Genomic DNA, 57,006 nt, shown 5'->3' on the forward strand with positions numbered 1-57,006 from the left:
TTCGAAGGAGTTGGCTGCGCTCTTGATCCAGCCGCCACGGTGGCAGGAAGCGTTTTTCTCAGGGATGCCGCGCAGCAGCAGGATCGCTTCGGCCAGCACCAGTTCCGCGACGGAACGCGTGTTGGAGTACGGCGCGTTGAACACGGCGATACCGCGTTCGCGGGCGGCGTTCAGGTCAACCTGGTTGGTGCCGATGCAGAAACAGCCGACAGCGACCAGTTTCTTCGCGTGATCGAAGATCTCTTCGGTCAGTTGAGTGCGCGAGCGAATGCCGATGAAGTGGGCATCCGCGATCTTTTCCTTCAGCTGGGCTTCCGGCAGAGAACCCGTGAGGTACTCGATGCTGGTGTAGCCCGCCGCCTTGAGGACGTCGACAGCCGATTGGTGGACGCCTTCGAGAAGAAGGAACTTGATCTTGCTCTTATCGAGAGAAGTCTTGCTCATCTGCGTAAACCTGTATCCCGGAGAAAAATGGCAGGAAATGGTCAACAGACGCTGACCCCGACGGCAAGAAAGCCGTCGCCGCAGGACAGTCGTTGGGCACTATGCTGCGGGGTCGATATGCTAGCATAGGCGCCCTGCTAAACACTCATTCCTGCGACGTGAAGCGTTCTCAGGATGACCATGAATTGTTCGAGAGTTCTGTCGATGACCAATCCTGCCCTGATTGATGAGCTGAAGACCCTGGTTGAGCCTGGCAAGGTGCTGACCGATGCCGACTCCCTGAATGCTTACGGTAAGGATTGGACCAAGCATTTCGCCCCGGCCCCGACCGCCATCGTGTTCCCCAAGACCACCGAGCAGGTCCAGGCCATTGTCCTGTGGGCCAACAAACACAAGGTGGCGCTGGTGCCGTCAGGCGGCCGAACCGGTCTTTCCGCCGCTGCGGTCGCGGCCAATGGCGAAGTGGTTGTGTCCTTCGACTACATGAACCAGATCCTCGACGTGAACCTCACCGACCGTACTGCCGTTTGTCAGCCCGGCGTGGTCACCAAGCAATTGCAGAACGTCGCCGAAGAAAAAGGCCTGTATTACCCGGTGGACTTCGCCTCGTCGGGCTCCAGCCAGATTGGCGGCAATATCGGCACCAATGCCGGCGGGATCAAGGTCATTCGCTACGGCATGACCCGTAACTGGGTCGCCGGCATGAAAGTGGTCACCGGCAAGGGCGACGTGCTGGAACTGAACCGCGACCTGATCAAGAACGCCACCGGCTACGACATGCGCCAGCTGTTCATCGGCGCGGAAGGCACCCTCGGTTTCGTGGTCGAAGCGACCATGCGCCTGGACCGTGCACCGAAAAACCTCACCGCGATGGTCCTCGGCACCGCCGATTTCGACTCGATCATGCCGGTGCTGCACGCCTTCCAGAGCAAGCTCGACCTGACCGCGTTCGAATTCTTCTCCGACAAAGCGCTGGCCAAGGTCATGGGCCGTGGTGATGTTCCGGCGCCGTTCGAAACCGATTGCCCGTTCTACGCATTGCTGGAATTTGAAGCGACCACCGAGGAAGTGGCCAACCACGCCCTGGAAACCTTCGAACACTGCGTCGAGCAGGGCTGGGTGCTGGATGGCGTGATGAGCCAGAGCGAAACCCAGTTGCAGAACCTGTGGAAGTTGCGCGAATACATCTCCGAAACCATTTCCCACTGGACGCCGTACAAGAACGACATTTCGGTCACCGTATCGAAAGTCCCAGCTTTCCTGAAAGAAATCGACGCGATCGTCGGCGAACACTACCCGGACTTCGAAATCGTCTGGTTCGGCCACATCGGCGACGGCAACCTGCACTTGAACATCCTCAAGCCGGACAACCTGAGCAAGGACGAGTTCTTCGCCAAGTGCGCCACCGTCAACAAGTGGGTGTTCGAAACCGTCGAGAAGTACAACGGTTCGATCTCCGCCGAACACGGCGTGGGCATGACCAAGCGTGACTATTTGACCTACAGCCGTTCTCCGGTTGAGATCGAGTACATGAAAGCCGTCAAAGCGGTGTTCGACCCGAATGGCATCATGAACCCGGGCAAGATTTTCGCTGTTTGATTTTCGAACTTTAAGAGCACGAAGCAGGAGTCGGTAATGAGCTATCAGCACCAGTATGTCGACGGTACGCGTATTCACTTCCCGTTGGGGAAAGTGGTGTGCATTGGCCGTAACTACGCCGAACACGCCAAGGAACTGGACAACCCGGTGCCGACCGAGCCACTGCTGTTCATCAAACCTGGCAGTTGCGTGGTGGCGCTGGAGGGCGGTTTCAGCATTCCGACCGAGCGTGGCTCAGTGCATTACGAAGCGGAAATCGCGGTGTTGATCGGCAAGCCGTTGTCGACCAAGCCGAGCCGTGAAGAAGTGCTCGATGCCATCTCCGGTTTCGCACCGGCCCTGGACTTGACCTTGCGCGACAAACAGGCCGAGCTGAAATCCAAAGGCTTGCCTTGGGAAATCGCCAAGTCGTTCGATGGCGCGGCCGTGATTGCTCCGTTCGTGTCCGGCAGCACCTTTGCCGACCTGACCGATATCGGCATCCGCCTGACCATCAACGGTGAAGTGCGCCAGGACGGCAACAGCAGCGCGATGCTCAACCCGATCGTGCCGATGATCCAGCACATGGCCGGCTGCTTCTCGCTGCAGGCCGGTGACGTGATCCTGACCGGCACGCCAGTGGGTGTTGGCCCGCTGAACGTCGGCGACGAGATCGTGCTGGAACTGCCGGGCGCCAGCAGCTTTACCAGCAGCGTCCGTTAACCTGCGCCAACCCCTGTAGGAGCTGGCTTGCCAGCGAAGAGGCCGCAACATTCAATATCCATGTTGACTGTTGCGCCGCTTTCGCTGGCAAGCCAGCGCCTACAAGGCCGTTGTCATCCTTGCGTCGCAAAGGGCTATCGCGCCATTTTCCGTTTTTTTCACATCCTGTCTGGATAATTTCAGGTCTTTCGGCCTCTGAGCCGTCCCCAAACTGTGCTATTACCCCTAGCCTGAATTTCTGGAACGCATTCCCCGATGGCCACTCAACCGCTCTCCACGCTCAAACCTGCCCGCCGCTCGCGCTTCGCCCTGCGTTGGTACACCTGGCTTTTGCTGGTGGCCGCCATCGCTTATGGCCTCGCATTTGCCATGCATTGGGACGACCGTGGCGTGCTTTGGATGCAGGAAAGTTTCGAAAGCCCGGCCGAGCGCCAGGAGAGTGTCTGGTTGCCGGACTACCAGGCTGTGATCGATGCCAAGCCGCTGCCTGGCATGGAAAAGGACGAGGCCTCCGATCTGGCCTACGACCCTCAGTCCAAAACCCTGTTTTCGGTCATGGGCAAGAACCCCTTCCTGGTCGAGCTGACCTTGCAGGGCGATGTTCTACGCAAAATGCCACTGGTGGGCTGGAGCAACCCGGAAGGTGTCACCGCGCTGGGCAACGGCCTGCTGGCCATTGTCGATGAGCGTGACCACCAGATCACCATCGTCAAAGTGGATGCCGACACCCGCGAACTGAACCTCGCCGATTTCCCTAAATACGACCTCGGGCCTTCGAAAGACCAGAACAAGGCTTTTGAAGGTGTCACCTGGGATGCGCGTAACCAGCAGCTGTTGCTGGGTGAAGAGCGTCCACCGGCGTTGTTCACCTGGAAAGGCGATGGCAAGACGCTCACCGGTGACAAGCAAAAGCTCGCCAGCGATGAGCTGGATATCCGCAACCTCTCGGCCTTGGCCATTGACCCGCGCACCGGTCATACCCTCGTGCTGTCCGCTGACTCTCACCTGTTGCTGGAGTTGGACGAGAAGGGCGAACAGGTCAGCTTCATGACCCTGCTGCGCGGTTTCAACGGCCTGAAAAAGACCATCCCTCGCGCCGAAGGTGTGACCATGGACGAGGCCGGCACGCTGTACATGGTGAGTGAACCGAACCTGTTTTACCGCTTCGAAAAGCAGAAATGACGCTTATGTTGTGTAGGAATAATTACGTTCGGTTGTGCGGCTTGGCCCGTGGCCATTAAGCTTCAGTTCAGACAGGCGTGTTATTCCATTCGCCAGTCCTGAACTCGAGCCCTCCCGAATGCGTCGACTTGCCCGTCCCAAGCCCCTGATTCTGATCTTGTCAGTGATCGCTCTGATCGTCTTGATCGTGATCGGGCAGTACATGCGCCTGTTCGAACGCGCCTGGTTCAACCTGAACACCCTTTGGCAGCCGATGAGCACCCAGTCCATCGGCCTGGATCAATATCAGGTGGCAGTAGAAGGGCAAGTGATTGAAGGTTTGAACGACGACGTATCAGCGTTGACCTTCGATCCGGTGCGCAGAAGCCTGTTTACCGTGACCAACAAGAACTCCGAGCTGATCGAGTTATCCCTCGACGGCAAGATCCTGCGCCGTGTTTCACTGATCGGTTTCGGTGATCCGGAAGCCGTGGAGTTCATCAGCGACGACACCTATGTCATCACTGACGAACGCCAGCAGCGGCTGATCAAGATTCGCCTGGAGCCAGGCGCGACGTTCCTCGATGCGGCAGACGCTGAACAGATGACCCTCGGCGTGCACATGAGCGGCAACAAGGGGTTTGAGGGGCTGGCCTATGATTCGGTGGGCAAGCGTCTGTTCGTCGCGAAGGAGCGCGATCCGATGCTGATTTACGAGGTGCACGGGTTTCCGCATTTCAACCCGGAAAAATCCTACGCGGTGCACGTGATCAACAACCCCAAGCGCGATGCCGGGATGTTTGTACGGGATCTGTCGAGTCTGCAATATGACGAACGCAGCGGGCACTTGCTGGCGCTGTCGGACGAATCGCGGTTGATTCTGGAGCTGGATGTGGGTGGACGGCCGCTGAGTACCATGTCACTGAGCAAGGGCCGGCAGGGCCTGAAAAAAACCGTGCCGCAGGCTGAAGGGATCGCCATGGATGACGAGGGCACGATGTACCTGGTGAGCGAGCCGAACCTGTTTTACGTGTTCAAAAAACCAACCCAGCCTTGAGGCTGACACGGTTCCTGCAGGAGCTGGCTTGCCAGCGAAGGGTGCAAGACATTCGACATCGATGTCGGTCATTACACCGCTTTCGCTGGCAAGCCTCCTACAGGGGATTGTGTGAGCTTATTCAGCGCGCAGGGTCTTTACGCCTTCGCTGGTGCCCAGCAGCAACAGGTCCGCCGGACGCGCCGCGAACAAACCGTTGGTGACCACGCCGACGATGGCATTGATCTGCGTTTCCAGTTCCACCGGATTGGTGATTTGCATGTTGAACACGTCGAGGATGATGTTGCCGTTGTCGGTCAGTACACCTTCACGATAGACCGGATCGCCGCCCAGCTTCACCAGTTCACGCGCCACGTGGCTGCGGGCCATCGGGATCACTTCGACCGGCAGCGGGAATGCGCCGAGCACCGGCACCAGCTTGCTGCCATCGGCGATGCAGATAAAGGTCTTGGCCACGGCCGCGACAATCTTCTCGCGGGTCAGGGCTGCGCCGCCGCCCTTGATCAGGTTCAGGTGTTCGTCGCTTTCATCGGCGCCGTCGACGTAGAACTCCAGATCGCTGACGGTGTTCAGTTCATAGACCGGAATCCCGTGGCCCTTGAGGCGCGCGGCGGTGGCTTCGGAGCTGGCGACGGCGCCATCGAATGCGCCCTTGTGCCTGGCCAGTGCGTCGATGAAGCAGTTGGCGGTGGAGCCGGTGCCGACCCCGACGATGCTCTTGTCGTCGAGTTTCGGAAGGATGAAGTCGACGGCGGCCTGAGCCACTGCCTGTTTGAGTTGATCCTGAGTCATGCGGGCTCCGAGGTGCCGAAGAAGGAACGAAAGGCCGGCATTATAGGCTTCGGGGCGGGGAAGGTCATTGCCCGATTGGCAGAGAGCAGGAGTTCTGGTGCCGGATGGCTTTTGTGGCGAGGGAGCTTGCTCCCGCTGGAGCGCAAAGCGGTCCCCTGCATTCTTTCAGACATAATGTGCAATATGGATTTACGACTGCTTCGCAGCCGAGCGGGAGCAAGCTCCCTCGCCACAATGGTTTCATGGTGTCCAAAACCACCGGTTTAATGTGGTCGTGCGGCCAAAAGCCGGGTTAGACTCCGTGGTCCTGCCCAACCCGCTCAGTGATGCTTTCCGATGCTTGAACAGTACGTCAAAAAGATCCTCACCTCGCGCGTTTATGACGTTGCCGTAGAAACCCCATTGCAGACTGCCCGCCAGCTCTCCGAGCGGCTGGGCAACAGCATTTGGCTCAAGCGCGAAGACTTGCAGCCGGTGTACTCGTTCAAGATTCGCGGCGCCTACAACAAATTGACCCAGCTGAGCGACGAAGAGCGCGCTCGCGGCGTGGTCACCGCGTCGGCGGGCAACCATGCCCAAGGCCTGGCCCTGGCGGCCAAGGTGTTGGGCGTGAAAGCGACCATCGTCATGCCCAAGACCACCCCCGAGATCAAGGTCGAAGGCGTGCGCTCCCGTGGCGGTAAAGTGGTGCTGCACGGCGATTCGTTCCCGGAAGCCCTGGCTTACTCGCTGAAACTGGTCGACGAAAAAGGCTACGTCTATATCCACCCGTATGACGATCCCCACACCATTGCCGGGCAGGGCACGGTGGCGATGGAGATTCTGCGCCAGCACCCACAGCCATTGGATGCGATTTTCGTCCCGGTGGGCGGTGGCGGCCTGATCGCCGGTATTGCGGCGTACGTGAAGTACCTGCGGCCAGACATCAAGGTCATCGGTGTCGAGCCGGATGATTCAAATTGTCTGCAAGCGGCCATGGCGGCAGGTGAGCGCGTGGTGTTGCCGACCGTGGGCCTCTTCGCCGATGGCGTGGCGGTGGCTCAGATCGGTCAGCACACCTTCGATATCTGCAAAGATTATGTCGATGAAGTGATCACCGTCAGCACCGATGAAATCTGTGCCGCTATCAAGGATATCTACGACGATACCCGCTCGATCACCGAACCTGCCGGCGCCTTGGGCGTGGCCGGGATCAAGAAGTATGTTGAACAGCGCGGCGTCACCGGGCAGACCTTCGTGGCGATCGATTCCGGCGCCAACGTCAACTTCGACCGTTTGCGTCATGTGGCCGAGCGCGCCGAGCTGGGCGAAGGTCGTGAAGCGATCATCGCCGTGACCATCCCTGAGAAGCCGGGCAGCTTCAAGGCGTTCTGCGAGGCCATCGGCAAGCGCCAGATCACCGAATTCAATTACCGCTACAACACCGGCAGCGAAGCGCACATCTTTGTCGGCGTGCAGACGCACCCGGACAACGACCCGCGCAGCACGTTGATCGCCAGCCTGAGCGAGCAGGGTTTCCCGGTGCTGGACCTGACCGACAACGAGCTGGCCAAGTTGCACATCCGGCACATGGTCGGCGGCCGTGCGGCGCACGTGGTCGATGAAGTGATTCTGCGTTTCGAGTTCCCGGAGCGTCCGGGCGCGCTGTTCAACTTCCTCAACAAACTGGGCGGGCGCTGGAACATCTCGATGTTCCATTACCGCAACCATGGCGCGGCGGATGGCCGTGTCGTTGCGGGCCTGCAAGTGCCCCACGACGAGCGCCACCTGGTGCCGGCGGCGCTGGAAGAGATTGGTTACCCGTACTGGGATGAAAGCGATAACCCGGCCTACCAGTTGTTTCTGGGCTAACGGCTACGACGATGGCAATGCATAAGGAAATCGAACCATGGAAACGTTAACGGCCCTGAAAATGGCGCACATGGTGGCGACGCTGGTGTTGCTGTTGTCTGCGCTGGGTCTGGGGATCTGGGTCTGGCGTGCGCGGCATAATGGCGATGCGACGGCCGGCAGCCGCACCTTGCAGCGGCCACGGGTGTTTATCTGGCTGTTGATGGGGCTGGCGTTGTTGAGCATGCCGTTTACCGGCTGGTGGATGGTGCACCTGGTGGGCTGGCCGCTGGGGCAGACCTGGTTGCTGGCCTCGAGTGTGCTGTACACCGTGGCGGCGCTGGCGTGGTTCTGGTTGCTGGTGCGGCTGAACAAACTGCGCAAGGCGCCGGGTGGTGTGGGTAAATTTACCTTTGGCTTGGCGTTGTTCAGTTTTGTCTGCTTTATCGCCATTGCCGGATTGATGGGCGCCAAGCCGGTTTAATGCTTGAGACCGGGTTGAAGCTATCGCTGGCAAGCCAGTTCCTACAGGGCGAGTGCTGCCCTTGTAGGGGTCGGCTTGCCGGCGATGGCGTCTTCAGTCGCGCAGACTGATTACCGGCCAACCACGTTTCTCGGCCTCTGCCCGCAGATTCGGATCCGGATCCACTGCCACTGGATTCGTCACCTGCTCCAACAACGGCAAATCATTCATCGAGTCGCTATAGAAGTAGCTGTCTTCGAGTGAATGTCCGGTCTCTTCCAGCCAACGATTCAGGCGTGTCACCTTGCCTTCGCGGAAGCACGGCACATCGGTGCTGCGCCCGGTGTAGCGGCCATCGAGCATTTCGCACTCGGTCGCGATCAGGGTTTCGACGCCCAGGCGCACGGCAATCGGCCCGGTAACAAAACGGTTGGTCGCGGTGATGATCACCAGTACGTCGCCGGCGTCTCGGTGCTTTTTCAGCAGTTCGAGGGCCTTGGGCAGCATGATCGGTTCGATGCAGTCACGCATGTAGTCGCTGTGCCACTGATCCAGCGTGGCCATCTCGGTACGACCCAGAACCTCCAGGCAGAAATTCAGGTACGCGGCGTTATCCAGCTTTCCGGCCAGGTAGTCCTGATAGAACTCGTCGTTGCGAGTTTTGTAGGCGACGGCATCAAGGAAGCCGCGCTCACACAGGTAATCGCCCCAAGCGTGATCACTGTCACCGCCCAGGAGGGTGTTGTCCAAATCGAATAAAGCCAGGCGCATTGCAGTTACCCGCTGATATGTCTGTAAAAAGGCGACAAGAATACGGTCTTTTCACAAGAGTGCACATAAGGTAGGAACCTTCGTTGCCGCCTTCACAACCTTTGTGGAACAATGCGACGACATGCGTTTGCGAGGTTGTTGCCGTGATCGACCCCGATGGTTTTCGCCCCAATGTCGGGATCATTCTGACGAATGACGCCGGCCAGGTGCTATGGGCTCGCCGTATCAATCAAGATGCCTGGCAGTTTCCGCAGGGGGGAATCAACCCTGAAGAGACGCCGGAGGACGCCTTGTACCGCGAGCTGAACGAAGAAGTGGGCCTTGAGCGCGAAGATGTTGAAATTCTCGCCTGCACCCGGGGCTGGTTGCGCTATCGTTTGCCGCAACGTCTGGTACGTACCCACAGCCAACCGCTGTGCATCGGCCAGAAACAGAAATGGTTTCTCCTGCGCCTGGTCTCGAACGAGCAGCGGGTGCGGATGGATTTGACCGGTAAACCGGAGTTCGATGGCTGGCGCTGGGTCAGTTATTGGTATCCGTTGGGCCAGGTGGTGACATTCAAGCGCGAGGTGTATCGACGCGCTCTCAAAGAGCTTGCCCCGCGCCTTTTAGCGCGCGACTGACGACGGAGTTCGACCCCGAGCCATGCTCAATACGCTGCGCAAGATCGTCCAGGAAGTTAACTCCGCCAAGGATCTCAAGGCGGCGTTGGGGATTATTGTGTTGCGCGTCAAAGAGGCCATGGGCAGCCAGGTCTGCTCGGTCTACCTGCTTGATCCCGAGACCAACCGGTTCGTGCTGATGGCCACCGAGGGCTTGAACAAGCGCTCGATCGGCAAGGTCAGCATGGCCCCCAATGAAGGTCTGGTTGGCCTGGTCGGCACGCGTGAAGAACCCCTGAACCTCGAAAACGCGGCGGATCACCCGCGCTACCGCTACTTCGCCGAAACCGGGGAAGAACGCTACGCTTCGTTCCTCGGAGCACCGATCATTCACCACCGCCGCGTCGTCGGCGTGTTGGTCATCCAGCAAAAAGAACGCCGCCAGTTCGATGAAGGTGAAGAAGCCTTCCTCGTGACCATGAGCGCGCAGCTCGCCGGGGTTATCGCCCACGCTGAAGCCACCGGCTCGATCCGTGGCCTGGGCCGTCAGGGCAAGGGCATCCAGGAAGCCAAGTTCGTCGGCGTTCCGGGTTCGCCGGGTGCGGCGGTCGGTACGGCGGTGGTCATGCTGCCACCGGCCGATCTGGACGTGGTGCCCGACAAGACCATCACCGACATCGACGCCGAGCTCGGGCTGTTCAAGACCGCCATCGAAGGCGTACGCGCCGACATGCGCACGTTGTCGGCCAAGCTCGCCACGCAGTTGCGCCCGGAAGAGCGTGCGTTGTTCGACGTCTACCTGATGATGCTCGACGATGCCGCACTGGGCAGCGAAGTCACCACCGTGATCAAGACCGGCCAATGGGCCCAGGGCGCCTTGCGCCAGGTGGTCACCGATCACGTCAACCGTTTTGAATTGATGGACGACGCCTACCTGCGTGAGCGTGCGTCGGACGTGAAGGACCTCGGTCGCCGTCTGCTCGCCTATCTGCAGGAAGAGCGCCAGCAAACCCTGGTCTACCCCGACAACACCATTCTGGTCAGCGAGGAACTGACGCCGGCAATGCTCGGCGAGGTACCGGAAGACAAGCTGGTGGGTCTGGTGTCGGTACTCGGTTCGGGTAACTCCCACGTCGCGATCCTGGCCCGGGCCATGGGTATTCCGACGGTGATGGGCCTGGTCGACCTGCCGTATTCCAAGGTCGACGGCATCGGCATGATCGTCGACGGTCACCGCGGCGAGGTCTACACCAACCCCAGCGACGTGCTGCGCAAGCAGTTCGCCGAGGTGGTGGAAGAAGAGAAACAACTGGCCCTGGGTCTCGATGCGCTGCGCGATCTGCCGTGTGTCACGGTCGATGGCCACCGCATGCCGTTGTGGGTCAACACCGGCCTGCTGGCGGACGTGGCGCGGGCGCAGAAGCGTGGTGCCGAAGGCGTTGGCCTGTACCGCACCGAAGTGCCGTTCATGATCAACCAGCGCTTCCCGAGCGAAAAGGAACAGCTGGCGATCTACCGCGAGCAGCTCGCCGCGTTTCACCCGCAACCGGTGACCATGCGCAGCCTGGACATCGGCGGTGACAAGGCACTGTCGTACTTCCCGATCAAGGAAGACAACCCGTTCCTCGGCTGGCGCGGTATTCGCGTCACCCTTGACCACCCGGAAATCTTCCTGGTACAGACCCGCGCCATGCTCAAGGCCAGTGAAGGCTTGAACAACCTGCGCATTCTGCTGCCGATGATCTCTGGCACTCATGAACTCGAAGAAGCCTTGCACCTGATACACCGGGCCTGGGGTGAAGTGCGCGACGAAGGCACCGACGTGCCGATGCCGCCGATTGGCGTGATGATCGAGATTCCGGCAGCGGTGTACCAGACCAAGGAGCTGGCGCGGCAGGTGGACTTCCTCTCGGTCGGCTCCAACGACCTGACCCAGTACCTGTTGGCCGTGGACCGCAACAACCCGCGGGTGGCCGACCTTTACGACTACCTGCACCCGGCAGTGCTTCAGGCGTTGCAGAACGTGGTGCGTGATGCCCATGCAGAAGGCAAACCGGTGAGTATCTGCGGCGAGATGGCCGGTGATCCGGCGGCCGCGGTGCTGTTGATGGCAATGGGCTTCGACAGTCTGTCGATGAACGCCACTAACCTGCCGAAGGTGAAGTGGATGCTGCGTCAGATCAACCTGAGCAAGGCCAAGGAATTACTCGCCGAGCTGATGACCATCGACAACCCGCAAGTTATCCACAGCTCGCTGCAACTGGCGCTGAAGAACCTCGGGTTGGCGCGGATGATCAATCCGACTGCGGTCAAGGCCCTCTGAAACGCTGATGGCCCATCGCCGGCAAGCCGGCTCCTACAGAATTGATGCGTTGGCTTATTTTGCGAACGCCACGAAACCTGTAGGAGCCGGCTTGCTGGCGATAGCGTCCGCAATTCCGCTGAAAATCTAAACGCGGATTTCCACTTCCCCCAAATGCCCGCCATACGGCCCGAAACTCCGCTCGACCATATGCCGTTCCCCATCCGCCTGCACAATCAACGCCGTACTCGCCCGTGTTCCATAACTCTGGCTGGCGATAAACACGCTCGACAACAACGTCTCGGTCGCCAGGCCGACGCCAGTGTCCGGAAGATCGGCAAACGGTGCCGTTTGTGCGTCGCTCAATAACGCCAACAACGCCTGGGGCTGTGGATCTTGCAGCACCTCGCTCAGGGCTGCCTTGGCCTTGAGCAGTTTCGGCCATGGCGTATCCAGCCCGGCGTTCGACAATCCATAGATCCCCGGTTGCAGCATCACCGCTTCTGAATCCCGTGCATTGAAATGCCAAAGCTCATGACTGTTGCCGATCAGCAAGTTAAAGCCGGCGTATTCGAGCGAACGTCGGACAACGTCGCCTAAATAGTCGTCGATGGATTGGTCGCCACTGAGAAATCCTGCCACCAGCTCGCCTCGAGACTTTCGTGAGGGTGGTTGGTGGGGATCGCGAATATTGGTCAGCGCGGCAAAGCGACCGTTGGCGCCGACACCCAACCAGGTGCCGCCCGCTTCAAGGTCGCGTCCGGCGTGCACATGCGGCGCTTCGGGCCAAGGTGCCAGCGGCAGGCTGGGGCGCGCATAGAACTCATCGCGGTTGGCCGCGACTACCAGCGGCTGGGCATGACCCGGTCGCCAGGCAAAAACAATCAGGCACATAGGGGGTCCTAGTGTGTTTTTTGCCCACTCTACGCAGACATCGCTCATCGATCCATCGCCTTGCACAGTGGAGCTTGAGGCCATGCATCCGTTACCATGCCGCTCGGTTTCGGGATCAGCGGGGACGCAAAATGGAATTTCTGCTCTATCTGGCGCTGGGTGCCTGTGCAGGCTTGCTGGCCGGGCTGTTCGGAGTGGGCGGCGGGATCATCATCGTCCCGGTGCTGGTGTTCAGTTTTACCTTGCAGGGGTTTGATCAGTCGATCCTGACCCATTTGGCGGTCGGTACCTCCCTGGCGACGATCATCTTCACCTCGATCAACGCCGTGCGTGAGCATCACCGTCGAGGCGCGGTGCGTTGGCCGATCTTTGTCTGGATGACGGTCGGCATTCTGGTCGGTGCCGGTTTCGGCGCCCTGACCGCCGAAGCGATCTCTGGGCCGAACCTGCAAAAAATCATCGGTGTGTTTGCCCTGGTGATTGCCGCGCAGCTGGCGCTGGACGCCAAACCCAAGGCCAGCCGAACGGTGCCGGGTAAACTCGGTCTGACCGTGGCCGGCAGTGTGATTGGCTGGGCCTCGGCGATTTTCGGGATTGGCGGCGGTTCGCTGACCGTGCCGTTCCTGACCTGGCGCAGCGTGCCGATGCAGCAAGCGGTGGCCACGTCTTCGGCCTGTGGTCTGCCGATCGCTTTGGCCAGTGCATTAAGTTTCATGATTCTGGGCTGGCACGATCCATTGCTGCCGGCCCATAGTCTCGGTTTCATTTATTTACCGGCGCTGCTGGGGATTGCTCTGACCAGCATGGTCTTCGCCCGCTTCGGTGCGCGGCTGGCGCACCATCTGTCGCCAAAGTTGCTGAAAAAGCTGTTTGCCGCTTTGCTGTTTTGCGTCGGGCTGAGCTTCCTGCTCTGACGGACGGCGCAATCCTGGCTTAATCCTGGCGTGACAGCGTCGCCTGGGACATTTTGAGATTTGAACTCTAACGAGGAGTCGCAATGCTGCCTTACCCGCAGATCGACCCGGTGGCCCTGGCCATCGGTCCGCTGAAAATCCACTGGTACGGTCTGATGTATCTGGTCGGTATCGGTGGCGCCTGGCTGCTGGCGTCGCGCCGGTTGAACCGCTTCGACCCGACCTGGACCAAGGAGAAACTCTCCGACATGGTGTTCTGGATGTCGATGGGCGTGATCCTCGGCGGACGTCTGGGTTATGTGCTGTTCTACGACCTGAGTGCCTACCTCGCCAACCCGCTGCTGATTTTCGAAGTGTGGAAGGGCGGCATGTCGTTCCACGGCGGTTTCATCGGTGTGATGCTGGCGGCGTTGTGGTTCGGTAAAAAGAACAACAAGTCGTTCTTCCAACTGATGGATTTCGTTGCGCCGATGGTGCCGATTGGCCTGGGTGCCGGGCGCATCGGCAACTTCATCAACGCCGAGTTGTGGGGCAAGGCAACCGATGTGCCGTGGGCGATGGTCTTTCCGACCGATCCGGCGCAATTGGCGCGTCACCCGTCGCAGCTGTATCAATTCGCCCTCGAAGGCGTGGCGCTGTTCCTGATTCTGTGGCTGTTCTCGCGCAAGCCGCGACCCACCATGGCGGTATCGGGGATGTTCGCGCTGTTCTATGGCATCTTCCGTTTCATCGTCGAATTCGTCCGCGTGCCGGATGCGCAACTGGGCTATCTGGCCTGGAACTGGCTGACCATGGGCCAGGTGCTGTGCGTGCCGATGATCCTCGGCGGGCTGTTCCTGATCTGGCTGGCGTATCACCGCGCTCCGGCGACTCCAGCGGCAGCGGTATAAAATTCGAACCCCGCAGCGATGGTTGCGGGTTCAAGGACACAGGTAATTCATGAAGCAATATCTCGAACTGGTCGCCCACGTCATCAAGAACGGCACCAAACAGGCCAACCGCACGGGCGTGAACACCATCAGCTTTCCTGGCGCGATGCTGCGTTATGACTTGCAGGAAGGTTTCCCGGCGATCACCACGCGCAAGATGGCCTTCAAGTCGGCCGTCGGCGAAATGTGCGGATTCCTGCGTGGGGTGAACAACGCCGCCGAATTCCGTGCGTTGGGCTGCAAGGTCTGGGACCAGAACGCCAACGAAAACGCCCAGTGGCTGGCCAACCCGTTCCGTCAGGGCGAAGACGACCTCGGCGAGATCTACGGCGTGCAATGGCGCAAGTGGCCGGCGTACAAGCAGATCCCGGTCAGCAACCCGGCTGCCATCGAGCAGACCCTGAGCCAGGGCTATCGCCAGATTGCCGAAGGTGAAGAAAACGGCCAGGCCTACGTGGTGCTGTACAAAGCCATTGACCAGGTTCGCCAGTGCATCGACACCATCATCAAGGACCCGGGCAGCCGCCGCATCCTGTTCCACGGCTGGAACTGCGCGCAACTCGATGAAATGGCCCTGCCGCCGTGCCATCTGCTGTACCAGTTCCACCCGAACGTCGAGACCAAAGAGATTTCCCTGACCCTCTACATCCGTTCCAACGACCTGGGCCTGGGCACGCCGTTCAACCTCACCGAAGGCGCCGCGCTGCTGAGCCTGATCGGACGCCTGACCGGTTACACGCCGCGCTGGTTCACCTATTTCATCGGTGATGCCCACGTCTACGAAAACCACCTGGACATGCTCAACGAACAGCTTAAGCGTGAGCCGTTCCCGATGCCGAAACTGGTGATTTCCGACCGCGTGCCGGAGTTTGCCAAGACGGGTGTTTATCAGCCGGAATGGCTGGAGCGGGTGGAGCCGAGCGATTTCTCGCTGGAAGGTTACGAACACCACGCGCCGATGACGGCGCCGATGGCGGTCTGAAGCCGTACCGCCATCCAAATGTAGGCGCTGCCGGAGGCTGCGATCTTTTGATCTTGCTTTTCAAAATCAAAAGATCGCAGCCTCCGGCAGCTCCTACAGGGGGGTGCGGTGTTCTTAGTGGCCGTGACTGCGGCCTACATGGGAATGCTCCACCTCTGTCGCCACAACCCCGCCACTGACTTCCAAGCGCTGCAAAATCCCGCATTGATCGGCATCCGGCCCTTCGCCGCAACGACGGCGCAGGTCGAGCAGTTGCGTCTGCAAGGCCAGCAAACCGTCGATTCGCGCCTTCACATGGTGAATGTGTTCATCGATCAGCGCATTCACGCTTTCGCACTGGTCCTGCGGGCTGTCGCGGAACGCCAGCAGGCTGCGGATCTCTTCGAGCGTCATGTCGAGGGTGCGGCAGTTGCGGATAAAGGTCAGGCGTTCGGCGTGGGCCTGGGTATAAACGCGGTAATTTCCATCGCTGCGGGCAGGCTCTGGCAACAGGCTTTCGCGCTCGTAATAACGGATCGTCTCTACGGCGCAGTCCGTGAGCTTCGCCAGTTCTCCAATCTTCATGACGGCAATCTCCAAATCGGGGCTTGACCCTATAGTGGCTACAGGGTCTTAACTAGGCAACAGGCACTCTTATGGACGAACCCAATGAGCGATTCCCTGCATTCCCACAAACCCGGGGCTGAGCACGAACACAGCCACACCCTCAAACCTGTGCAAAAGCACGGTCATACCGGACATGGCGACGCCTGCTGTTCCTCCAGTGCGGCGGCACCTGTGTCAGTCACGCTGAGCGAAGCGCCGACTGCCGGATCCCGTCTGAGCAATTTCCGCATCGAAGCAATGGACTGCCCGACCGAACAGACGCTGATTCAGAACAAGCTAAGCAAACTGACTGGTGTGCACCAGCTGGAGTTCAATCTGATTAATCGCGTGCTGGGCGTGACCCACGACTTGCCCGGCACCGAGCCGATTGTCGAGGCGATCAAGTCCCTCGGCATGCACGCCGAACCCCTCGAACAAGGCGTTGAAACGCCCGCACCGGCACCGGTTAAAAAGCCTTGGTGGCCATTGGCGCTGTCCGGTGTCGGGGCACTGCTGGCGGAAGTTCTGCACTTTACGGGTGCCGTGCCGAACTGGGTGGTGGCGATTGTAGCGCTGGTATCGATTTTGAGTGGTGGCCTCGGCACCTATAAAAAGGGCTGGATCGCGCTCAAGAACCGCAATTTGAACATTAATGCACTGATGAGCATCGCCGTCACGGGGGCCATTTTCATCGGCCAATGGCCGGAAGCGGCGATGGTGATGTTCCTGTTCACCGTCGCCGAGTTGATCGAAGCCAAGTCCCTGGACCGTGCTCGCAACGCCATCAGTGGCTTGATGCAGATGACGCCCGAACAGGCGACCGTGTTGCAGGCCGATGGCAGCTGGGCAGAACAGGACGTCAAAACCATCGCGCTCGGCGCCCGGGTGCGGGTCCGCCCCGGCGAGCGCATTGGTCTGGACGGGGAAGTGCTGTCCGGCAATTCGACCATTGATCAGGCGCCGATCACCGGTGAAAGCCTGCCGGTGGAAAAAACCGTCGGTGACAAAGTGTTTGCCGGCACCATCAATCAGGCGGGTTCGCTTGAATTCGCGGTGACTGCCGCCGCCGACAATTCGACGCTGGCACGCATCATCCACGCCGTGGAACAGGCCCAGGGCGCGCGGGCGCCGACACAACGTTTCGTCGACAGCTTCTCGAAAATCTACACACCGGTAGTGTTTGTCCTGGCCTTGGCGGTGGCGATCATTCCTCCGTTGTTCATGGGCGCGCTGTGGTTCGACTGGATCTACCGGGCGCTGGTGTTGCTGGTGGTGGCCTGCCCATGTGCACTGGTGATTTCCACGCCAGTGACCATCGTCAGCGGCCTGGCAGCAGCGGCACGCAAAGGTATTCTGGTGAAGGGCGGCGTCTATCTGGAGGGCGGTTACAAGCTCGATTACCTGGCCCTGGACAAGACCGGCACGATCACCCACGGCAAACCGGTGCAGACCGATTACCTGTCACTGGCCCCAAACGCTGACCAAATGGCCCCGGCGATTGCGGCGGCGCTGGCCGGGCGTTCGGATCACCCGGTATCGCTGGCCATCGCCAATGCGGCTGTGGATAAACAGTTTGCGGCGCTGGTTGTGGATAACTTCGAAGCGCTGGGTGGCCGTGGTGTGCGCGGCGAGATCAATGGTCAGCTCTATCACTTGGGTAACCATCGACTGGTCGAGGAGCTGGGCCTGTGTTCGCCAGCCCTGGAAGAAACGCTGTTCGCCCTGGAAAAGCAGGGCAAGTCGGTGGTCTTGCTGCTCGATCAATCTGGTCCGCTGGCGCTGTTTGCCGTGGCCGACACGGTCAAGGAGTCCAGCCGCGAAGCGATCCAGCAGTTACATGATCTGGGCATCAAGACCCTGATGCTCACTGGCGATAACGTCCACACCGCCCAGGCGATTGCCGCGCAAGTGGGCATCGATGAAGCCCGGGGTGATTTGCTGCCGAGCGACAAGTTGCAGGCCATCGAATCCCTTTATGCACAGGGTCATCACGTCGGAATGGTCGGGGACGGTATCAACGACGCCCCGGCACTGGCGCGATCCGAGATCGGTTTTGCGATGGCGGCAGCGGGCACCGATACCGCGATTGAAACCGCCGATGTCGCCCTGATGGACGACGATCTGCGCAAGATTCCATCGTTCATCCGCTTGTCCCGGCAAACATCAAGCATCCTGAAACAGAACATTGCGCTGGCATTGGTCATCAAAGCGATCTTTCTTGGGGTAACCTTCGCCGGGCTCGCTACCATGTGGATGGCGGTGTTTGCCGATATGGGCGTGAGCCTGTTGGTGGTGTTCAACGGTTTGCGCCTGTTGCGTAAATAACGGATGAGGGACGGTTGTGCTGAGTGCCGAGCTGAAGGCGTTTTACATGGTTGCCCGCCTGGGCAGCATTACCCAGGCTGCAAAAAAGCTCGGCCTGAGCCAACCGACCGTGACGACGCAGATTCGCAACCTGGAAAGTCAGTATTCGGTCGAACTGTTTTATCGCGGCGGCCGTCGTCTCAGTGTCAGCGAGGAAGGCGCGCGGCTGCTGCCGATGGTCAAGGTGTTGATACAGCAGGAGGCCGACATCGAGTTTTTCCTGCGCAACTGCGGCCAGGTGCAAGGCACGTTGCGCATCGCCGCCACGGCGCCGTATTACATCCTCGACCTGGTGAAAACCTTTCGCGAGCGCTTGCCGCAAGTGGAGGTGTCGGTGGAAATCGGCAACTCCCAGCAAGTGCTCGAAGCGCTGGAGGATTACCGGGTGGATGTCGCCGCCTCTTCGCAGTTGCTGGAGGATGCGCGGTTGATTCGCCGGGTACTCGGCAGCGATCCGCTGGTATTGGCCGTGCATCGCAATCACCCGCTGGCGGTTCACGAACACGTTCCGCTCAGTGCGCTGGCCGGGCATACCTTGCTGATGCGTGAGTCGGGCTCGACTACCCGTCGTTTGACCGAAGAGTTGCTGGCCAGCGCGGGAGTGACGTTCGGCCCGTTGCTGGAGATTGGCAGCCGCGAATCGATTCGCGAAGCGGTGCTGCGCAACATTGGCATCAGCATCATTGCCCGGCAGGAAGTGCCCCATGATCCGCACTTGCGGGTGCTGACCATCGAGCATGCGCCGCAAATCCCCGAATACCTGTACTGCCTCAAGGAGCGCAAAAACGCGCGGCTGCCGGCGGCGTTTCTGGGGTTGGCACAGGAAATGGCCCCGGCCTGAATCTTTGTGGCGAGGGAGCTTGCTCCCGTTGGGCTGCGAAGCGGCCCCTAAAATAGGACTGCTGCGCAGTCCAACGGGAGCAAGCTCCCTCGCCACAGACTCCTCATTGCCGTTTTCTCCAACCAAAATCCTCGAATACCACTATCGGCAGTTTTTGCCTTACTGCCATATGACGGACTCATTACAACTCTAGGATGGCCACCATCTGCTAGATGAGGTCCGTCCATGAACAGCTCGATCGCAACAGCCCTGACCAACCCCGGCGCACCGATGAAAGTGCGCGGCGTACAGAAGCGCTTTGGCGCTTTCACGGCACTGGATAACGTTTCCCTTGATGTCGCGGCTGGCGAATTGGTATGTCTGCTGGGCCCGTCGGGTTGCGGCAAAACCACCTTGCTGCGCTGCATTGCCGGTCTGGAAAAACAGGACAGCGGCGAGTTGTACCTCGGTGACCGCGATGTTTCCCACCTCGCGCCCCAGGCCCGGGACTACGGCATTCTGTTTCAGTCCTACGCGCTGTTCCCCAATCTGACGGTCGAAGCGAACATCGCTTACGGCCTCGCCGGCAGCAGCCGCGACGAAGTGCGTCGTCGTGTCGGTCAGATGCTGGAACTGGTTGGCCTCAGCGGCAGTGAGAAAAAGTACCCTGGCCAATTGTCCGGCGGTCAGCAGCAACGGGTTGCGCTGGCTCGCGCCCTGGCGCCGTCACCGTCGCTGTTGCTGTTGGACGAACCGATGTCGGCCCTCGATGCCCGCGTGCGCGAGCATCTGTGCACCGAGCTGCGCCAGCTACAGCGCAACCTCGGCGTCACCACGCTGATGGTCACTCACAACCAGGACGAAGCCATGCTGATGGCCGACCGCATCGCCGTGATGAACAACGGCAAGGTCGAGCAGTACGCCACACCTCAGGAAATCTACAACCGCCCGGCCACGCCGTTCGTGGCGGAGTTCGTCGGCCAGGGTAACTGGCTGCCTTTCCAGCGCAGCAGCGACAGCCACGCCCAGGTCGGCGGGATGAACATGCGCCTGGCCGATGGTAGCGCCAAGACCGCGTCGGGTCGGTTGTTCTGCCGTCCGGAAACGATCAACGTCAACCCGTTGGTTCACGAAGAAAACCTGTTCCCGGCCAAAGTTCGCGAGATCACCTTCCTCGGCAACCGCTGCCGCATGAGCTTTGAACTCGATCATTTGCCGGGCCACGCCTTGCTGGCTGAACTGGCGCCGGAAGCCATGCCGCGCCTGGGCGCCCAGCAGATCATGGTCGCCTTGCCTCCGCGCAGTCTGCAGGTGTTTGCCTGATGAGCGCGAACATTGCGCTGCCGATACCGCACAAGCAGGTTCGGCAGATCTCCCGAGCCGAGATCGGCGACCGCGTATTCGTGGTCGGCGGCAAAGTCCTTCTGCTGGTGTTGCTTGGCATCGCCGTGTTGATGCCGTTGCTGGCGATCTTCTGGAGGGGTTTCAGTGCCGACGCCGGGCAGGGCGGTGGTTGGGTTGCAGCCAAAGAACTGGTCACCAGTGAAAACTTCCACTGGCTGCTCGGTAACAGCCTGAAGGTTTCCCTCAGCGTCGCGGCCATCGTCGTACCGTTGGCCTACCTGTTTGCCTACGCCCTGCAACGCACGTTGATTCCGGCCAAAGGCATCTGGCGTGGCATCTCGCTGCTGCCTTTGATGGCGCCGTCGATGCTGCCGGGGATTGCCCTGGTTTATCTGTTCGGCAACCAGGGCATGTTGCGTGGCCTGCTCTCGGACAACATCTACGGCTTCTGGGGCATTGTGCTCGGCGAAGTCATCTACACCTTCCCACACGCGTTGATGATTCTGCTGTCGGCCCTGTCCCTGGCCGATGCGCGACTATTCGACGCCGCGTCCAGCATGGGTGCGAGTCCTGCAAAAGCCTTCCGCAGCATCACCTGGCCGGCGACACGCCAGGCCGTATTCGCTGCGTTCTGTCTGGTGTTCACCCTGACCATCACCGATTTCGGCGTGCCCGTGGTCGTCGGCGGCGACTATCAAGTGCTGGCGCTGGAAGCTTACAAAGCAGTGGTCGGCCAGCAGCAGTTCGGTCGCGGCGCATTGATCGGCATGGTCTTGTTGCTGCCGGCGCTGTTCAGCTTCGGCGTCGATGCGTGGTTGCGTCGGCGTCACGGCGACGCCATGAGCGGCCGGGCGCAGGTCTTCAAACCCGCGCCATCGAAACTGCGCGACGGCTGCTATCTGGCAATTGTCCTGCTGATCTGCGCGGCGTTGCTGCTGGTGTTCGGCATGGCGGTGTTCTCGTCGCTGGTGAAGTTCTGGCCGTACAACCTGTCGCTGTCGCTCAGTCATTACCAGTTCAACGAAACCGCCGGCGGTGGCTGGCTGGCCTACGGCAACAGTTTGAAGATGGCCTTGGGCACTGCGTTGATTGGCAGCGTGCTGATCTTTACCGGCGCGTACCTGATGGAGAAAACCAAGGGCCAGCAGGGCTTGAATCTGGCACTGCGCATGCTCAGCTTCGTACCGATGGCGGTGCCGGGTCTGGTGCTGGGCTTGGGTTACGTCTTCTTCTTCAACCTCACCGGCAACCCGTTGCATGTGTTGTACGGGACCATGACCCTGCTGATCGTCTGCACCATTGCTCACTATTTGACCACTGCGCAAATGACCGCGACCACCGCGCTGCGCCAACTCGACGCCGAGTTCGAGGCCGCCGCGCTGTCGCTCAAGGCGCCGCTGTACCGCCATTACCTGCGCGTCACTGTGCCGATCTGCCTGCCGGCGCTGCTGGATATCGTGCGCTACCTGTTCGTCTCGGCCATGACCACCGTGTCGGCGGCAATCTTCCTCTACAGCCCCGACACCATCCTCGCGGCGGTGGCGGTGCTGAACATGGACGACGCCGGCAACGTCGGCGGCGCGGCAGCGATGTCGACCCTGATCCTGATTACCTCGGCGGGCGTGTCCCTGCTGCTGGCCTGGGCCTCGCGCGGCTTGCTGCGCCGCTCCCAGGCCTGGCGGCAGACCGTGCCCGGTCATTGAATCTGTACAACCCCTCAACTCAAAAAACAGGAAAAGATTATGTTCAAGCCTATGGCCGCCCTGGCCGCTGCTGTCCTCACCGCTTTCAGCCTGAACGCCTTTGCGGCGAAAACCGAGTTGACGGTGTACACCGCCCTCGAAGCCGAACAACTGAAGACCTATAAAGAAGCGTTCGAGAAGGCCAACCCGGACGTCGAAATCAAATGGGTACGTGATTCCACCGGCATCATCACCGCCAAGCTGCTGGCCGAAAAAGCCCGTCCGCAGGCCGATGCTGTGTGGGGCCTGGCCGCTTCCAGCCTGGCGATTCTCGATCAGCAAGGCATGTTGCAAAGCTACGCGCCAAAGGATCTGGGCAAGATCGGCGCGAACTACCGCGACGCCGCCAACCCGCCAGCCTGGGTCGGTATGGACGTCTGGGCCGCGACCATTTGCTTCAATACCGTCGAAGCCGAGAAGCAGGGCCTGACCAAACCCGTGAGCTGGCAGGACCTGACCAAGCCTGAGTACAAGGGCAAGATCGTCATGCCCAACCCGGCCTCGTCCGGCACCGGTTTCCTCGACGTCAGCGCCTGGCTGCAAACCTTTGGCGAGAAGCAGGGCTGGGCCTACATGGACGGTCTGCACCAGAACATCGGCCAGTACGTTCACTCCGGTTCCAAGCCTTGCAAACTGGCGGCGGCGGGTGAATTCCCGATCGGTATTTCTTTCGAATACCCGGCCGTTCAATTGAAACGCCAGGGCGCGCCGCTGGACATCATCCTGCCGAAGGAAGGCCTGGGTTGGGAGATCGAAGCGACTGCCGTGATCAAGGGCACTGCTCACGAAGAAGCCGCCAAGAAACTGGCTGACTTCTCTGCCAGCCCCGAGGCGATGGAACTCTACAAAGAAAACTTCGCCGTGCTCGCGCAGCCTGGCATCGCCAAGCCGCAGACCGAACTGCCGGCCGACTACGAGCAGCGCCTGATCAAGAACGACTTCGCCTGGGCGTCGAAGAACCGCGACGCGATCCTGACCGAATGGCGCAAGCGCTATGACGGCAAGTCCGAGAAAGTGGCGGCCAAGTAAGTACTTCATCGGCTGACAGGGCCTCATCGCTGGCAAGCCAGCTCCTACAGGGTTCGCGTCGCACTTGTAGGAACTGGCAGCGATAGCGGCCTTGAATTCAGGACACCTCTAGATGACACATCACAACGACATGCTGATCGTCGGCGCCGGCATCCTGGGTTTGTCCCATGCGTATGCCGCCGCCAAACGCGGTCTGAAGGTCAGGGTTTTTGAACGCAGCGAAACGCCCCTCGGTGCGTCGGTGCGCAACTTCGGCCAGGCACTGGTCACCGGCCAACCGCCGGGCCCGATGCTGGAACTGGCCCGCGTCAGTCGCGGAATCTGGGGCGATTGGGCGCAACTCGCAGGCCTGCAACTCAAGCGCAACGGCTCGTACCTGTTCGCCCGCACCGAGGCCGAAGAACACCTGTTGGAAGCCTTCTGCGAAGGCCGCGCCGTCGAACACGGTTACCGCGTCGACCTGCTGCGCGGCGCTGCACTGCGCGATTTGTACGGTGGTCAGTTCCGCCATCATCGCGCTGCTTTGCATGGCATGGACGACCAACAGCTGTATTCGCGCGAAGCGATTCCGGCGCTGATCGACTTTCTGCGTCGCGACCTGGGCGTCGAGTTTCACTTCTCCACCCTGGTCCGCGACATCGAACCGGGCCGTTTACATAGCACAGCTGGCAGCTTCAGTGCCGAGCAAATCATCGTCTGCTCCGGCCATGATTATCAAACCTTGCTGGCCGAGCAGATCGCCGAACTCGACCCGCAAATCTGCCGCCTGCAAATGCTGCGAGCCCGCCCGCAGATCAATCTGAACCTGCAACACGCGTTGCTCACCGGTTTGAGCTGCGTGCATTACGGCGCCTTCGCGGATTTGCCGGAAGCCGCTGCGGTGCAGGCCGAAATTCTGCGCGCCGCGCCGCACCTGCATGAAAACGGCATTCACCTATTGATCAGCCCGACACCCCATGGCGAGTTGATCATCGGCGATTCGCACCATTACGGCCGCGATCCGTCACCCTTCAATGCCGAGCAGGTCGACGACTGGATGATCGAGCTGGCCGAGCAGACTCTGGGCTGCAAGGTGCAAGTGGTCGAACGCTGGCAGGGTGTCTATGGTTCACGGGGGCCGGGACCGTTTTCGTTCTTGCGTCCGGCAAAGGGTCTGAGCGTGGCATTGATGCACTCCGGTGTCGGCATGAGTGTCGGGCCGGCGATGGCCGAACGAAACGTCGCAGCTGTATTGGGGGAAATCTGATGGAACGCAATGAACAAGTCGTCGCTGAAGTATTCGCTCTGTACGAGCGTTTTGGTGACAGCGATTACATCGGCGAGCCGGTGTCGCAGATCGAGCACATGTCTCAGGCCGCTGAGCTGGCCATGGCCGAAGGCTTTGATGATGAAGTGGTGCTGGCGGCGTTTTTCCATGACATCGGGCACATCTGCGCCGAGAGTGCCGAGAGCATGGGTGGCTTCGGTGTGGTCAGTCATGAGCGCTTGGGCGCGGATTACTTGCGCCGTGCAGGTTTCAGCGAACGAATGGCGCGGTTGGTCGAATACCACGTTCAGGCCAAGCGTTATCTGACGCTGAAAGAGCCGGGGTACTACGAGCGCTTGAGCGAAGCCAGTCGCCGGACGCTGGAGTATCAGGGTGGCGTCATGACGCAAGCCGAGGCTGAGGCGTTCGCGCAGGACCCGCTGTGTGCCGTGAGTCTGCGCATGCGCCAATGGGATGAACTGGCCAAGGAAATGCACGTGCCGGTGATTGATCTCGGTCTCTTGAAAGGCAAGGCTGTCGAGTTGTTGTCCCGCAACGCGTGATGACTTGTCTGACGGGCGATAGAGAATGCAGGCATGGAACCCACGGTCGACAACGTTCAGGCTGAGCTTTTAGACAAGGAACGCAAGGATGCGATATCTAAAAGTCATTGCACAGGACCCCCGCGATTCGGGTCAGCCGGACAGCCTGTATTTCCGGTTTTATGAAGGCGAGCAGTTGTTGCGCGAGGCGACAATGCTTGAACGGCAGCAACTCACGACGTTGGGCACCACTTACCTGAAGTGCGCCTGGTTCAACGCCGGTGATCGTGAGGAGCGACACCTGCGGATTTTTTCGCTGAACCCTTCCGCTGACGGCACACCGGAATCGGTGCGGCTGCATTTTCACGAGGGTCCGACGATCATTTACAAAGCCGCGGCCCATGACCTCGATAACGATGGTGCATTCGAGGTGATTCTGAGCAGCGATGTGGATAACGACGGGCACGCCAATCGCACGGACCGGAACCGGGTCAGGGCGTTGGTGCGGGCGTTCTTGAAGCTCGGCTGGTAGTGTTCACTTGGATCGCTGTCGTATTCAGATCCTGAGAACAACGACGAACCCTGTAGGAGCAAGCTTGCTCGCGATGGCGCCAGCCGCCTCACCACAATTTCAGAGCTAAAGCTGCTGCGCCAACACCTCAACCTGCTCCTGGCGTTCTGCCTGATTCAACTTCGCCTGTGGGTTCAGCGACGACCACTGTGGATGCGCCCGGGCTTTGTTCAGGGCCTCGGGCAACTTGCCTTCGCGCCAGGTTTTATCCAGTGGCGTGGCGACTTGAATGCTGTCCATCGCCGCATGGCCACGGGCATTCAGCGCTTGCAGCAATTGCCGCTGGCGCAGCGCCAACAGCCGGAGCACGTTGTCATCGACGGTCAGCTCGCGTTGGCCCTTGAGCTTGCCCAGCAAGCGGCTGCCATAACTGCGGGCGGTTTGCAGGGCGCCGCCGGCGATGGCCCCGGCCAGTGCCGCCGCACCGAGGGTGATGCCGCCGACCAGCAAATCGACCCCGGCCCCGGCCGCCGCACCTGCAGCGATCCCGCCACCGACCCTCACGCCCAGTTGCTTGAGAGTTTCCGGGTTGAACAGATCATCACCCCAGCGACCGTCGAGCAGTGGCAAGTCACTGGCAGCGGCGTCCTGCGGGCGGAAGGCATAAAGCTTGAGCAGCGCCTCAACGCAACGTTGTTCGCGTTGGCGCACGGCTTTGCGCAACTCGCTGATCGCCTGCTGTTCCTGCTCGGCATCGGCGACCACGCTGCGGCGGCAGGCCGCGCAGTCGATCAACAATTCGGCAATCAACCGCGCCGCACTTTGTTGGCGGGCCAGACGTTGAGCTTGTTGGTCGGCGATCAGGCGTTCCAGTTGTGGTCGTGCGCTTTCCAGCAGCAGAGCGAGACTTTCGTAGAGCCGGCGTTCGCCATCCTCGGGCGGCGCCACGCTGTCGAAGCGCACCAAGGCATGCAGGCCCAAACGCGCCAAGGCTTCACGCCACGCCGGCTCGCGATGGTTGGCGCTGCTGACGAAATTCAGCACCGGCAGCAGCGGTTTACCGCAACTGGCGAGCACTTCGAGTTCGTCGCGATACTTGGCGAGTACGGGCTCGCGGGCATCGATCACGTAAAGCCCGGCGTCCGAGGCCAGCAACTGGCGCAACACTTTGGCTTCCTGTTCAAACCGCTGCCGGGCTTCGCTGCCATCGAGAAAGCGCGCCAGTCGCGCCGGACCATCCAGACGTTCGCCGGGACGCTCCAGGCGTTCCAGATAATCGAGCAGGGCGATGGCGTCTTCCAGGCCGGGCGTGTCGTAGAGATCCAGCAGTGGCTCGCCGTCCACCGACAGCCGCGCACCTTCGACATGCCGCGTGGTGCTGGGGCGATGGGACACTTCGCCAAAACCGACATCGCGCGTCAGGGTGCGCAGCAACGAGGTCTTGCCGACGTTGGTGTGGCCGACGACGGCGAGTTTCAGAGGCTGCTTGCTGGTGTCAGTCATGACCCGTCTCCAGCCAGTTCATCGGTGCGCAATCGGCAAACGGCAGCTCCAGTTGTTGCAGCGCCACATGCCAATCGCCGAGGCGTTCGGCGTCGAGTGCTTCGCCGGGCGGAGCTTGCAGCAGCCAGACGCGGGTGGCGCTGGCGCTGCGGGCCAGTTCGGCAATCAAGGCCAGGCTGCCGCGATCCGGCGAGCGCCGCGGATCGCAAGCGATCGCCAATCGTGTCGGGGGGAAGCGGCTCAGTTGTTCGAGGAGTTTGTGCCGCGATTCACGACTGTCTAGAACGCCGGCGTTGCTGACGTTTTTCGGCAGTTGCGGCGGCCAGGGGCGATCGTCGTCCAGTTCAATGGCGACCAACAATGCACCGTCGCTTTGCTGTTCGCTGACGCCACTTTCCACGCGATGCAATTGTGCTGGCGCGGCATCGCTGACGCCGAGGCGTTCGCTGGTCGGCATGAGCCGTTCGCGCAGTTGGGCGTAACCGGGCAGGTTCAAATCGAGCTGCAAAGTGGATCGGCCGGAGTTCCAGCGCCACAGGCACAACAGCGCCAGTAACAGGCGCGGCACCACGCCGTAAATCAGCAGCACGCCGACCAGCCACGCGGCCCAGGCCTGACGGGCGCTTTCGATGTTCAAGGCGGCATCGCCACTGGCGCGGATCATTTCTTCGGTTGGTACGCTGAAACCGAGCACGGCCGGTAGCGCGCCGAGGGCTTGGGTCACGGCAATGAAAGTGTCGGAACTGAGGATGGTGGTTTCCCAGACGAATCCGTAACGCCGGGTCGCCATCAGCGTCAGCAGAATGATCAAGGCACTGAGCATCGCCAGCAACCACAGGCTGTTGACCAGCAGGCCGATGGCCCAGCGATTGAGTTTGCGGCGTTGCAGCAACAGCAGCAGGGCCGGCGCCAGTTGCGCAGCTTTGGCGTCGCGGGCGAATTTTTCACTCAGCCACAGCCACAAGCGTCCGAGGCTGGCGCCGTGCTCACCGGCAAACATCAGACCCAAGGCCCAGCTCAGCAGCAGGATCAGGTTCAGCCCCAACAGGCTGCCCAAGGCCCAGAACACATTCACCGGATGCAGGCCGTCACCCATGGCGGCAAAGGCCAGGCCAGCGCCGCTGACCACGGCCAGCAGCATCATCACGATCAGTGCCAGTCGCGCGCCTTGCAGCCAGTGCTTGAGCGCATCGGCCAGGCCATCGCGTTCGGCCAGCCAGAGGGCGCGGCGTTGAATGCGGGCCGGCAGGTCGCCGCCAGCACTGCGTGCCATTCGGTTGGCTTCCAGGTCTTCCAGGGGGCCTGCGTGTTCTTCGCGCAGGCGGATGGTTTCTGTCAGCCAGAGGGTATTCAGTTCAGTCACGCGGCATCCCGTCGCTTAAATGAGCTGTGAGCATAACCGTTGTGGCGCTTATCGGCGAAAGCGCGGCTCTGGTATCCTCGCCGGCATGACTAAATCACTCCCCCTCAGCCTGATCGCAGCCCTCGGTGAAAACCGCGTGATCGGCGTCGACAACAGCATGCCCTGGCACCTGCCGGGGGACTTCAAATACTTCAAGGCCACGACGCTCGGCAAGCCGATCATCATGGGTCGCAAGACCTGGGACTCCCTCGGCCGCCCGTTGCCGGGCCGCTTGAACATCGTGGTCAGCCGTCAGGCGGATCTGGTGCTGGAAGGTGCGGAGGTTTATCAGTCGCTGGAAGCCGCCGTCGTTCGCGCCGAAGAATGGGCGAAGGAGCAGGGCGTCGATGAGCTGATGCTGATCGGCGGTGCGCAGTTGTATGCGCAAGGGCTGGCGCAGGCTGACCGGTTGTACCTGACCCGCGTGGCGCTGAGCCCGGACGGGGATGCATGGTTTCCGGAGTTTGATTTGAACCAGTGGAAACTGGTGTCGAATGTGCCGAACCCGGCGGAAGGCGACAAGCCGGCGTACAGCTTCGAAGTCTGGGAAAAAGCCTAAAAGCATCGCTGGCAGGCTGGCTCCCACAGTGGGCTTGAGGTGAAACACAAATTGTGTGAACACCCAAAATCCCTGTGGGAGCCAGCCTGCTGGCGATGAGGCCAGATCAGACGCTAAAGAATTACGCCTGCGCCAATGCCGAATGCTCATCCGCATCCAGCAATGCTTTATCCGTCTGCTGCATCACTTGGCTGGTAATTGCCCCCGCCGTCATCGACCCACTGACGTTCAACGCCGTACGCCCCATATCAATCAGCGGCTCGACCGAAATCAGCAACGCCACCAATGACACCGGCAAACCCATCGCCGGCAACACGATCAACGCGGCAAACGTCGCACCGCCACCCACCCCGGCCACACCGGCCGAACTCAACGTGACAATCGCCACCAGCGTCGCGATCCACAGCGGGTCCAGCGGGTTGATGCCGACAGTCGGCGCCACCATCACCGCCAACATCGCCGGGTACAGACCGGCACAACCGTTCTGGCCAATGGTCGCGCCGAACGACGCCGCGAAACTGGCAATCGACTGCGGAATACCCAGGCGACTGGTCTGCGCCTCGATGCTCAACGGAATCGTCGCAGCGCTCGAACGACTGGTGAAGGCAAACGTCAGCACCGGCCAGATCTTGCGAAAGAAACGCAGCGGATTGATCCCGGCCGCGGACACCAGCAGGCCATGCACCACAAACATCAGCCCCAGGCCGATGTAGGACACCACCACGAAACTGCCGAGCTTGATGATGTCTTGCAGGTTGGAGCCAGCGACCACTTTGGTCATCAACGCCAGCACGCCGTACGGGGTCAGCTTCATCACCAGGCGCACCAGGCGCATCACCCAGGCTTGCAGGGTGTCAATGGCGTTGATCACTTTCTGACCTTTCGCCACATCATCCTTGAGCAATTGCAGCGCCGCGACACCCAGGAATGCAGCGAAGATCACCACGCTGATGATCGACGTCGGTTTGGCCCGTGCCAGGTCGGCGAACGGGTTTTGCGGGATGAACGACAGCAGCAATTGCGGCACATTCAGGTCGGCGACCTTGCCGGCGTAGTCGTTCTGAATGGTTTGCAGGCGGGCCATTTCCTGGGTGCCGGCCACCAGACCTTCGGCGGTCAGGCCGAACAGGTTGGTCAGGCCGATGCCGATCAGCGCCGCGATGGCGGTGGTGAACAGCAGCGTGCCGATGGTCAGGAAACTGATCTTGCCCAGCGATGACGCGTTGTGCAGACGAGCCACGGCGCTGAGGATCGAGGCGAACACCAACGGGATCACGATCATTTGCAGCAGCTGCACATAACCATTGCCCACCAGATCGAACCAGCCGATCGAGGCTTTCAGCACCGGGTTGCCGGCACCGTAAACGCTGTGCAACGCCACACCGAACGCAACGCCAAGGACCAGGGCGAGCAGGACTTTTTTCGCCAGGCTCCAGGTGGTGTGGCGCGTTTGCGCCAGGCCGAAGAGCAGGGCGAGGAATACCAGCAGATTGAGGATCAGCGGCAGATTCATGAGAACTCCGAGTAAGACTTGTGCCAGCTGCCTTCCGGCGCAGCTGCGAACCGGCAAGCCTAACAGCTTGAAAACTAATGATTTAATATCAAAAACGTCTGGCAACTGTCGTTTTTGGAATAAGCGGATGTCGCTGTCAGAAATGCAGCTGGCGCGATAGGGACGTGGACGGTCGCTGACAGACCAAGGCCGTCACACTTATTTGTTAGCGTCGATCTCCTCTAAATCAGGGAGATTTTCCAAATGAAGTTCGCACCGAAGTTTCTCGCGGCAGCACTTTGCCTCGGCCTTGCCGGCCAGGTGCTCGCAACGGATCTGAAACACTGGCCCGCCGATCAAGCCAAGGCACTGGACGCGATGATCGCGGCCAACGCCAACAAAGGTAATTACGCGGTGTTCGACATGGACAACACCAGTTACCGCTACGACCTCGAAGAGTCGTTGCTGCCGTTCATGGAGAACAAGGGCCTGATCACCCGCGACAAGCTCGACCCCTCCCTGAAACTGATGCCGTTCAAGGACACCGCCGACCACAAGGAAAGCCTGTTCAGTTACTACTACCGTCTCTGTGAACTCGACGACATGGTTTGCTACCCATGGGTCGCTCAGGTGTTCTCCGGCTTCACGCTGCAAGAACTCAAAGGCTACGTCGACGAGATGATGGCGTCCGGCAAACCAGTGCCGGCGACGTATTACGAAGGCGATGTGGTCAAGAAACTCGACGTCAACCCGCCGAAAATCTTCACCGGCCAGCAAGAGCTGTACAACAAACTCATGGAGAACGGCATCGAGGTCTACGTGATGACCGCCGCTTCCGAGGAGCTGGTACGCATGGTCGCGGCCGATCCGAAGTACGGCTACAACGTCAAACCGCAGAATGTGATCGGCGTGACGCTGCTGCTCAAAGACCCGAAAACCGGCGCACTGACCACCGCGCGCAAGCAGATCACCGCCGGCAAATATGACGAGAAGGCCAACCTCGGCCTGGAGATGACTCCGTACCTGTGGACACCTGCGACCTGGATGGCCGGCAAGCACGCGGCGATCCTGACCTACATCGATGAGTGGAAAAAACCGATACTGGTGGGCGGCGACACACCGACCAGCGATGGCTACATGCTGTTTCACGATGTCGACGTGGCCAAGGGCGGCATCCACCTGTGGGTCAACCGCAAGGATAAATACATGACCCAGATTAACGGCATGATGGCCAAGCACGCTGCGGCCCAGGCCAAGGAAGGACTGCCGGTGACGGCGGACAAGAATTGGGTGATTGTGAAACCAGAGGAGATTCAGTAAGACCGGGGTGCCTGCATCGCCAGCAAGCCGGCTCCTACAATCGTGCGAATGGCACAATCTCCTGTAGGAGCTGGCTTGCTAGCGATGAGGCCGTCACTCCCGACATCAATATTGGCTGATGCACCGCAATCGCCAGCAAGCCGGCTCCTACAGGAGGGGCTTCGGTAATGGGTCGGTAAAAACGATCGGCAAAAAAATGCCCCGCACATGGCGGGGCATTTTTTGTTCAACGGTTAACGCTTACAGCCCGTCGAGCATCGCCTTGTTACGCACAGCACCCTTGTCGGCGCTGGTCGCCAGCAGGGCGTAGGCTTTCAGTGCGGTGGTCACTTTGCGTGGACGCACTTCCACCGGTTTCCAGCCTTTCTTGTCCTGCTCCACTCGGCGTGCGGCCAGTTCTTCATCGCTGACCAACAGGTTGATCGAGCGGTTCGGAATGTCGATCAGCACTTTGTCGCCGTCCTGCACCAGGCCGATTGCACCACCGGCAGCGGCTTCAGGCGAAGCGTGGCCGATGGACAGACCGGAAGTGCCGCCGGAGAAACGGCCGTCGGTGAGCAGGGCGCAGGCTTTGCCCAGGCCTTTGGATTTCAGGTACGACGTCGGGTACAGCATTTCCTGCATGCCCGGGCCGCCTTTCGGGCCTTCGTAACGGATGATCACGATGTCGCCGGCCTGCACTTCGTCCGCGAGGATGCCGCGTACGGCGCTGTCCTGGCTTTCGAAGATCTTGGCATTGCCTTCGAACACGTGGATCGACTCGTCGACACCCGCGGTTTTCACCACACAGCCATCCAGGGCGATGTTGCCGTAGAGAACGGCCAGGCCGCCTTCTTGCGAGTAAGCGTGCTCGACGCTGCGGATGCAGCCGTTTTCACGGTCGTCGTCCAGGGTGTCCCAACGGGTCGACTGGCTGAACGCGGTTTGCGTCGGAATGCCTGCCGGACCAGCCTTGAAGAAGTGATGCACGGCTTCGTCGGTGGTCTGGGTGATGTCCCACTTGGCGATGGCTTCTTCCATGCTGCGGCTGTGCACGGTTGGCAGTTGCGTGTGCAGCAAGCCGCCACGGGCCAGCGAACCGAGGATGCTGAAGATCCCGCCGGCACGGTGCACGTCTTCCATGTGGTACTTCTGGATGTTCGGCGCGACCTTGCACAGTTGCGGCACGTGACGGGACAGGCGGTCGATGTCGCGCAGGTCGAAATCGATCTCGGCTTCCTGGGCAGCGGCCAGCAAGTGCAGGATGGTGTTGGTGGAACCGCCCATGGCGATGTCCAGGGTCATGGCGTTTTCGAACGCCTGGAAGTTCGCGATGTTGCGCGGCAATACCGACTCGTCGTTCTCGCCGTAGTAACGCTGGCACAGCTCGACGATGGTACGGCCAGCCTGCAGGAACAGCTGTTCGCGGTCGCTGTGGGTGGCCAGGGTCGAACCGTTGCCTGGCAGTGCCAGACCCAGCGCTTCAACCAGGCAGTTCATCGAGTTGGCGGTGAACATGCCGGAGCACGAACCGCAGGTCGGGCAGGCGCTGCGCTCGTACTCAGCGACTTTCTCGTCAGAAGCGCTGGAGTCGGCGGCGATCACCATGGCGTCGACCAGGTCGAGGCCGTGGGAAGCGAGTTTGGTCTTGCCGGCTTCCATCGGGCCGCCGGAGACGAAAATCACCGGGATGTTCAGGCGCAGGGACGCCATCAGCATGCCAGGGGTGATCTTGTCGCAGTTGGAGATGCAGACGATCGCATCGGCGCAGTGGGCGTTGACCATGTACTCGACGGAGTCGGCGATGATCTCGCGGCTCGGCAGCGAATACAGCATGCCGTCGTGGCCCATGGCGATGCCGTCATCGACAGCGATGGTGTTGAATTCTTTTGCCACACCGCCAGCGCGTTCGATTTCGCGGGCGACCAGTTGACCCAGGTCCTTGAGGTGCACGTGGCCCGGTACGAACTGGGTGAACGAGTTGGCAATGGCGATGATCGGCTTCTTGAAGTCGTCATCTTTCATCCCCGTTGCGCGCCACAGTGCGCGGGCACCGGCCATGTTGCGGCCGTGGGTGGATGTTTTCGAGCGGTAATCAGGCATGAAGCACTCCGGGCGGCTAATCAGGTATCAAAAGGGAAGTGAGCTTCTATTGACGTCTGGAACACTCAGAAATGGCCGCGTGTCCGGAAGTTGCCGATAACTTTGCGGGATCGCCGCGCGCTTCAGCTTGAGCTCATAAACCCGCCGGGGATGACTGGCGATGAATGTTCGCGATTCTACACGGCTGGCGGCTGGAGGGAATGCCTGCAAGCGGGGGAGGCAGCATTCACAAGACGTGCGGGCGCAATCCTTGTAGGAGCGAGCTCGCTCGCGATGAACCAGAGAACGCCGCGGGGTGTCAGGCTGCCAGCGTTATCGTTGACGACCATCGCGAGCGAGCTCGCTCCTACAGGAAGGGCGGCGATTGATCAGGGTATTGAGGCCGAGCGCCACCGCGCTGAGCAGCAGGAAAGCCAGTGCCAAGGTCGTTTGCAGATCTGTTCCATTCAGATTGATCAATGCGCTGGTCAAGCCGCCAAATATGAAAACGAGTGTGTTCCCGGCCGACGCCGAAGTGCCGGCGTTGTCCGCAAACACGTCCATCGCTTTGGATGTGGCGATGGGGCGGGCGATGGTCGTGCCGGCGGTACAGATGATCATCGGCACCAATACCGTCAGGATCGAAAGCCCAAGCCAACTTGAAAGTAAAAGCATCACCACTCCCGAGAAAAATATCAGGCTCAAGCCGACGATGATTTGAGTATTGGGTGTTATTCGGCTGGAAAGCACCCGGGCGGCGATCCCACCGATGATATAAGCCGCACCATAGAGCAGAAGGGTCAGGGAGAACGCGTAGGGCGACATGTGTAGCTGATCCATGAAGATCAACGGCGAAACGACGATAAAGGAAAAATGGCAGGTAAAAGTGATGGCCGCGATCAACCAATAGCCCAGGAAGCTCGCATTGCCGCACACCCGGCGATAGGTCTGGAAAATGTTCTGGCGTGAGGCCACGGCAGGTCGCTGGTCTTCCAGCATGAAACACGCCTTCAGAAACACGACGACGGCCAAGGCAATAAACAGAAAAAAGCTGCCGGGCCAGTCCAGAGCTTGCTGCAACACACTACCCAACAACGGCGAGACGGAAATGAACACCCCGCTGGCCGTGACCATCAGAATCCGCAGCCGATCCCGTTCCTTGCCTTCGAATAGATCCTGAACCAGCGCCTGCGACAGCACGAAGCAACCGCAGCCGATGGCCTGGACCACGCGGAACATCAGGAATCCTGCGTAATCGGTGGCCAGCAGGCAGCCGGCGGCTCCCACGATCGAAACCGCCATACCTGCCAAGAGCAGCCGTTTGCGGCCGATAGTGTCCGAGAGCGGTCCGATCACCAGTTGGGAAAGAGAGAGGCCGATGGCAAAAAGGCTGATGGATAATGCGATGTTGGCAGGCGTGGTCTGGAAGTGTTTCGCCAGCGAGGGGAAGGAGGGCAGCAAAACGTCCAGGGGGAAGACGCCGAGTAGCACCATCGTCATTAATAGAACAACCGCTGCCCGGCGCTTTTTTGCACTGACCGCATATTTTTCATCAATCATCGATAAGCCCTGCCTCGGAGAACAGTTGCCTATTGGTAGGCAGGTCAAAGAACCCAGCCTCTTTCAATGCTTGAAATGTGGCGCTGGCACTCGATCGGATGCAAAGAAGACGAGCGTGCTCGTCCGCCATATAAGCAATAATTTGTGCAACTGACTTTTTGTTAAGGCCGACGCTGCGTAGGCTCCCGCTGAGCCAACATTCATCTGTTTCAAAGAAAATAAGCAAAATCTCTATGAGCAGCTTGGCGGCTACTGCGCGCTGAACGCCGCTAAAATTCTGCCAAAAATAATGAAACACTTCGCAGAAGTAACGACTGTGTCGCGCCTCGTCGGCGAGATGATCTCTGAGCATTTCCTGAACGGTGCTCACCAAAGCATCGCGACAAGCTTCGAGCAGCTCCTTGGCGATAATCGTCTCCGAGACGAAGCCCACAAGAAACCACGCCAATGCTTTGTGCTTGGTCGATGTGCGATCGATTAGTTCGTTCAGTCGGGTTATTCGTTGGGGTATGACCGGCCGGTCGGTCATGCCATAAAGGTCTGCAATTTGTTCGGCGAGATTACTGGAGAATAGCGCGTGATAGCCTTCATCAGTGTATAGCTGCAGTGCAGCTGTTTTCATCCTTGTAGGAATAACAATACCCAGTTCGTTATGGGCAATGATTTCGACTGATCGGTTGACGATGCGGTGCTCAAGCAAGGTGGTGTAGTCGAGAAAGTGCACCAAATGGTTGGCGGAAAGACGTTGGGTTATTGCTTTGTTTTTTGTTTTGAGCTCTGGGTGATTTAGATAAGAGAGAAAAGCTGGTGGAAACCAGTGTCGAGTTTTCAGTTGTTCATTTAAGTCCGGGGGCAGTAAATAACAGTGCTTGCTGCTTCGAACTGAGGACCGGGTGTTCCAATCACTAAGCGTGAAACGTCGGGCCCACATAGCGCGGTCGTTTGGGGAGCTGTTCATTGCCCCTGCTCCTGCGTGGTCAGCAGCGACTTTAACTCTTTGCACATCACTTGCCCGTCACTCTTGCCGCAACCAACAAAGAACAACACTTGCTCTGGGCTATTTTCCAACCCCAACAACGCTTCCACCTGGTCATCTGTCAATGCGCCGGTCAACCAAGTGTTCAATCCCAGTGCAGTGGCTGCTAATTGGAACGTCTGAGAAATATGACCAGCTTCGATGTAGGCCATTCGATAGGCTCGAGAGTGCTCATATTTCCACCAAAGTTTGTCGAATCTACAGGTTATGAACAATCCAACTGGCAGGTTATTGATGAAGTGTTGCCCGGATAGAAGATGCCCTAACGGTTGATCGGGCAAGGGGTTGACGAAACTCAGCGCGTGCATTGTGGGATGATAGGCGTAGAAACCGGTTTTCAGACCAACAACGTTTTGAACATGAAGAAAGCCTTCACAGGCATTTAGCCCGCCACCAGATGGACTGCTTCGCCGGGCTCCGAGGCCTTCGGCAATGCTTTCATCGATTTCGTTTTCGCGCTCATGCAAATAGCCGAGGGCCAAGTAAAGAAGTGTACTGATGATCTCTAGTGAAACGGCTTCACCTGTGAAAGTCCGGCAGGTTTTTCGGTCAATCAGAACGCTTGCCAAGGGGCGCACCGGCAGGCAAGAAGGGAGTGGTAGGGCAATCAGATCGCGTGCCAAGGATTCCGCGAGTCTGGTTGGAGGAGGGGAAGTGTTGAGGACGTTTGTACAATGATCGAGATATAGGCTTGACCATTCATGGATATCTTGCGGGACGTGATCGCAAGGGATGTTCTTAGTGCCAATATGGAATATTTTTGATAGTTCATCCCAGCCCCATTTTGTGTGGGTGGGCTTGGTGTTTGTAAGAATTCCGGCACTAAAAAGTTTAGAGTCAATTTCATTTGAGTCGTTGAAATTGTTTGGGTTTTCGATTAGCTCGGCAAGTCGCGTTGAATATTCAAGGTTGAGTTCAAACTGCTTGTGATTTTTGTAATCCCAGATTATTTGGTTAGGGGTGCGCGGAAGTATGAAGACATTAGGGTTTATTTTCATGTTAAATGATTCTCTGGGTGGTGCCCTATAAAGCGCTGAGTAGCCGGCACTCCCCAACGCTTCATTTACTTATCAGGCTTTCTTGGAAACCAGAAAAGCCAAGTTTGCAATGTGGGAAGCTTCCAGAGTGATTGTTTTCATGATTGGAACTCCTTTTGAGTTTAAGTAAATGTCACTTCGTAGTGACAGCTCAATCATAGGTGTCGGTCATGTTTTTTCAAGAAAATTCTGAGTAGGAATATTCTAATAATGTTGTCGGAGTGGTCCTACATATTAATCGATTTTTTTGATCATTAACAATAACGTAGCGTTCTGCCAGGGGGCGTGAAGTATTTCAGTGTGTATTGGGGGGCAAGTCATCCCCCCCAATACAATGGTGTAATCAGCTATTCGGCAACAACCGGCAAGTAATGCTCTTGATGTAACGGGTTTCAGCAATCGCCGGATGCACCGGATGATCCGGGCCTTGGCCGCCGCGTTCCAGCATCTGGATGTTGCGGTCCAGGTGACGGGCGCTGGTCAGCAGGATGTTCTGCAGGTCGTCTTCCGGCAGGTGCATCGAGCAGGAGGCGCTGACCAGGATGCCGTCCTTGCTGAGCAGGCGCATGGCTTGCTCGTTCAGGCGGCGGTAGGCGCCTTCGCCGTTTTTCATGTCTTTCTTGCGTTTGATGAACGCCGGCGGGTCGGCCACGATCACGTCGAAGCGTTCTTCGCTGGCTTTCAGTTCTTTCAGGGCTTCGAAGACGTCGCCTTCGATGCAGGTCATTTTCTCGGCGAAGCCGTTCAGTGCGGCGTTACGCTCAACACCGTCGAGGGCGAAGGCCGAGGCGTCGACGCAGAACACTTCACTGGCGCCGAATGCGGCAGCCTGCACGCCCCAACCGCCGATGTAGCTGTACAGGTCGAGCACGCGCTTGCCCTTGGCGTACGGCGCCAGGCGTGCGCGGTTCATGCGGTGGTCGTAGAACCAGCCGGTTTTCTGACCCTGGATGACCGGGGCTTCGAATTTCACGCCGTTCTCTTCCAGTGCAACCCACTCCGGCACCAGGCCGAAAACGGTTTCGACGTAACGGTTGAGGCCTTCGGCGTCACGGGCAGCGGAGTCGTTCTTGAACAGAATGCCGCTTGGTTTGAGCACTTGGGTCAGCGCCGCGATCACGTCGTCTTTATGGGCTTCCATGGTGGCCGAAGCGATCTGCACCACCAGGATGTCGCCGAAACGGTCGACGACCAGGCCTGGCAACAGGTCGGAATCACCGTAGACCAGGCGATAGAACGGCTTGTCGAACAGGCGATCGCGCAGGGACAGGGCCACGTTCAGGCGATGTACCAGCAGGGACTTGTCCAGCGGCAGCTTGATGTCGCGCGACAGCAGGCGAGCGCAGATCAGGTTGTTCGGGCTCATGGCAACGACGCCCAGCGGCTTGCCGCCGGCGGCTTCGAGGATCGCCTGGTCGCCGGCCTTGAAACCGTGCAAAGGCGTAGCAGCTACATCGATTTCGTTGCTGTAGACCCACAAGTGACCGTTGCGCAGACGACGGTCGGCATTGGCTTTGAGGCGCAGGCTAGGCAGGGACATGTCGTCGCTCCGGAAAAAAGAGCGGGAGTATAGCGTGTTGAGCTCCCGGGTTGGCCTGTAAGTGGACATGTGGTGAGGGTTGTCATGCGAATTGGTATGTTGGATCCATCTTCATAAAGGTTAGAATCGCCGCCTGACCCAGAGTGTGCACAAATGTCCCAAGAGCTGACTTCCGAACAGATCCAACAAGCCCTGCAGGGCATCAGCGTTCCGGCCCAGCCGCAAATCATGGTGGATTTGCAGATGGAGCAGTACATGCCTGACCCGGATCTGGAAGTCATTGCCAAGCTGATCTCCCAGGATCCGGGCCTGTCCGGGTCCTTGCTGAAAATCGTCAATTCACCGTATTACGGGTTGAGCAACAAGATTGCTTCGATCCAGCGCGCGGTGAATCTGCTGGGCAGCCGCTCGATCATCAACCTGATCAACGCGCAGTCGATCAAGGGCGAGATGAACGACGACACGATTGTCACCCTGAACCGATTCTGGGACACCGCCCAGGACGTGGCGATGACCTGCCTGACGCTGGCCAAGCGCATCGGCATTCAGAACGGCGATGAAGCCTATGCGCTGGGCCTGTTCCACGACTGTGGCGTGCCTTTGATGCTCCAGCGTTTTCCCGATTACATGAGTGTGGTGGAGCAGGCCTATGCCAACGCCAGCGCGGAGTGCCGGGTGGTCGATACCGAGAACAAGGCGTTCAACACCAACCACGCCGTGGTCGGTTATTTCACGGCCAAGTCCTGGCGGCTGCCGGAGCATGTGTCTGCCGCGATCGCCAATCATCACAACGCCTTGGCGATCTTCAGCGATGAGTCCTTGAACAACAGTTCGCTGAAGAACCTGCTGGCGATCCTGAAGATGGCGGAGCATATTTGTGCCTCCTGCCGGGTGTTGGGTAACCAGACCGAAGACCACGAGTGGGACAGCATCGCGGCGTTGGTGCTCGATTATGTCGGCCTCTCCGACTACGACTTCGAGACACTTAAACAGACGATTCGCGACCTCGGGACTCATCGCTGAGTGTCGGAGGTTCTTCCTTCAAGAGAGCACCATGCCTGAACTGCCAGAAGTCGAAACCACCCGTCGCGGGATTGCGCCGCACCTGGAAGGCCAGCGTGTCAGCCGGGTGATCGTGCGTGACCGGCGCCTGCGCTGGCCGATTCCCGAAGACCTCGATGTGCGGTTGTCCGGGCAGCGCATCGTGCTGGTTGAGCGGCGCGCCAAGTACCTGTTGATCAACGCCGAAGTCGGCACCTTGATCAGCCATTTGGGCATGTCGGGCAATCTGCGGCTGGTGGAGGCGGGGTTGCCGGCGGCCAAGCACGAGCATGTGGACATTGAACTGGAGTCGGGCCTGGCCCTGCGTTACACCGACCCGCGGCGCTTTGGCGCAATGCTCTGGAGCCTCGATCCGCTCAATCACGAATTGCTGATTCGCCTGGGGCCGGAGCCGCTGACCGACCTGTTTGATGGCGAGCGCCTGTTCCAGCAGTCCCGTAACCGTTCGATGGCGGTCAAGCCGTTCATCATGGATAACGCGGTGGTGGTGGGTGTAGGCAATATTTACGCGACCGAAGCGCTGTTCGCTGCCGGCATCGACCCGCGCCGCGAGGCCAAGAGCATTTCCCGTGCGCGGTATCTGAAACTGGCCATCGAGATCAAACGCATCCTGGCCGCCGCCATCGAGCGCGGTGGCACCACGTTGCGGGATTTTATCGGTGGAGATGGGCAGCCCGGTTACTTCCAGCAGGAACTGTTCGTGTACGGCCGTGGCGGTGAGCACTGCAAGGTCTGTGGCACAGGGTTGCGGGAAGTGAAGCTGGGGCAGCGTGCGAGTGTGTTTTGCCCGCGTTGTCAGAGCTGATGCGTTAGGCAAGATCAAAAGATCGCAGTCTTCGGCAGTTCCTACAGGGTTTTGCGTACACCGGTAGGAGCTGCCGAAGGCTGCGATCTTTTAAGTGAATCAGACCTTACCGGTAATCTTCCGGTACTTCTCCATCAACTGCTCTTCAGTCTCCGGATGAGCTTCGTCCAGCGGAATGCAATCTACAGGGCAGACCTGCTGGCACTGCGGTTCGTCGTAGTGGCCGACACACTGGGTGCACAGGTTCGGGTCGATCACGTAGATCTCTTCACCTTGTGAAATGGCGGCGTTCGGGCACTCGGGTTCGCAGACGTCGCAGTTGATGCAATCGTCGGTGATGATCAGGGACATGCTAACTCCAGCCGGGGCGGCAAGCCCGGGCGCAATAAACCAATGCGCACAATTGTGCCGCATTGGCGCCCGCGTTGCACGCAGGCGCGACGTACTGTAGGAGCCAGCCTGCTGGCGATGGCGGTGTGTCAGGTGTCCCGCGTTGTATTGATCGCCAGCAAGCCGGCTCCTACAGTCGTGTCTTACTTCTTGAAGCGTTCGGTCAGTGCGTCCGCCACCACAGGGTGCACGAACTTGGTGATATCGCCGCCCAGGGCTGCGATTTCACGGACCAGCGTCGAGGAAATAAACGAATAGCGCTCGGACGGGGTTAGGAACAGGCTTTCCACATCCGGCGCCAGCTGACGGTTCATGTTGGCCAGCTGGAACTCGTATTCGAAGTCCGACACCGCGCGTAATCCACGCAGGAACACATTGGCGTTCTTCTCTTTGGCGAAGTGCGCCAGCAGCGTCGAGAAACCGACGACTTCTACGTTCGGCAGATGTTTGGTGACCTCACGCGCCAGTTCCACGCGCTGTTCCAGAGGAAACAGCGGGTTTTTCTTGGGGCTCGCGGCAACGGCAATGATCACGTGGTCGAACAGGCGCGAGGCGCGTTCGACCAGATCGCCATGGCCCTTGGTAATAGGGTCGAAGGTACCTGGGTACAACACTCGGTTCATCGCGTCGTCCTGGCGGGAATCCGTTGGGGAGTCGGATGGTATCGCAGCCTTCCCGGTCGGCCAAGTCGCCTGTTGGGTAAGAAAGCACTATAGACGATAGGAATAATCGTCATTTTCACGGGTTTTTTAAACGTTCAGCCAGGGAAGTCGCCAGTTGCGCCGTCAGTCCGTAGACCGACAGTTGTGGGTTGGCGCCAATGCTGGTGGGGAACAGCGAGCCATCGTGGATCGACAGATTGCCCAGTTGATGATGCCGGCCGAGGCTGTCGGTCACGGCGTTTTCAGGGTCTTCACCCATCGCGCAACCGCCCATCACGTGGGCGCTGCCCAGGCGCGTGCGGTACAACTCCAGGCTCAAGCTGTCGATCAGTGTGCGGGCCTCGGCCAGGGTTTTGACGTAGCGAGCGTCAGCGTGCATTGGCATGACAGCCTTGGCGCCGCCGGCAAACTGGATTTCGGCCATGCTGTGGAACGCGCGGCGCAATCCGTCCCAGGCGTAGGGCGAAACCTGATAGTCGAGCACGGGCGTGTTGTCACCGCGCAATTCGACGCTGCCGCCCTGGCTGTCCGGGTGAAATCCGTCCCTGAGTAGCGCGAGCATGGCGTGGGTGTGGGGCAGGTTGGCCATGTGTTGTGAATTTTCCTGGCCGAACCCGCCCAGCAACGTCGCGGCGAGTGCGGGGTGCAGGGGCGGGACTTCCAGTTTGTAAGCCATCTTGCCGCGGGTGCCGTCCATCCACTGGAAATGGTCGGAATAGATCGACTGTGGCGCGCCGTAGAATGGGTTGATCACTTCGTCGAACAACGCGGCGGACATGTTCACCGGATGCAGGAACGTGCGCTTGCCGAGTCGCTTGTGCGGATCCGGCGCGCCGGAGCGCATCAGCAAGGCCGGGCTGTTGATGCCACCGCCAGCCAGCACGAAATGCCGGGCCTTGACCGTGACGGTGCGCCCCGTCGGCGCAACACAGCGCTCGTCCATCGCCGAGCATCGTAGCCCCGTGACCTTGTCGCCGCTGATGATGAGTTTTTCCGCTCGGGTCAGGTAAATCAGCTCGCCGCCCTTTTCCAGGGTTGCTGGAATGGTGGTGACCATCATCGACTGCTTGGCGTTGGTCGGGCAGCCCATGCCGCAGTAACCGAGGTTCCAGCAGCCGCGCACATTGCGTGGGATGACATGCCAGCTGTAGCCGAGTTTTTCACAACCGTTGCGGATCACATCGTTGTTGGCGTTGGGTGGCACCCTCCATGGCGCGACGCCCAGGCGCTGCTCCATTTTTTCGAACCAGAGGGCCATTTCGGCCGGGCTGTGACCCTTCACGTTGTGCTCTTTGGCCCAGTGTTCCAGGGTCGGCTCCGGGGTGCGAAAACTGGAGGTCCAGTTGATCAGCGTGGTACCGCCCACCGCACGGCCCTGGAGGATGGTGATCGCACCATCCTTGCTCATGCGGCCGATGCCTTCCTGATAAAGGCTGGCGTACGCCTGGTCTTCGAGCAGTTTGAAGTCGGTGCTGGTCTTGAGCGGGCCTTCCTCGATCAACAGCACTTTGTAGCCGGCAGCGCTGAGGATTTCGGCGGTGGTGCCGCCACCGGCACCGCTGCCGATGATCGCCACGTCCGCTTCGAGGGTCAGGTCCTGGCTCAGTCGCGAGCCGTCATAGGTTTTCCAGCCACGGGCCATGCCTTCGCGGAACGGATCGGGTACGGGCATCTTCGGGTTCTCTTTTTATTGTGTTCGACGGTGTTAGCAAGATCGCCTGTAGGAGCAAGCTTGCCCGCGATGGGGTCGACTCGATTTCAAACGGTAGGCGGCCCGGGATACCCGCAATGCGCCCACGATTCCTTGCGCCCATACCAGCCCATCATCACCAGTTGCACCAACGAGCTGTGACCCATGCGCAGCAAGCTCAACGCGCTGTTTTCCCAGCGATCGAGGAACCGCCGGATGTCGTCGGCACTGGCGTTTTCCCAACTGCCCCAGATCCCGCTCAGCGGTCCGCGGGTGACGGCCATGCCCAGCACATCAAACAGTTGCTGGGTCAGCTTGAGCATTTCCGGGGACAGGTGATTGAGGTTGTAGTCCAGGCTTTTCAGGGTGCCTTCGACGGCATCGGTCATGCGTTCGACGGGCGCGGCGCCGTCGAGCATGACCGGCAGCACGGCCCGCAGAAACAGCAAGTCGGCATCGCGCAACGTGGCAAAACCATGCGCTGAAACACTCGACGAGCAGCCACTGAGGCTTGCGCCTAACCCGGCCGTGGCCAGAAAGGCGCTGGCGCCGAGGCTGAATTTCAGCAGGCCGCGCCGTGACAGCGCGGGTGTATCGGACAGGCTTGGGCTCATTATTGTTATTACCCGACAGTGACGATCGTTAGCGGATGAACAGCTTCTGGATCAGCTTCTGAATGGATTTACCGTATGGCGGGTAAATCAGTTTTGCCGCGTTGAGCCGTTGCTTGATCAGCACACCCTTGGCTTTGCTGAAGGTCAGGAACCCCTCATGACCGTGGTAATGGCCCATGCCCGAAGCGCCGATGCCGCCGAAGGGCATGTCGTCTTGGGCGACATGCAGCAGCGTGTCGTTCAGGCACACGCCACCGGAATGGGTTTCATGCAGCACGCGGTGTTGTTCGCGCTTGTCGTAGCCGAAGTAGTACAGCGCCAGCGGACGAGGGCGCTGGTTGATGTAGGCAAACGCCTGGTCCAGATCTTTGTACGGCACGATCGGCAGCAAAGGGCCGAAGATCTCATCCTGCATCAAGGTCATGTCATCGGTGACATTGAGCAGCACGCTATGGCCCATGCGTCGGCCCTGACCCTGTTCGAACAACGGGATCAGCAGCGCGCCTTTGCTGGTGGCGTCGCTGATGTAGCCGTTGAGTCGTGCCAGTTGTCGTTCATTGATGATGGCGGTGTAGTCCGGGTTGTCGGCCAGGGTCGGATAAAACCCGCGAACGGCAGTGCGATAGGCTTCGACGAAACCGCCGACACGGTCTTCCGGCACCAGCACATAGTCCGGGGCCACGCAGGTCTGGCCGGCGTTCAGTGTTTTGCCGAAGGCGATGCGTTCGGCGGCGTCCTTGAGCGGGACGTCGTGGGAAACGATGGCCGGCGACTTCCCGCCCAGCTCCAGAGTCACCGGCGTCAGGTTCTCGGCGGCGGCGCGCATCACATGTTTGCCGATGCTGGTGGCGCCGGTGAACAGCAGGTGATCGAACGGCAGTCGCGAGAACGCCACGCCGATGTCAGCTTCGCCCAGCACCACGCAGACCAGATCTTCGGGGAAGATTTTCGCCAGCAGTTCTTTCATCAGCAAGCCGGTGGCCGGGGTCGATTCACTGAGCTTGAGCATCACCCGATTGCCCGCCGACAGCGCGCCGACCAACGGGCCGATGGCCAGGTACAGCGGGTAGTTCCACGGCACGATCACACCGACCACGCCCAACGGCTGATAAATCACTTTGGCCGACGCTGGCTGGAAGGCCGCACCGACTTTGCGCCGCGAGGGCTTCATCCAGCTTTTGAGGTGCCGGCTGGCGTAATGAATGCCGTGCAGGCTGGGCATCAATTCCGCGAGCAGGGTTTCATCGGCGCTGCGGTGGCTGAAGTCCTGGCTGATCGCCTCGATCAGGGCCTGGCGTTCATTGCTCAATAAATCCTTCAGCGCCTTGAGCCATTGCTGGCGCTGGGCTGCCGGTGGCATCGGGTGGGCGGCATAGGCGGCGCGCTGAGCATCAAACTGGCGCTGAAGCTCTCCCAGCGGCTGCTGTAGGTTTTGCAGGTAGGAAATATCAGCAGTCATGGTCGGCTCCGGATTTATTGTAATGAGGTACTTTTTAGAGTCTATGCTCTAAAAAGTCAAATACCATCCAGGAACAGCTTGGTTTTATCCGCTCGCAGATAGATCTAAGATGCCCGCCAACGCACTCTGAAATTAAAGCTCAAGCCATGGCCCCACGGATCAAAACCAGCGAGCGCATCGTGCAGAACAGCCTCGAGCTGTTCAATCAGCAGGGCGAGCGCAGCATCAGCACCAACCACATTGCTGCCCACATGGAGATTTCTCCGGGCAACCTGTACTACCACTTCCCTAACAAGCAGGCGATCATCGCCGTGCTGTTCAGTGAGTACGAAAGCCTGGTCGACAGCTTCCTGCGTCCGCCCCAGGGTCGCGCCGCGACGGTGGAAGACAAGCGCTTCTATCTCAAGGAGCTGCTGTCGGCGATGTGGCGCTACCGGTTCCTGCATCGCGACCTGGAACACCTGCTCGACAGTGATCCGGACCTCGCCGATCGCTATCGACGTTTTTCCCAGCGCAGCCTGATTCACGGAGCGGCCATCTATGAAGGCTTTGTCGCCGCCGGCATCCTGAAGATGGACCGGGTGCAGATCGAATCCCTGACGCTCAATGCCTGGATCATCCTCACCTCGTGGGTGCGTTTTCTGTGCACCACGCGGGAAAATTCCAGCCATGTCAGTGAGCAGGCGATCAAGCGCGGGGTATATCAGGTGCTGGTGCTGGAGGCCGGGTTCGTCACGGATCAGGCGCGCGACGAAGTGAATGCCTTGTTCGAAGAGTTTTATGTGCCGCTGGCCCAGGCGCTTGAGGAAGTGAAGTAGCATCGAATTCCGAAAACAATCACAGGAGCCCGTTATGCCCATTGCGCAATTGATCAGCCCGCAAGCACTGGACCTGAAAAAGGACCAGCCGGGGTTGGTGATTCTGGATTGTCGTTTTGCCCTCGAAGACCCGGATTACGGTCAGCGCAGCTACGCCGAAGGGCATATCGCCGGCGCGGTGTTTGCCGACCTTGAGCGTGATCTCAGCGGGAAAGTGGTCAAGGGTGTGACCGGGCGGCATCCGTTGCCGGAGCCGGAAGAGTTGATCGAACGCCTGCAAGCCTTCGGCATCAACGCCGACAGTGAAGTGGTGTTGTACGACGACGGCCCAGGTGCCTATGCGGCGCGGGCCTGGTGGTTGCTGGCCTGGCTGGGCAAGCGCGATGGCGTGTTTATCCTTGATGGTGGGCTCAAGGCCTGGCATGCGGCCGGTTTACCATTGAGCCTGGACGCGCCGTCGATCACCCTCGGTACGTTCATGGGCAGTCCGGATGCTTCGCTGCTGCTTGATGCCGAACAGCTGCAAAAACGTCTCGGCCAACCGTCGCTGACCTTGCTCGATGCTCGCGCCTTGCCGCGTTTCAAAGGTGAAGTGGAGCCGATCGATCCGATTGCCGGGCACATTCCCGGTGCGCAGTGTGCGGCGTTCACTGACAACCTCGGCAGCGACGGGCGTTTCCTGCCGGCCGATCAGCTCAAGCAGCGCTTTGCCGCGAAACTCGGCAATCGCTCACCCGACGATCTGGTGGCTTATTGCGGTTCCGGCGTGACGGCTTGCCACAATCTGTTCGCGCTGTGCCTGGCGGGTTATCCGCTGGGTTCGTTGTATGCCGGGTCGTGGAGCGAGTGGATCAACGAGCCTTCCCGAGGCATCGCCACCGGCGAATAAATCACCACAAATCCCCTGTAGGAGCGAGCTTGCTCGCGATGGCGGCGTTACATTCAGCATCTGGGTTGGCTGATACACCGCCATCGCTAGCAGGCTAGCTGTGTAAACCCAGCACGTTGTTCACAAATGCTATCCGGCTAATCGGCGGCAAATAATTCAAACTGGCATGCGGGCGCCGGCCATGATCAGCCTCCATGGCTCACTCGCGCCCAACGGCGGCAAGCCACTGGGGAATGCGTCGCTCCAGGTAGTAACCCGGTTGCCGTACCGTGCCGTCGACAAATCCGACATGCCCGCCCTTGGCCTGCAACTCGAACTGCGTGCAGGCGGACAACTCATCCGCGTGCGGCAAGCTGTGGGGAAATACGAAAGGGTCGTCGGCGGCCTGGATCATCAAGGTGGGTGTACGGATCTCGCCGAGAAAATAGCGGCTTGAAGCGCGGCGATAATAATCTTCGGCATCACTGAAACCGTGCAGCGGTGCGGTGACGCGCCCATCGAAATCCCAGAACGTGCGCATGTTCTCCAGTGAGCCGAGCGCGGCCAAGGCTGCCAGTCCATCCTCACGCCCGTCGTGCTGGAATTGCCGCTGCTTGTTCTTGATGTAGGCCACCATCTCGCGCATGAAATGCGCCTGGTAGACCTTGGAGAACCCCTGACCGATGCGGTCGGCGCATTGGTCCAGGCGAAACGGCACCGACACCGCCGCCGCGCCGAGTACGCCGCTGTCGCTGCCGGTCTCTCCGAGATACTTGAGCAGGACATTGCCGCCCAGCGAATAACCCACGGCATACAACGGCGCGAGGGGGCGCTTGGCGCGCAAGTGTCTGATGGCGTCGGCCAGGTCTTCGCTGGCGCCGGAATGGTAACTGCGGGGCAGCAGATTGGGCTCGCCCGAGCAACCGCGCCAGTTCAGCGCAACGCTGGCCCAACCCCGATCACCCAGTACTTTTTGCATCCCGGCCACGTAAGGCGAATTCGACGATCCGGTCAGACCGTGCAGCACCAGCACCAATGGTGCATCGACGCTGTGCGGGCCATGCCAATCGAGGTCGAGGAAGTCGCCATCGTCGAGCCAGAGGCGTTCTCGCTCGCGTTCGATGTGCGTGGTTTTGCGCCACAGCGGACCCCACAAGGTTTGCAGGTGCGGGTTGCCGAGGCCGAAGGCGGGGGTGAAGCGTTCTGGCAGATGGGACACGATGATTCTCGATGCAGCGGTGCGTACCGGGTACGCACCGTTTTCATGCCGGTCGATTAACCGGTGATCTCTGCCATACGTTGCCACAACGTGTAGTAAACGCGCCCGGATTTTTGCTCGCGGTGCAGGCGCCAGTTCTGTGGCAGGCCCTGCGTCGAAGGCGCGGATTCGCTTTCGGTGTACACCCAGGCTTCATCTGCCAGCCATTGGCGTTCTTCGAGCAAGGCGCAAACGGCGGGCAGCAGGTTCTGGTTGAACGGCGGGTCGAGGAATACCAGGTCGTAGGCCGTTGCGGTCTGGGTTTCCAGATAGCGCAGGGCGTCGGCGGTCTGGACCTGGCCGTTGGTACAGCGCAACGTGCCGAGGTGTTCCTTCAGGCTGGATACCGCGATGCTGCTGGCGTCCAGCGCCTGGCCCATGGCGGCGCCACGGGACAAGGCTTCAAGAAACAACGCGCCGCTGCCGGTGAACGGGTCGAGCACTTTCGCGCCCGGCACGTAAGGTGCGAGCCAGTTGAACAGGGTTTCACGCACGCGGTCCGGCGTCGGGCGCAGGCCCGGGGCGTCAGGGAAACTCAGCTTCCGGCTGCGCCATTCACCGCCGATGATGCGCAGTTGGTTCACGCCGTTATGGACGTTCTTGGCGGGTTTTTTTGGACTGGCCATTAATGCTCCGGAACCCCGAGCGGTTGCTCGGAAGGTTTATCAGTAGGGGCCGGTAACGGCTTTTGCGGCACGGTCGGGCCAGCGCTGACGATGACCATTTTGTCCGTGCTCAGGTGTTTGTTCAGTGCTGCTTTGACGTGTTCGACGGTCAGGCTCTGGGACTGTTGCATGAAGTCTTCCAGATGACTGAGCGGCAGATTATAGAAGCCGATGGCACCGAGTTGGCCGACGATATCAGCGTTGCTGGCGGTGGACAGCGGGAAGCTGCCCGCCAGTTCGCGCTTGGCGTCGTCGAGCTCTTTTTCGGTCGGCCCGGTTTTAAGGTAGTCGGCGAGCACATCCTGCACCAGTTTCAGGGTGCCTTCGCTCATCTCGGCGCGGGTTTGCAGATTGATCAGGAACGGCCCTCGCACCTGCATCGGGGTGAAGCCCGAATACACGCCATACGCCAAACCGCGCTTCTCACGCACTTCGCTCATCAGACGCGTGCCGAAACCGCCGCCGCCGAGGATCTGGTTGCCCATGGACAAGGCGGCGTAGTCCGGATCGTCACGGTCGATGCCCAGTTGCGCGAGCATCAGGTTGGTCTGTTTGGACGGAAACTCGATGTGGCCGATGCTCGCCTTGGGTTCGGTCGGTTGCGCGATTTTCGGCAACGCCGGACCTTTGGGCAGGGCAGCGGAAACCTGGGCGGCCATCGCTTCGGCTTCTGCGCGGGACAAATCACCGACCAGCGCGATCACCACGTTGCCGGATGCATAGGCTTTTTCGTGGAACTTGCGCAGCTGCGCAACCGTAATCGCCGGAATGGTTTTCGCCGTGCCATCGCTGGCATGTGCGTAGGGATGATCGCCGTACAAGCGGTTCATCAGCTCAAGGCTGGCCAGTTTGCCGGGACTCTGTTTCTGGTACTCGAAACCGGCAAGCATCTGGTTCTTGATGCGGGCAAACGAGTCGGCAGGGAAGGTCGGCTTGCCGATGACTTCGGCGAACAGTTTCAGGGCGGGTTCGCGTTTGTCCGAAGCGCTCAGGCTGCGCAGGGAGGCAACGGCCATGTCTTTAAAGGCACCGTTGCCGAAATCGGCGCCCAGCCCTTCGAAGCCTTGGGCGATGGCGCTGACGTCCTTACCGGCCACACCTTCGTTGAGCATGGCGTTGGTCAGCGTGGCCAGGCCCGGTGCGTCGCCGTCCTGGCTGCTGCCAGCGGAAAAGATCAGGCGCATGTCGAACATTGGCAGTTCGCGGGCTTCGACGAACAGCACCTTGGCACCTTCGGCGGTGCTCCAGGTCTGCACGTCCAGTGTGCGGTGGCTCGGTGCCTTGCCGTTCAGTTCGGCCAGCGATTGCAGTTTCTGGCTGGCCTTGGCCTTGTCGAGGGCTTCGCTGGCAATGGTTTCGCCGGAACGCGAGAGGTAGAACGCGGCAGAACCAATAACGGCAACGGCGACCAGGCCAATCAGGACCAGGCGGGAGGGTTTGCGCTCACTCATGAGTCGTCTCCAGTGGCAGTACATGGGCGACGCTGAGACGTTCGCGGGTGAAATACAGCTTGGCGGCTTTCTGGATATCTTCCGGCGTGACGCTTTCCAGGTCGGCCAGTTCGGTGTCCATCAGCTTCCAGGACAGGCCGACGGTTTCCAATTGGCCAATGGCGGTGGCCTGGCTGGTGATCGAATCACGCTCGTAGACCAACCCGGCGATGACCTGGGCGCGGACACGTTCCAGTTCTTCAGTGGACGGTGCGGTGGTTTTCAGCTGTTCGAGCAGCTTCCACAAACCGGCTTCCGCCTGGGCGATGGTTTTGTGTTTCTGAGCGTTTGGCGTCGCCGACAAGGTGAACAGACTGTCGCCACGGGTGTAGGCGTCGTAACTCGACGAACCACCGGACACCAGCTCTTCGCCACGCTCCAGTTGCGTCGGAATGCGTCCGCTGTAACCGCCGTCGAGCAGGGCCGAGATCAGGCGCAGAGCGTTAATCAGGCGCTTGTCCTCGGCGGTGGCGATGCTTGGCACGTTGAACGCCAGCATCAGGCTCGGCAATTGGGTCTGCACGTGCAAGGTAAGTTGGCGCTCACCGGGTTCGGCCAGCTCCAGCGGTTTTTTGGCTGCCGGCACATCTCGTTTGGCGATCGGGCCGAAATAGCGTTGGGCCAGGGTTTTGACTTCGTCCGGGGTGACGTCGCCGACCACCACGAGCGTGGCGTTGTTCGGCACGTACCAGGTTTCGTACCAGTGGCGCAGTTCTTCGACCTTCATGCGGTCAAGGTCGGCCATCCAGCCGATGGTCGGCGTGTGATAGCCGCTGGCCGGGTAAGCCATGGCCTTGAAGCGTTCGTAGGCCTTGGACATCGGCTTGTCATCAGTGCGCAGGCGACGTTCTTCCTTGATGACTTCGATTTCCTTGGCGAACTCGTCGGGCGGCAGGCGCAGGCTGGCCATGCGGTCGGCTTCCAGCTCGAAGGCTACGCCCAGGCGATCACGGGCCAGCACCTGGTAGTACGCGGTGAAGTCGTCGCTGGTGAAGGCGTTTTCTTCAGCGCCGAGGTCGCGCAGGATCAACGACGCTTCGCCAGGGCCGACTTTGTCGCTGCCCTTGAACATCATGTGTTCCAGGGCGTGGGACAGACCGGTGTTACCGGGCGTCTCGTAGCTGGAGCCGACCTTGTACCAAACCTGGGAAACCACTACAGGCGCACGATGGTCTTCACGCACAACCACCTTCAAGCCGTTGTCGAGGGTGAATTCATGGGTGGGTTGCGGGTCGGCAGCCAGGGCCGAAAGTGGCAGGCAGACTGTGCTGAGCAGCAGGCCTGCGGCGCGGCGGGCTAGAGCAATCATTCGTTTTTAAACCTTTGGGGCTGCCCGCTTGTTCTTAGCGTCAGCGGGCGAGAGGGTGCTAGGATACTGATCCGTTTTACTGGCGGCCACGCCTATCAGGCCTTTGACGGCCTGCAGGTTGCATGGGTTACCGGCAGAAACTTTGAGTTTGTCAGCTAAACTCTGCGTTTTCGCCGACGATGCCGTTCCAGTCCTTCGTATTAGTCGACCTTTGAGGCGCTGTTGGTGCCTCGACAAAATGTTGCGCGTGAACAAGCTGGATCAACCGCAGTCTGTTCTGCATCGAATATTTATTTGCCGGGGCGCCTTTGGCGCGTCGCTACCGTGAGATAGCCGTCCTCCATGTTTGGTTCCAACGACGACAAGAAGACCCCAGCTGCGGCTGGCGAGAAGAAAAGCCTGTTCGGATGGCTGCGCAAAAAGCCGCAGGAACCCGTCGTCGAACAGCCACAACCGATTCCTGAGCCCACGCCGGTATCGGTAATAGAAGAAGCGCCTGCGCCGGTTGTTGCGCCGATCGCCGAAGCGGTGCTGCAACCCACAGTTGAAGCCGTTCCCGAGCCTGTCAGCGAAATCGTCGCCGAGGCTCCTCCGGCCCTGGCCACTGCGCCGTGGCTGACCCTGCCGGTATCGGAAGAGCCGGTGGCGCTGGTCGAAGATGATCGGGCGCCGCATGTGACACCGTCGATTCCGGCGCCGACAGGGTTTACGCCAGCACCGGTTCAAGAACCTGTGGCTGAGCCGGTTATTGAGCCTGTAGTTGAGCCCGTCGTTGTGGCCGAGCCAGCGCCGATTGCCAGCGAACCGGTGGTTCCGGTATTCGTTGCCCCGGTTGCCCCGGTTGCCCCGGTTGCTCCAGTCGCTCCGGAACCCACACCTGTTCCCGCTCCGGTGCTTGAGCCGGTCGCTGCACTGGTCGAGACGCCGGTCGAACCCGCACGTACCGAAGAATCCAAAGCCGGCTTCTTTGCCCGCCTCAAGCAGGGCCTGTCCAAGACCAGCGCCAGCATTGGTGAAGGCATGGCCAGCCTGTTCCTGGGCAGGAAGGTCATCGATGACGAGTTGCTCGAAGACCTCGAGACGCGCTTGCTGACTGCCGACGTCGGTGTTGAAGCCACCTCGGTGATCATCCAGCGTCTGACCCAGAAGGTTGCACGCAAGGAACTGGCCGACGCAGACGCGCTGTACAAATCCCTGCAGGCCGAGCTCGCCGCGATGCTCAAGCCTGTCGAGCAGCCGCTGAAAATCGTCTCGCAGAACAAGCCGTTCGTGATTCTGGTGGTCGGCGTCAACGGCGCCGGCAAAACCACGACCATCGGCAAACTGGCGAAGAAGCTGCAGCTGGAAGGCAAGAAAGTCATGCTCGCTGCCGGCGACACCTTCCGCGCTGCAGCCGTCGAGCAGTTGCAGGTCTGGGGTGAGCGCAACAAGATCCCGGTGATCGCGCAGCACACTGGCGCCGACTCGGCCTCGGTGATCTTCGATGCCGTGCAGGCCGCCAAGGCCCGTGGCATCGACGTGTTGATCGCCGACACCGCCGGTCGTCTGCACACCAAAGACAACCTGATGGAAGAGCTGAAGAAGGTTCGCCGGGTGATCAGCAAGCTCGACGCCGATGCGCCGCACGAAGTGCTGCTGGTGCTCGATGCCGGTACCGGCCAGAACGCCATCAACCAGGCCAAGCAATTCAACCAGACCGTCGAACTGACCGGCCTGGCGCTGACCAAGCTCGACGGCACCGCCAAGGGCGGGGTGATTTTTGCCCTGGCCAAGCAATTCGGCCTGCCGATCCGCTACATCGGCGTCGGTGAAGGCATCGACGATTTGCGTACTTTTGAAGCAGAACCCTTTGTCCAGGCATTGTTTGCCGAGCGGGAGCGTTCATGATTCGTTTCGAACAGGTCGGTAAACGCTACCCGAACGGTCACGTCGGCTTGCATGAGCTGAGCTTTCGAGTCCGTCGGGGCGAATTTTTGTTTGTCACCGGCCATTCCGGTGCCGGTAAAAGCACCTTGTTGCGCCTGCTGCTGGCCATGGAGCGTCCAACCAGCGGCAAATTGCTGCTCGCCGGGCAAGACCTGAGCACCATCAGCAACGCGCAGATCCCTTTCCTGCGTCGTCAGATCGGCGTGGTGTTTCAGAATCACCAGTTGCTGTTCGATCGCACGGTGTTCAACAACGTTGCGCTGCCCTTGCAGATCCTCGGCCTGTCCAAGGCCGAAATCGCCAAGCGCGTGGATTCGGCGCTGGAGCGCGTGGCCCTGTCGGACAAGACCGACTTGTATCCGGGCGACCTGTCCACCGGTCAGCAGCAGCGTGTGGGCATTGCCCGCGCCATCGTCCACCGCCCGGCCTTGCTGCTGGCGGACGAACCGACCGGTAACCTCGACCCGCGTCTGGCCGCTGAAATCATGGGTGTGTTCGAAGACATCAACCGCCTCGGCACCAGCGTGCTGATCGCCAGTCACGACCTGGCCCTGATCGCCCGCATGCGCCACCGCATGCTGACTTTGCAACGCGGTCGATTGATCGGCGACGGGGAGGCTGCGGAATGAGTGCAACACGTAGTCCCAAGGTTTCCGAACGTGTGGCCCCGAAGGCCGCCGATCCGCAGCCACAGAAGAAAAAGCGCGACGATGACGACGGGCCGGACTTTGCCACATTGTTCCGTGCCTGGATTGAAAGCCATCGCGCCAGCCTGCTGGACAGCCTGCGTCGGCTGGGCAAGCATCCCATTGGCAGTTTTTTCACCTGCATGGTGATGGCAGTGGCCCTGAGTTTGCCGATGGGGCTGTCACTTTTGCTAAGTAACGTCGAGCGTCTTGGCGGTTCCTGGCAGCGTGCGGCGCAGATCTCCCTGTACCTCCAACTCGAAGCCAGTCCGGCGGAAGGCGAATCCCTGCGCGAGCAGATCAAAGGTATGCCAGGCGTGGCGGATGCAGAATTCGTCGGTCGGGATCAGGCGCTTGAAGAGTTCCAGCAGCAGTCCGGTTTGGGCGATGCGCTCAAGGAATTGCCAGAGAACCCGCTGCCAGGCGTGGTCCTGGTGACGCCGAAGGAAGTCGACAAGCCTGCGCTTGAAGCATTAAGACAAAAACTATCCGAGCTTCCGAAGGTACAACAGGCGCAACTTGATTTAGTGTGGGTCGAGCGTCTGGCAGCCATCCTCAAGCTGGGCGACCGATTTGTCTTCGGTCTGACCGTGCTTCTGGTTTCTGCATTACTTTTGGTGATAGGCAATACCATTCGTCTTCATATTGAAAACCGCCGCACAGAGATAGAAGTGATTAAACTGGTCGGCGGCACTGACAGCTATGTGCGCAGGCCCTTTCTCTATATGGGCGCGTTGTATGGCTTTGGTGCGGGGGTTCTGTCCTGGGGGGTGCTGGCGTTCGGCCTGGACTGGCTGAACGACGCGGTGGTTGGGCTGGCCGGTTTGTATGGCAGTGATTTTGCGTTGGCCGGTGTGCCGGTTGCCGACGGTCTGTCTCTCTTGCTTGGCGCGGTGCTGTTGGGGTATATCGGTGCATGGATTGCAGTCGCACGCCACCTGAGGGAGCTTGCGCCTAAGTAGTATCATTTTGCTCGTATTGACCTTTCAGCGTTTTTGGGTTTTTGGGAACTTGTTTTTCGGTTTCCGGTCAATTTTCGCAGTGCTGAACTGCACGAGTTTGTAAGTCGGAGGTTTTTTCGTATGACCAATTCTTTGCAACCTGCATATGCTCTGGTCCCGGGTGCGAACCTGGAGGCCTATGTGCACACCGTCAACAGCATTCCATTGCTGACGCCGGAGCAGGAGCGTGAACTGGCCGAGAGTCTCTATTATGAGCAGGATCTTGAGGCGGCTCGGCAGATGGTGCTCGCCCACCTGCGGTTTGTCGTACATATCGCCCGTAGCTATTCCGGCTACGGTCTGGCTCAGGCTGACCTGATCCAGGAAGGTAACGTCGGCCTGATGAAGGCTGTGAAGCGCTTCAACCCGGAAATGGGTGTGCGTCTGGTTTCGTTCGCCGTGCACTGGATCAAGGCTGAAATCCACGAGTTCATCCTGCGCAACTGGCGCATCGTGAAAGTCGCGACCACCAAGGCCCAGCGCAAGTTGTTCTTCAACCTGCGCAGCCAGAAGAAGCGTCTGGCGTGGCTGAACAACGAGGAAGTCCACCGTGTGGCGGAAAGCCTCGGTGTGGAGCCTCGGGAAGTGCGCGAGATGGAAAGTCGCCTGACCGGCCATGACATGGCCTTCGACCCGGCTGCCGAAGCCGACGACGACAGCGCTTTCCAGTCGCCGGCCAACTATCTGGAAGACCACCGGTATGATCCGGCCCGTCAACTGGAAGACGCTGACTGGAGCGACAACTCCAACCACAACCTGCACGAAGCGCTGGAAGTGCTGGACGACCGCAGCCGTGACATCCTCTACCAGCGCTGGCTGGCGGAAGAAAAAGCCACGCTGCATGACCTGGCGCAGAAGTACAACGTATCGGCCGAGCGTATTCGTCAGCTTGAGAAGAGCGCGATGAACAAGCTCAAAGTGTCGATCGCCGCGTAAGCGCGGTACAGGCAATAAAAAAACGCCCCGATCATTGATCGGGGCGTTTTGTTTTTAGGGGCAAAAGATCGCAGCCTTCGGCAGTTCCTACAGGAATACGCGATCCAATGTAGGAGCTGCCGAAGGCTGCGATCTTTACTGCGCCCAAGGCGCCCGGCGCGAATCATTAAGGCCGACCAGATAGCTGTCGCCACCCAACTGACTCATCTGCCGCCGAATCCAGCCGGCCCGC

At 59.9% G+C, this 57,006-nt stretch carries 52 protein-coding genes (2 of these 52 only partly in view); 29 read left to right on the plus strand and 23 right to left on the minus strand.

Annotated features, from left to right (window positions below; all coding sequences use genetic code 11):
• Positions 1–444, minus strand: partial view of a phosphoglycerate dehydrogenase gene (gene serA, locus QYH43_RS07840; RefSeq protein ID WP_095057340.1) — the 5' end (the start) only. 786 nt of this gene lie to the left of the window's left edge; only the first 444 of its 1,230 coding nucleotides appear in the window; it begins with the start codon at positions 442–444; the stop codon falls past the left edge of the window.
• A gap of 204 nt (positions 445–648) precedes the next feature.
• On the opposite strand from serA, the gene QYH43_RS07845 reads away from it, so the two are divergent.
• The 4 genes from QYH43_RS07845 to QYH43_RS07860 all read left to right on the plus strand — a co-directional run bounded on the left by QYH43_RS07845 (position 649) and on the right by QYH43_RS07860 (position 4,963).
• Positions 649–2,043 (plus strand): FAD-binding oxidoreductase, encoded by a 1,395-nt coding sequence (locus QYH43_RS07845; RefSeq protein WP_095057342.1) that lies wholly within the window; start codon positions 649–651, stop codon positions 2,041–2,043.
• A gap of 36 nt (positions 2,044–2,079) precedes the next feature.
• Entirely contained in the window at positions 2,080–2,745 is a 666-nt protein-coding gene (locus QYH43_RS07850) for a fumarylacetoacetate hydrolase family protein (protein ID WP_095057343.1), read from the plus strand.
• A gap of 255 nt (positions 2,746–3,000) precedes the next feature.
• Entirely contained in the window at positions 3,001–3,927 is a 927-nt protein-coding gene (locus QYH43_RS07855) for an SdiA-regulated domain-containing protein (protein WP_301156798.1), read from the plus strand.
• 118 nt (positions 3,928–4,045) lie between these two features.
• Positions 4,046–4,963 (plus strand): SdiA-regulated domain-containing protein, encoded by a 918-nt coding sequence (locus QYH43_RS07860; RefSeq protein ID WP_301156799.1) that lies wholly within the window; start codon positions 4,046–4,048, stop codon positions 4,961–4,963.
• 117 nt (positions 4,964–5,080) lie between these two features.
• Here the strand turns inward: QYH43_RS07860 and rpiA are convergent, their stop codons facing one another.
• On the minus strand, positions 5,081–5,755 hold the full coding sequence (rpiA, locus tag QYH43_RS07865) for a ribose-5-phosphate isomerase RpiA (protein ID WP_301156801.1): 675 nt from the start codon (positions 5,753–5,755) through the stop codon (positions 5,081–5,083).
• Between the two features lie 336 nt (positions 5,756–6,091).
• Between rpiA and ilvA the strand changes: the two genes are divergently transcribed.
• Positions 6,092–7,606 (plus strand): threonine ammonia-lyase, biosynthetic, encoded by a 1,515-nt coding sequence (ilvA, locus tag QYH43_RS07870; protein WP_095057347.1) that lies wholly within the window; start codon positions 6,092–6,094, stop codon positions 7,604–7,606.
• 37 nt (positions 7,607–7,643) lie between these two features.
• The gene (locus tag QYH43_RS07875) at positions 7,644–8,069 is read left to right on the plus strand and encodes a DUF2269 family protein (protein ID WP_301156802.1); all 426 of its coding nucleotides are present in this window, start codon (positions 7,644–7,646) and stop codon (positions 8,067–8,069) included.
• A 93-nt stretch (positions 8,070–8,162) separates the two neighbouring features.
• Here QYH43_RS07875 and QYH43_RS07880 read toward each other — a convergent pair whose 3' ends face one another.
• Entirely contained in the window at positions 8,163–8,819 is a 657-nt protein-coding gene (locus QYH43_RS07880) for an HAD family phosphatase (protein ID WP_301156804.1), read from the minus strand.
• Between the two features lie 143 nt (positions 8,820–8,962).
• On the opposite strand from QYH43_RS07880, the gene QYH43_RS07885 reads away from it, so the two are divergent.
• Both QYH43_RS07885 and ptsP read left to right on the plus strand, forming a co-directional pair.
• Entirely contained in the window at positions 8,963–9,442 is a 480-nt protein-coding gene (locus QYH43_RS07885; protein ID WP_053163553.1) for an RNA pyrophosphohydrolase, read from the plus strand.
• Positions 9,443–9,464: 22 nt separating this feature from the next.
• Positions 9,465–11,744 (plus strand): phosphoenolpyruvate--protein phosphotransferase, encoded by a 2,280-nt coding sequence (gene ptsP / locus QYH43_RS07890; protein ID WP_095057350.1) that lies wholly within the window; start codon positions 9,465–9,467, stop codon positions 11,742–11,744.
• 126 nt (positions 11,745–11,870) lie between these two features.
• On the opposite strand, the gene QYH43_RS07895 is transcribed toward ptsP, so the two are convergent.
• Positions 11,871–12,617 carry an NRDE family protein gene (locus QYH43_RS07895; RefSeq protein WP_301156807.1) on the minus strand — a complete coding sequence of 249 codons (747 nt, stop codon included), beginning with the start codon at positions 12,615–12,617 and terminating at the stop codon, positions 11,871–11,873.
• Positions 12,618–12,748: 131 nt separating this feature from the next.
• On the opposite strand from QYH43_RS07895, the gene QYH43_RS07900 reads away from it, so the two are divergent.
• From QYH43_RS07900 to QYH43_RS07910, 3 genes are all read left to right on the plus strand, one after another.
• Positions 12,749–13,531, plus strand: coding sequence for a sulfite exporter TauE/SafE family protein (locus QYH43_RS07900; RefSeq protein WP_095057352.1), 783 nt, complete (start codon positions 12,749–12,751; stop codon positions 13,529–13,531).
• 83 nt (positions 13,532–13,614) lie between these two features.
• Positions 13,615–14,421, plus strand: a complete 807-nt coding sequence (lgt, locus tag QYH43_RS07905; protein ID WP_095057353.1) for a prolipoprotein diacylglyceryl transferase — start codon at positions 13,615–13,617, stop codon at positions 14,419–14,421.
• 49 nt (positions 14,422–14,470) lie between these two features.
• Positions 14,471–15,442 (plus strand): thymidylate synthase, encoded by a 972-nt coding sequence (locus QYH43_RS07910; RefSeq protein ID WP_095057354.1) that lies wholly within the window; start codon positions 14,471–14,473, stop codon positions 15,440–15,442.
• Positions 15,443–15,556: 114 nt separating this feature from the next.
• On the opposite strand, the gene cadR is transcribed toward QYH43_RS07910, so the two are convergent.
• Positions 15,557–16,006 carry a Cd(II)/Pb(II)-responsive transcriptional regulator gene (cadR, locus tag QYH43_RS07915; protein WP_095057355.1) on the minus strand — a complete coding sequence of 150 codons (450 nt, stop codon included), beginning with the start codon at positions 16,004–16,006 and terminating at the stop codon, positions 15,557–15,559.
• Positions 16,007–16,090: 84 nt separating this feature from the next.
• Here cadR and QYH43_RS07920 point away from each other — a divergent pair, with 84 nt between their 5' ends.
• The 8 genes from QYH43_RS07920 to QYH43_RS07955 all read left to right on the plus strand — a co-directional run bounded on the left by QYH43_RS07920 (position 16,091) and on the right by QYH43_RS07955 (position 25,646).
• Positions 16,091–18,352, plus strand: coding sequence for a heavy metal translocating P-type ATPase (locus QYH43_RS07920; protein ID WP_301156811.1), 2,262 nt, complete (start codon positions 16,091–16,093; stop codon positions 18,350–18,352).
• A 16-nt stretch (positions 18,353–18,368) separates the two neighbouring features.
• Complete coding sequence (locus tag QYH43_RS07925; protein WP_301156813.1) at positions 18,369–19,232, plus strand: LysR family transcriptional regulator; 864 nt, start codon at positions 18,369–18,371, stop codon at positions 19,230–19,232.
• A 225-nt stretch (positions 19,233–19,457) separates the two neighbouring features.
• On the plus strand, positions 19,458–20,534 hold the full coding sequence (locus QYH43_RS07930; RefSeq protein WP_095057358.1) for a putative 2-aminoethylphosphonate ABC transporter ATP-binding protein: 1,077 nt from the start codon (positions 19,458–19,460) through the stop codon (positions 20,532–20,534).
• Positions 20,534–22,258: a putative 2-aminoethylphosphonate ABC transporter permease subunit gene (locus QYH43_RS07935; protein WP_301156815.1), complete on the plus strand. Its 1,725-nt coding sequence runs from the start codon at positions 20,534–20,536 to the stop codon at positions 22,256–22,258. Before QYH43_RS07930 ends, QYH43_RS07935 begins: the two co-directional genes overlap by 1 nt.
• A 39-nt stretch (positions 22,259–22,297) precedes the next feature.
• A complete protein-coding gene (locus QYH43_RS07940) occupies positions 22,298–23,326 on the plus strand; it encodes a putative 2-aminoethylphosphonate ABC transporter substrate-binding protein (protein ID WP_095057360.1) in 1,029 nt (342 codons plus the stop codon).
• A 112-nt stretch (positions 23,327–23,438) separates the two neighbouring features.
• Entirely contained in the window at positions 23,439–24,572 is a 1,134-nt protein-coding gene (locus QYH43_RS07945; protein ID WP_301156818.1) for a TIGR03364 family FAD-dependent oxidoreductase, read from the plus strand.
• Entirely contained in the window at positions 24,572–25,135 is a 564-nt protein-coding gene (locus QYH43_RS07950) for a phosphonate degradation HD-domain oxygenase (protein ID WP_301156820.1), read from the plus strand. The genes QYH43_RS07945 and QYH43_RS07950 overlap by 1 nt, the downstream gene beginning before the upstream one ends.
• An 88-nt stretch (positions 25,136–25,223) precedes the next feature.
• Entirely contained in the window at positions 25,224–25,646 is a 423-nt protein-coding gene (locus QYH43_RS07955) for a hypothetical protein (RefSeq protein WP_301156822.1), read from the plus strand.
• A 105-nt stretch (positions 25,647–25,751) separates the two neighbouring features.
• On the opposite strand, the gene QYH43_RS07960 is transcribed toward QYH43_RS07955, so the two are convergent.
• Entirely contained in the window at positions 25,752–27,128 is a 1,377-nt protein-coding gene (locus QYH43_RS07960) for a GTPase/DUF3482 domain-containing protein (protein ID WP_301156824.1), read from the minus strand.
• Entirely contained in the window at positions 27,121–28,491 is a 1,371-nt protein-coding gene (locus tag QYH43_RS07965) for a DUF2868 domain-containing protein (protein WP_301156826.1), read from the minus strand. The genes QYH43_RS07960 and QYH43_RS07965 overlap by 8 nt, the downstream gene beginning before the upstream one ends.
• Before the next feature lie 85 nt (positions 28,492–28,576).
• On the opposite strand from QYH43_RS07965, the gene QYH43_RS07970 reads away from it, so the two are divergent.
• Positions 28,577–29,089, plus strand: coding sequence for a dihydrofolate reductase (locus QYH43_RS07970; RefSeq protein ID WP_301156828.1), 513 nt, complete (start codon positions 28,577–28,579; stop codon positions 29,087–29,089).
• A gap of 121 nt (positions 29,090–29,210) precedes the next feature.
• Here the strand turns inward: QYH43_RS07970 and QYH43_RS07975 are convergent, their stop codons facing one another.
• Positions 29,211–30,602, minus strand: a complete 1,392-nt coding sequence (locus tag QYH43_RS07975; protein ID WP_301156831.1) for an L-cystine transporter — start codon at positions 30,600–30,602, stop codon at positions 29,211–29,213.
• A gap of 243 nt (positions 30,603–30,845) precedes the next feature.
• On the opposite strand from QYH43_RS07975, the gene QYH43_RS07980 reads away from it, so the two are divergent.
• A complete protein-coding gene (locus tag QYH43_RS07980) occupies positions 30,846–31,901 on the plus strand; it encodes a haloacid dehalogenase-like hydrolase (protein ID WP_301156832.1) in 1,056 nt (351 codons plus the stop codon).
• 240 nt (positions 31,902–32,141) lie between these two features.
• On the opposite strand, the gene ilvD is transcribed toward QYH43_RS07980, so the two are convergent.
• From ilvD to QYH43_RS08005, 5 genes are all read right to left on the minus strand, one after another.
• Positions 32,142–33,983, minus strand: coding sequence for a dihydroxy-acid dehydratase (ilvD, locus tag QYH43_RS07985; protein ID WP_095057369.1), 1,842 nt, complete (start codon positions 33,981–33,983; stop codon positions 32,142–32,144).
• Positions 33,984–34,295: 312 nt separating this feature from the next.
• Positions 34,296–35,522, minus strand: coding sequence for a multidrug effflux MFS transporter (locus QYH43_RS07990; RefSeq protein ID WP_301156833.1), 1,227 nt, complete (start codon positions 35,520–35,522; stop codon positions 34,296–34,298).
• Positions 35,515–36,480 (minus strand): diiron oxygenase, encoded by a 966-nt coding sequence (locus QYH43_RS07995; protein ID WP_301156834.1) that lies wholly within the window; start codon positions 36,478–36,480, stop codon positions 35,515–35,517. The genes QYH43_RS07990 and QYH43_RS07995 overlap by 8 nt, the downstream gene beginning before the upstream one ends.
• Complete coding sequence (locus tag QYH43_RS08000) at positions 36,477–37,556, minus strand: SagB family peptide dehydrogenase (protein WP_301156835.1); 1,080 nt, start codon at positions 37,554–37,556, stop codon at positions 36,477–36,479. The genes QYH43_RS07995 and QYH43_RS08000 overlap by 4 nt, the downstream gene beginning before the upstream one ends.
• A gap of 382 nt (positions 37,557–37,938) precedes the next feature.
• Positions 37,939–39,135, minus strand: a complete 1,197-nt coding sequence (locus QYH43_RS08005) for a class I SAM-dependent rRNA methyltransferase (protein ID WP_301156836.1) — start codon at positions 39,133–39,135, stop codon at positions 37,939–37,941.
• A 153-nt stretch (positions 39,136–39,288) separates the two neighbouring features.
• Between QYH43_RS08005 and QYH43_RS08010 the strand changes: the two genes are divergently transcribed.
• Positions 39,289–40,158, plus strand: coding sequence for an HDOD domain-containing protein (locus QYH43_RS08010; RefSeq protein WP_301156837.1), 870 nt, complete (start codon positions 39,289–39,291; stop codon positions 40,156–40,158).
• 31 nt (positions 40,159–40,189) lie between these two features.
• Entirely contained in the window at positions 40,190–41,002 is an 813-nt protein-coding gene (gene mutM / locus QYH43_RS08015) for a bifunctional DNA-formamidopyrimidine glycosylase/DNA-(apurinic or apyrimidinic site) lyase (RefSeq protein ID WP_301156838.1), read from the plus strand.
• 99 nt (positions 41,003–41,101) lie between these two features.
• Here mutM and QYH43_RS08020 read toward each other — a convergent pair whose 3' ends face one another.
• From QYH43_RS08020 to QYH43_RS08040, 5 genes are all read right to left on the minus strand, one after another.
• Positions 41,102–41,353, minus strand: coding sequence for a YfhL family 4Fe-4S dicluster ferredoxin (locus tag QYH43_RS08020; RefSeq protein ID WP_095057374.1), 252 nt, complete (start codon positions 41,351–41,353; stop codon positions 41,102–41,104).
• A gap of 182 nt (positions 41,354–41,535) precedes the next feature.
• Positions 41,536–42,015 carry a pantetheine-phosphate adenylyltransferase gene (gene coaD, locus QYH43_RS08025; protein WP_046039203.1) on the minus strand — a complete coding sequence of 160 codons (480 nt, stop codon included), beginning with the start codon at positions 42,013–42,015 and terminating at the stop codon, positions 41,536–41,538.
• A 115-nt stretch (positions 42,016–42,130) separates the two neighbouring features.
• Entirely contained in the window at positions 42,131–43,726 is a 1,596-nt protein-coding gene (locus QYH43_RS08030; protein ID WP_301156839.1) for a GMC family oxidoreductase, read from the minus strand.
• Positions 43,727–43,812: 86 nt separating this feature from the next.
• Positions 43,813–44,358 carry a twin-arginine translocation pathway signal protein gene (locus tag QYH43_RS08035; protein WP_095057376.1) on the minus strand — a complete coding sequence of 182 codons (546 nt, stop codon included), beginning with the start codon at positions 44,356–44,358 and terminating at the stop codon, positions 43,813–43,815.
• 28 nt (positions 44,359–44,386) lie between these two features.
• Positions 44,387–45,817 (minus strand): coniferyl aldehyde dehydrogenase, encoded by a 1,431-nt coding sequence (locus QYH43_RS08040; RefSeq protein WP_095057377.1) that lies wholly within the window; start codon positions 45,815–45,817, stop codon positions 44,387–44,389.
• A gap of 146 nt (positions 45,818–45,963) precedes the next feature.
• Between QYH43_RS08040 and QYH43_RS08045 the strand changes: the two genes are divergently transcribed.
• Together QYH43_RS08045 and QYH43_RS08050 are read left to right on the plus strand one after the other, a co-directional pair.
• The gene (locus tag QYH43_RS08045; RefSeq protein WP_301156840.1) at positions 45,964–46,635 is read left to right on the plus strand and encodes a TetR/AcrR family transcriptional regulator; all 672 of its coding nucleotides are present in this window, start codon (positions 45,964–45,966) and stop codon (positions 46,633–46,635) included.
• Positions 46,636–46,669: 34 nt separating this feature from the next.
• The gene (locus tag QYH43_RS08050) at positions 46,670–47,524 is read left to right on the plus strand and encodes a sulfurtransferase (protein WP_301156841.1); all 855 of its coding nucleotides are present in this window, start codon (positions 46,670–46,672) and stop codon (positions 47,522–47,524) included.
• A 199-nt stretch (positions 47,525–47,723) separates the two neighbouring features.
• Here the strand turns inward: QYH43_RS08050 and QYH43_RS08055 are convergent, their stop codons facing one another.
• From QYH43_RS08055 to QYH43_RS08070, 4 genes are read right to left on the minus strand one after another with little or no spacing between them, the layout of a single operon-like run.
• Entirely contained in the window at positions 47,724–48,722 is a 999-nt protein-coding gene (locus QYH43_RS08055) for a hydrolase (protein ID WP_301156842.1), read from the minus strand.
• Between the two features lie 56 nt (positions 48,723–48,778).
• Positions 48,779–49,387, minus strand: a complete 609-nt coding sequence (rsmD, locus tag QYH43_RS08060; protein ID WP_301156843.1) for a 16S rRNA (guanine(966)-N(2))-methyltransferase RsmD — start codon at positions 49,385–49,387, stop codon at positions 48,779–48,781.
• Entirely contained in the window at positions 49,387–50,877 is a 1,491-nt protein-coding gene (locus QYH43_RS08065; RefSeq protein WP_301156844.1) for a pitrilysin family protein, read from the minus strand. Before QYH43_RS08065 ends, rsmD begins: the two co-directional genes overlap by 1 nt.
• A complete protein-coding gene (locus tag QYH43_RS08070) occupies positions 50,870–52,225 on the minus strand; it encodes a pitrilysin family protein (protein ID WP_095057383.1) in 1,356 nt (451 codons plus the stop codon). Before QYH43_RS08070 ends, QYH43_RS08065 begins: the two co-directional genes overlap by 8 nt.
• A 342-nt stretch (positions 52,226–52,567) precedes the next feature.
• On the opposite strand from QYH43_RS08070, the gene ftsY reads away from it, so the two are divergent.
• The 4 genes from ftsY to rpoH all read left to right on the plus strand — a co-directional run bounded on the left by ftsY (position 52,568) and on the right by rpoH (position 56,774).
• Positions 52,568–54,112, plus strand: coding sequence for a signal recognition particle-docking protein FtsY (gene ftsY / locus QYH43_RS08075; protein WP_301156845.1), 1,545 nt, complete (start codon positions 52,568–52,570; stop codon positions 54,110–54,112).
• Positions 54,109–54,780, plus strand: coding sequence for a cell division ATP-binding protein FtsE (gene ftsE, locus QYH43_RS08080; protein WP_095057385.1), 672 nt, complete (start codon positions 54,109–54,111; stop codon positions 54,778–54,780). The genes ftsY and ftsE overlap by 4 nt, the downstream gene beginning before the upstream one ends.
• The gene (gene ftsX, locus QYH43_RS08085; protein WP_095057386.1) at positions 54,777–55,799 is read left to right on the plus strand and encodes a permease-like cell division protein FtsX; all 1,023 of its coding nucleotides are present in this window, start codon (positions 54,777–54,779) and stop codon (positions 55,797–55,799) included. The genes ftsE and ftsX overlap by 4 nt, the downstream gene beginning before the upstream one ends.
• A gap of 120 nt (positions 55,800–55,919) precedes the next feature.
• Positions 55,920–56,774 carry an RNA polymerase sigma factor RpoH gene (gene rpoH / locus QYH43_RS08090; protein ID WP_056853991.1) on the plus strand — a complete coding sequence of 285 codons (855 nt, stop codon included), beginning with the start codon at positions 55,920–55,922 and terminating at the stop codon, positions 56,772–56,774.
• A 135-nt stretch (positions 56,775–56,909) separates the two neighbouring features.
• Here the strand turns inward: rpoH and mtgA are convergent, their stop codons facing one another.
• Positions 56,910–57,006: the final stretch of a monofunctional biosynthetic peptidoglycan transglycosylase gene (gene mtgA / locus QYH43_RS08095; protein ID WP_095057387.1), read on the minus strand. Its footprint extends 626 nt past the window's final position; the window shows 97 of its 723 coding nt (coding positions 627–723); the start codon falls outside the window, past its right edge; it ends in the stop codon at positions 56,910–56,912.

This window comes from Pseudomonas sp. C32 (genome assembly GCF_030417915.1).
Taxonomy (GTDB): domain Bacteria; phylum Pseudomonadota; class Gammaproteobacteria; order Pseudomonadales; family Pseudomonadaceae; genus Aquipseudomonas.

Bases quoted from the DNA above. Each gene is read 5' to 3' on its own strand.
- ilvD (WP_095057369.1), bottom strand. From the start codon at position 33,983: ATGCCTGATTACCGCTCGAAAACATCCACCCACGGCCGCAACATGGCC.
- QYH43_RS08040 (WP_095057377.1), bottom strand. From the start codon at position 45,817: ATGACTGCTGATATTTCCTACCTGCAAAACCTACAGCAGCCGCTGGGA.
- QYH43_RS07860 (WP_301156799.1), top strand. From the start codon at position 4,046: ATGCGTCGACTTGCCCGTCCCAAGCCCCTGATTCTGATCTTGTCAGTG.
- coaD (WP_046039203.1), bottom strand. From the start codon at position 42,015: ATGAACCGAGTGTTGTACCCAGGTACCTTCGACCCTATTACCAAGGGC.
- ptsP (WP_095057350.1), top strand. From the start codon at position 9,465: ATGCTCAATACGCTGCGCAAGATCGTCCAGGAAGTTAACTCCGCCAAG.
- rpoH (WP_056853991.1), top strand. From the start codon at position 55,920: ATGACCAATTCTTTGCAACCTGCATATGCTCTGGTCCCGGGTGCGAAC.
- QYH43_RS07975 (WP_301156831.1), bottom strand. From the start codon at position 30,602: ATGAATCTGCCGCTGATCCTCAATCTGCTGGTATTCCTCGCCCTGCTC.
- QYH43_RS08045 (WP_301156840.1), top strand. From the start codon at position 45,964: ATGGCCCCACGGATCAAAACCAGCGAGCGCATCGTGCAGAACAGCCTC.
- QYH43_RS08070 (WP_095057383.1), bottom strand. From the start codon at position 52,225: ATGATTGCTCTAGCCCGCCGCGCCGCAGGCCTGCTGCTCAGCACAGTC.
- lgt (WP_095057353.1), top strand. From the start codon at position 13,615: ATGCTGCCTTACCCGCAGATCGACCCGGTGGCCCTGGCCATCGGTCCG.
- QYH43_RS08010 (WP_301156837.1), top strand. From the start codon at position 39,289: ATGTCCCAAGAGCTGACTTCCGAACAGATCCAACAAGCCCTGCAGGGC.
- mutM (WP_301156838.1), top strand. From the start codon at position 40,190: ATGCCTGAACTGCCAGAAGTCGAAACCACCCGTCGCGGGATTGCGCCG.
- QYH43_RS07950 (WP_301156820.1), top strand. From the start codon at position 24,572: ATGGAACGCAATGAACAAGTCGTCGCTGAAGTATTCGCTCTGTACGAG.
- rsmD (WP_301156843.1), bottom strand. From the start codon at position 49,387: ATGGCCAGTCCAAAAAAACCCGCCAAGAACGTCCATAACGGCGTGAAC.
- ftsY (WP_301156845.1), top strand. From the start codon at position 52,568: ATGTTTGGTTCCAACGACGACAAGAAGACCCCAGCTGCGGCTGGCGAG.
- QYH43_RS07995 (WP_301156834.1), bottom strand. From the start codon at position 36,480: ATGAACAGCTCCCCAAACGACCGCGCTATGTGGGCCCGACGTTTCACG.
- QYH43_RS07945 (WP_301156818.1), top strand. From the start codon at position 23,439: ATGACACATCACAACGACATGCTGATCGTCGGCGCCGGCATCCTGGGT.
- QYH43_RS07920 (WP_301156811.1), top strand. From the start codon at position 16,091: ATGAGCGATTCCCTGCATTCCCACAAACCCGGGGCTGAGCACGAACAC.
- QYH43_RS07990 (WP_301156833.1), bottom strand. From the start codon at position 35,522: ATGATTGATGAAAAATATGCGGTCAGTGCAAAAAAGCGCCGGGCAGCG.
- QYH43_RS08065 (WP_301156844.1), bottom strand. From the start codon at position 50,877: ATGAGTGAGCGCAAACCCTCCCGCCTGGTCCTGATTGGCCTGGTCGCC.
- QYH43_RS07895 (WP_301156807.1), bottom strand. From the start codon at position 12,617: ATGTGCCTGATTGTTTTTGCCTGGCGACCGGGTCATGCCCAGCCGCTG.
- QYH43_RS07875 (WP_301156802.1), top strand. From the start codon at position 7,644: ATGGAAACGTTAACGGCCCTGAAAATGGCGCACATGGTGGCGACGCTG.
- QYH43_RS07960 (WP_301156824.1), bottom strand. From the start codon at position 27,128: ATGACTGACACCAGCAAGCAGCCTCTGAAACTCGCCGTCGTCGGCCAC.
- cadR (WP_095057355.1), bottom strand. From the start codon at position 16,006: ATGAAGATTGGAGAACTGGCGAAGCTCACGGACTGCGCCGTAGAGACG.
- QYH43_RS08000 (WP_301156835.1), bottom strand. From the start codon at position 37,556: ATGAAAATAAACCCTAATGTCTTCATACTTCCGCGCACCCCTAACCAA.
- QYH43_RS07855 (WP_301156798.1), top strand. From the start codon at position 3,001: ATGGCCACTCAACCGCTCTCCACGCTCAAACCTGCCCGCCGCTCGCGC.
- QYH43_RS07930 (WP_095057358.1), top strand. From the start codon at position 19,458: ATGAACAGCTCGATCGCAACAGCCCTGACCAACCCCGGCGCACCGATG.
- QYH43_RS08050 (WP_301156841.1), top strand. From the start codon at position 46,670: ATGCCCATTGCGCAATTGATCAGCCCGCAAGCACTGGACCTGAAAAAG.
- QYH43_RS07845 (WP_095057342.1), top strand. From the start codon at position 649: ATGACCAATCCTGCCCTGATTGATGAGCTGAAGACCCTGGTTGAGCCT.
- ilvA (WP_095057347.1), top strand. From the start codon at position 6,092: ATGCTTGAACAGTACGTCAAAAAGATCCTCACCTCGCGCGTTTATGAC.
- QYH43_RS08005 (WP_301156836.1), bottom strand. From the start codon at position 39,135: ATGTCCCTGCCTAGCCTGCGCCTCAAAGCCAATGCCGACCGTCGTCTG.
- QYH43_RS07900 (WP_095057352.1), top strand. From the start codon at position 12,749: ATGGAATTTCTGCTCTATCTGGCGCTGGGTGCCTGTGCAGGCTTGCTG.
- QYH43_RS07955 (WP_301156822.1), top strand. From the start codon at position 25,224: ATGCGATATCTAAAAGTCATTGCACAGGACCCCCGCGATTCGGGTCAG.
- QYH43_RS07880 (WP_301156804.1), bottom strand. From the start codon at position 8,819: ATGCGCCTGGCTTTATTCGATTTGGACAACACCCTCCTGGGCGGTGAC.
- QYH43_RS07935 (WP_301156815.1), top strand. From the start codon at position 20,534: ATGAGCGCGAACATTGCGCTGCCGATACCGCACAAGCAGGTTCGGCAG.
- QYH43_RS07850 (WP_095057343.1), top strand. From the start codon at position 2,080: ATGAGCTATCAGCACCAGTATGTCGACGGTACGCGTATTCACTTCCCG.
- QYH43_RS07940 (WP_095057360.1), top strand. From the start codon at position 22,298: ATGTTCAAGCCTATGGCCGCCCTGGCCGCTGCTGTCCTCACCGCTTTC.
- QYH43_RS07910 (WP_095057354.1), top strand. From the start codon at position 14,471: ATGAAGCAATATCTCGAACTGGTCGCCCACGTCATCAAGAACGGCACC.
- QYH43_RS07980 (WP_301156832.1), top strand. From the start codon at position 30,846: ATGAAGTTCGCACCGAAGTTTCTCGCGGCAGCACTTTGCCTCGGCCTT.
- QYH43_RS07970 (WP_301156828.1), top strand. From the start codon at position 28,577: ATGACTAAATCACTCCCCCTCAGCCTGATCGCAGCCCTCGGTGAAAAC.
- QYH43_RS08035 (WP_095057376.1), bottom strand. From the start codon at position 44,358: ATGAGCCCAAGCCTGTCCGATACACCCGCGCTGTCACGGCGCGGCCTG.
- rpiA (WP_301156801.1), bottom strand. From the start codon at position 5,755: ATGACTCAGGATCAACTCAAACAGGCAGTGGCTCAGGCCGCCGTCGAC.
- ftsE (WP_095057385.1), top strand. From the start codon at position 54,109: ATGATTCGTTTCGAACAGGTCGGTAAACGCTACCCGAACGGTCACGTC.
- QYH43_RS08030 (WP_301156839.1), bottom strand. From the start codon at position 43,726: ATGCCCGTACCCGATCCGTTCCGCGAAGGCATGGCCCGTGGCTGGAAA.
- ftsX (WP_095057386.1), top strand. From the start codon at position 54,777: ATGAGTGCAACACGTAGTCCCAAGGTTTCCGAACGTGTGGCCCCGAAG.
- QYH43_RS08020 (WP_095057374.1), bottom strand. From the start codon at position 41,353: ATGTCCCTGATCATCACCGACGATTGCATCAACTGCGACGTCTGCGAA.